Genomic DNA, 54,118 nt, shown 5'->3' on the forward strand with positions numbered 1-54,118 from the left:
CATTACTGAAAAGATAGAAGATTTTTTAAAATAACGATTTTGCGATTTCTTTTTCTGCATGTTAGAATGGAGAAAAGGAGAGGAAACTATGATTCGTTTTGCGAGAAAAGAAGATGCTCCAGAAATCGCCCCATTGATCTTAGTGATTCTAAAAGACATGGAATTGCCATTTTTGAAGCAGACAGGGGAACAAAAAACTTTAGAGATTTTAGAAGAAGCAATCACTGATCCTAATTATCGCTACAGTTATTCACGAGGTATCGTAGAAGAAATAGACGGTAAAGTTGCAGGAGTTGCTTACGGTTATACAGATGAAGAAGAAGCAATCATCGATCAGCCACTGGTACCTATCTTAGAAAAATATCAGTTAGATGCGTCTACACGTTTGTTCATTGATAAAGAAACGTTTCCCAATGAATGGTATTTGGACTCTATCAGTGTATCAGAAGATTTTAGAGGGCAAGGCATCGGTTCACGATTATTAGAAGCATTACCTAAATTGGCGAAGAAAGCGAATCGCTCCGTCATCGGACTAAGTGTGGATGAAAAAAATCCAAAGGCTAAAAAATTATACGAACGCCATGGCTTCAAAGTGGTCGGTCAGCAGATGATCAGTGGTCATCTTTATGATCATATGCAAAAGAATATCTAAAAAGATGTACCTGAAATGCGGAAATACGCATTTCAGGTACATCTTTTTAACTTAAGTCAAGCCGATAAGAAACAGGCTTATCGCGACTTTTGTCTTTACGGTAAAGCCAGTAATCTAAAACCGCAGCAATACAAATACAAACAGGAGCATCTTCATCATTTGAGATATCCAGTACATAGTAATCTCCTGAAAAAAGCGTAGCTTTATCCATCTTCATGATTTGTTGATTGAAATGATGGATTTGATATTGATGATTATAGATATCACCTTGGACTGTCCAGTGAAGCCTACGAATATAATAAAAATCACCGGGCCAATTGAATATTTTCTGCATGGTTCCCACTTTTTCGAACTCCTTATACAGTTCAAAACGCGTACCGAATGTCAGGCTTATTTGCTTGATGTGGGCAACAAGATCGCCATTCATGGCATAAAGAGACAACGCATCGCCCTTTGTTCCCCAGCGACCAACCATCAAAAACAGGGAATGCCCTTTTTCGTTTTTGACGATTGTCCGAGTTGCACGTCCAAGCTGTTTTTCCTGAATGAAAAATTCTGACATCTATATCCCTCTTTTCTAGATAAAACTATAAGTCTTCTGCAATCGCGCGCAATATGGCTTTTCCTACGCCAGATTCAAGGTTCGTGTCCGTTGTATATTTGGCATAATCTTTTACTTCGATTTCTGCATTTCCCATTGCAAAACTGACTCCCGCCACTTGCAGCATGCTGACATCATTGAAATTGTCACCAATCGTCATGACTTCTTCTAAAGAAATGCCACGCTCATGTGCGACATGGGCAACGGCAATCCCTTTTTGAGCGTTTTTATGGTTCACTTCAATATTGTTTTGACCAGAAGAAGTGACAGCTAAATCGCCTAAAAGAGAAATCTGCTTACCAACTGGTCCTAACACAGCAGGTCCTTCTGTATGAAAACAGATGATTTTCAAGACTTCCAGATTCTTTTCTTCTAAAATGGTACGAATACTGTCCACATATGTGATGTGCAATAACTCCAGCTTAGCTGAGGCCATGGCAATCGCCATTTTATACGTAAGGTGAGGTAAATGGGTAGCGACCATGGAAGCAAAGCTTTCGATCCGCTTCGCTTGATTTTCAGAATAAAGACCATCGTTGGTTGCTACTTCATAGTAAATACCGTTAGCGTCTAAAATATCCAAAACAGAGGTTGCTTGATTATTTGGGATGGATACGGTAAACAAGGAATTTCCTTCTTTATCAAATACTTGTGCCCCGTTCAAAGTGATCATCGCACAATCGATTCCTACTTCATCCAAAGCGGCGCGAGCTTCTTGATAGTTTCGTCCAGTAGCGACCATGAACTCAACACCGGCATCGTTTGCAAAACGTATTGCTTCGGCATTTTCAGGAGAAACACTCATATGGGCATCTAATAATGTGCCATCCATATCTGATGCAATTAATTTGATCATAATGATTATCGTTCCTTTCTGCTTCTTGTTCCTAGTTTACCATATTAATCAAGTGCTGAGGGGGAAGATTGTCCCTTGTGATTGAAGAAAATGTGAGTTATTCTTTTTATTAGGAGGTGGAGGTTTTGAAAGAAATCATTCATAACAGTTGGCAAGAAGTTTTGTCCTCAGAATTTTCAAAAGATTATTATCTGCATCTAAGAGAATTTTTAAAGAAAGAATATGCGACCCAAAAGATCCATCCAGATATGTATCATATCTATGAAGCGTTGGAATTGACTCCTTATGAAGAAGTCAAAGTAGTGATCTTAGGACAAGATCCTTATCATGGAGAAAACCAAGCTCATGGATTATCTTTTTCTGTGCAGCCCGGCGTGAAGATCCCGCCATCTTTAAGAAATATCTACAAGGAGCTTCATGATGATCTTGGTATCGTACCTGTTCAACATGGAAACCTAGTATCATGGGCTAAACAGGGAGTCCTTTTACTCAACACTGTTCTTACTGTTCGGGAAGGGCAAGCTTATTCACATCACGGGAAAGGTTGGGAAAGATTAACAGACACGATCATTGAAAAATTAAATGAACGAGAAAAACCAATCGTGTTTATCTTGTGGGGAAAACCGGCGCAAGAAAAAATCAAAATGATTGATAAGAGCCGTCATATCATCATTACATCTCCACATCCCAGTCCGCTATCTGCAAGCCGTGGCTTTTTCGGTTCCAAACCCTTCTCGAAAACGAATGATGCACTCCTTGCGTTAGGAGAAGAACCGATTGATTGGCAGCTGCCTGAAACAGTGTAATAAAACAGCGCTTTCCTGTTATAGCGCAGTTTGCCATATATGTGAAAAACTTCATTTTTCCGGCATTTTTGACTGATACAGATAAAATAAACTGTTCTTTTTTTATGGAATAGTGTATGATAATACATATAAAAACGTCTGGAGGTCATCTTGTGGAATTGTTTGATAGTTTAAGATTTAAGATTGTTCGCCGTGGGATCAAAATCGTTTTCCCGGAAGCTACTGATGCTCGAATTTTAGGTGCAGCTGCCCGGTTGAAAGCAGAAGAACTGGTGGAACCCATTTTAGTAGGAAACGAAGAAGAAATAAGAAATGCAGCACATGCCAGAGGAATCAAAACATCTAGCTTTACGATCATTAGTCCTGATACTTACGATAAGTGGGATGAAATGGTAGATGCTTTTGTCGAACGTAGAAATGGAAAGGCATCCAAAGAACAAGCAGAAAAGATTTTAAAAGATGTGAATTACTTTGGCACGATGCTTACGTATATGGGTGTTGCAGACGGCATGGTCTCTGGAGCAATCCATTCGACTGGTGACACTGTTCGTCCAGCACTTCAAATCATCAAAACAAAACCTGGTGTCAGTCGGACAAGTGGTGCGATGATCATGGTACGTGGAAGAGACCAAGAAAAATACGTCTTTTCTGATTGTGCAATCAATGTGAATCCAACTGCACAAGAATTGGCAGAAATCGCTGTAGATTCTGCAAAAACAGCTGAACTGTTCGATATCGAACCAAAAGTGGCGATGATGAGCTTCTCGACAAAAGGTTCAGCGAAATCGCCAGAAGTAGACAAAGTAGTTGAAGCCACTAAAATCGCTAAAAAACTAGCACCGCAATATTTGATCGACGGCGAATTGCAATTTGATGCTTCTTATGTTCCTTCAGTTGCACAACTGAAAGCGCCAGATTCAGAAGTAGCTGGTCAAGCAACAGTCTTTGTATTTCCAGAATTGCAATCAGGAAATATTGGTTATAAAATTGCTCAACGTTTCGGTAACTTTGAAGCAATCGGACCAATCTTGCAAGGTTTGAACAAACCGGTTTCTGATTTGTCTCGTGGAGCAAATGAAGAAGACGTATATAAATTATCGATTATCACAGCAGCACAAACATTGATTGATTAACAAATACACACGGACTAGTCCAAAAACGGCAGCTGCTGTTCTTGACTAGTTCGTTTTTTTCTTTAAAAAAACTTCATTACGCGATATACTGGCAAAAAGAAAGAAGAGCGGGAGAAGATGAAAAATGATCGAACTATCAGGATTAACAATGACAGAACAATTTGCAGAGGCAATTGGTCATTCCGCCATGCCAGGTGATAATCTGATATTGACTGGTGATCTAGGTGCGGGTAAAACAACATTGACGAAAGGTATCGCCCAAGGACTGGGAATAACGCAAATGATCAAAAGTCCGACATACACGATTATTAGAGAATATAATCAAGGCAGGATTCCGTTGTATCACATGGATATTTATCGGGTAGCAGCTAGCGGAGCTGACTTAGGGTTAGATGAATATTTTGAAGGAGATGGACTTTCCGTTGTCGAATGGGGAAATCTATTAGAAGAAGCACTGCCAGAAGATTATTTGGAACTGATTTTAGAAAAAAGTGATACAGATTTAGAAAAGCGTTATGTGAAATTAGTCTCATATGGTGAACAAAGTGAAACATTCAAACAGCGAATCCTAGAAAAATGGGTTGAAAACCATGAGTGAAGAAATTGGAATCATCTTGCGGGAAGCAGTGCCAGATGATGCAAAAGATATTCTTTCGATGATGGAACAAGTCAATAGCGAGACAGAATTTTTAGCTTTAGATGAAGCTGAACTTCTTTTACCCCCAGAAACTTTATCAGAAGAGTTGGGTTATATGTACGAAAGCAACAATAATTTATTGCTGCTTGCTCTCAATGAGGGGACGATTGTTGGAACAGCATCAGTCAAAGCAGACAGTCAATTTCGTTTATCTCACGTGGGAGAAGTCGGTATCAGTATCCTGCAGGAATATTGGGGAATGGGACTAGGTACTCTTATGCTAGAAGAAATCATCAATTGGGCGAAGGAAATGGGTGTACTTTTTCGATTGGAGCTGGATGTTCAAGTTCGTAATGAAAGAGCCGTACACCTTTACCAGAAAATGGGTTTCCAAATCGAAGCGGTCATGCCTAGAGGGGCAAGAACAGATTTAGGTGAATTTTTAGATGTATATAAAATGAGTTATTTGATTGAATAGAAAAAATAAGAAAAGAGTTAAGAAACTGTCAACCTTTTGGGAAGGCAGAAAAACGCACGAATGGACTGTGACAAAAGTCGTGTCGCAGTCCATTTTTTTGGATAAACGGTGTTCAAAAGCTTGCATCTGCGGTAATAAGCCCAACCAAACGAAAAATAGGAGGAGCTATTTTTGTTTGGCTGTTCTTATTACTTGATGCAGCACAGCTTTTTCACAACCTCTTCCTTAAACGGTGTTCTCCTGCCAACTCCTCGGTCACAAGCCACAACATTCATCAAACATGAGAAGCTGTTTTTTGAACTTGCTCCTTGTGACTCGGAGCTGAACGGCAGGCTCACGACCTCTTGGTAAACGGTGTTCAATCAGCTGACCTTCGGTATTAGCTCAAAAAACGGCAAAATATGAGTAACCATTTTGCCGTTTGTTTCTCTAATACTCAGGTCAAAACGCTGATTTCACAACCTCTTTGTGCGTTTCATAAGTAAATGATTATTTTACTTTATAGTCACGAGTTTTTTCAATGGATCTGTCCCGAATTTTTTTTCTTGATAAAGCAGGATTTCCGCACACGCACGACTATCTTCCAATGCATCATGATGATGATCTAATTGGATGTTCAAATTTTCGCACACAGTGTTCAATCGATGATTTGGAAATTCAGGAAACAAGCGACGACTGCTTTTCACTGTACATAAAGAAAGATAATTAGGCTGTTCGAGATGGTAATAATCTAAACAACCTGCTAAGACCTTTGTATCAAAAGCAGCATTATGTGCAACGACTAAACGATTTTTTTGAAAATATGGCTGGATAGTTTGCCAGACTTCTGGAAATTTCGGTGCATTGCGTACGTCTTCTTGATGGATTCCGTGAATTTGGACATTTCGCCAGAAAAAAGGAGTTTCAGGCTGTATCAATGTATAGAATTCATCGACGATTTGGCTGTTTTTTACCATGACTAACGCAAGAGAACAAGCGCTATAAGGCTGATGATTGGCAGTTTCAAAATCCATGGCAACAAAATTCATTTCTGTAAAACCTCCTTGGGAAATTACTGTAACATACTTTTGAAAAAAACAAATAGTTTTAACAAAAAACATAGGATTTTTTATGTAGTTTTTGTAGAGAAAAGCTATTTTTTGAACTCATTCCTTGCGACTCGGAGTTAGACGAGAGGATCATGACTTCTCGGTATCAGCCAGAAAACGGCAAATATGAGGAACTATTTTGCCGTTTTCTTTCTCTAATACTCAGGTCAGGACATTGATTTCACAACCTCTTGATAAACGGTGTTCTCCTGCCAACTCCTCGGTCACAAGTCACAATATCCATAAAACATGGGAAGCTGTTTTTTGAAATTGCTCCTTGTGCCTCAGTGTGAAACGGCAGGCTCACAACCTCATGGTAAACGGTGTTCAATCAGCTGACCTTCGGTATTCGCTCAACAAACGGCAAAATATGAGGAACTATTTTGCCGTTTTCTTTCTCTAATACTCAGGTCAAACGCTGATTTCACAACCTCTTGGTAAACGGTGTTCAAAAGCCAGTTTCTCGGTATTAAGCCAAATTTATGCAAAAATGTGGAAAGCCATTTTCACAAAATTTTTCTTCATACTCGAAACTAAACAGCTTTTTCACAACCTCTTTATTTCAAATCTAATTCTACTGGACAATGGTCACTGCCCATAATGTCCGTATGGATCTTTGCATCAGCCAGTCTTGGCGCTAAATCTTTGCTCGTCAAAAAGTAATCGATCCGCCAACCAGCATTGTTTTTTCTTGAATTGAATCGGTAATTCCACCAAGAGTAAACACCTTCTTGAGTTGGATAAAAATAACGAAATGTATCGATAAACCCGTTATCCAACAGTCGAGAAAGAGCCGCTCTTTCTTCTGGAGTGAATCCAGCATTTTTTTGATTCGTTTTCCAGTTTTTCAAATCGATCGTTTGATGCGCGACGTTTAGATCCCCGCAAACGATGACTGGTTTTTGTTTCTTTAGATTTTCCAAATAATTATAAAAGGCTTCTTCCCATTCTAATCGGTAATCTAAACGTTTCAATTCACTTTGAGAATTTGGCGTATAACAAGTTACAAGAAAGAAATCGGAATATTCCAAAGTGATCAGACGGCCTTCTGTGTCGTGGATATCGATACCCATTCCGTAAGTGGCATTCAATGCAGGTTCTTTAGCAAAAATGGCTGTACCAGAATAGCCTTTTCGTTCTGCATAATTCCAATATTGATAATAACCAGGAAGATCTAAATCGATCTGTCCTGCTTGGAGCTTTGTTTCCTGCAAACAGAAAAAATCGGCGTCTAACTCATGAAAAACTTCTAAAAAATTTTTATTTACGATGGCACGAAGCCCGTTCACGTTCCAAGAGATAAATTTCAATAAAAGCACACTCCTTCGAATTAAATTCCTTACCTTTGCGATACTATTGTACCTCATTTTAGTAAAAAATGGTGTAAGATGAAAGTAACTAAATGATCCAGGAGGAAAGTCGATGAAGATTGGTGTAATCGGTGTAGGGAATATTGCAGAAAAAGCATATTTACCAACTTATGCGAAAAAACAAGGAACAGTTGATTTTTATTTTGCAACACGAAATAAAGAAACAAAAGAAAGAATCCAAAAAGAATATGGGTTCCAACATCTATATGAAACGATCGATGAGCTCTTAGAAGAAAAAATCGAAGCATGCATGATCCACGCAGCAACAAAAGTACATTATGAGCTAGCAAAAAGATGTCTGGAAAATGGTATCCATGTTTATATTGACAAACCGTTGAGTGTCCATCTAAACGAAGTGCGTGAATTGCAAGAATTGGCTGATAAGAACCAAGTGATCTTGATGGTCGGTTTTAACCGACGCTTTGCTCCTATGGTAGAAGAATTGAAACGTATCCCAGAGAAGCGGCTGATCCAACTGCAAAAAAATCGAATAGCGGCAAAAGAGACGACAGAATTCGTCCTTTATGATTTATTTTTACATCTCATTGATACAGCGGTGTATTTATTGGATGAACCCATTTTGAGAACAAAATATCAGATAAGAGAAACAAAGGAATATTTGGAATATGCCATTTTACAATTAGAAACACAAAATCAAACGGCTATATTAACGATGGATTTGGCAAGTGGTGCTAATACAGAAAAATATCAAGTAACAAGTAAGAACGGTACTTATGAAGTAAGCGACCTGACCCAGCTTGTCATTCAAGATGCTGATGGAAAAAAGGTGAAAGAATTTGGCGACTGGACGAACACGCTAGTCAAACGCGGGTTTGAGCCAATGGTAGAGGCCTTCTTATCTCAGATTCGTTCAGGTAAACGGGAAGCAGAACTGCTTAAACAGCAAGAAGTTGTAAGAAGTCATGAATTATGCGAGGAAGTGCTTAAAGAGCACTACCGTCATCAACTTTGAACAAGACTGGCAAGATTGTATTAAGCGTGATAGAATAATGGGGACGTTTGAGAAAAGAAAGGAAAATCCTCAGTGAATAAAGAAGAAATAGTTGAAAGCTTAGCCACGATCACTTTATTGTTTGATGAACCATTGATGAACTATACGTTTACGAAAACAGGCGGACCAGCTGATGTCCTTGCATTCCCGAAAAAGCAAGAAGAAGTAAAGCAAATCATCGATTATTGCCGAATCCATGATATACCTTGGATGGTACTAGGAAACGCAAGCAATCTGATCGTTCAAGATGGCGGAATCCGCGGTTTAGTCATCATGCTGACTGAAATGAAACAGATTCATGTCAAAGGAACGATGGTCATTGCGGAAGCAGGTGCCTCACTGATTGATACGACTTATGCAGCTTTGGCCGAATCATTGACTGGATTTGAATTTGCTTGCGGCATCCCGGGAAGTGTCGGTGGAGCGGTTTATATGAATGCAGGTGCGTATGGCGGAGAGATCAAAGATGTTTTTGCTGAAGTGGATCTTTTGCTTGAAGATGGAACATTGAAAACTTTGACAAAAGAAGAAATGGTATTTTCTTATCGTCACAGTAAAGTCCAAGAACTACGTGCTATCGTATTGGAAGCTCGATTCAGTTTGCAAACAGGGGATTATGAAGCAATCAAAGCAAGAATGGATGAGTTGACAGAATTGCGTCAATCAAAACAGCCATTAGAATATCCTTCATGCGGCAGTGTCTTTAAGCGCCCAGTAGGACATTATACGGGTCAGCTGATCCAGCAAGCAGGATTGCAAGGTCTGAAATGGGGCGGTGCACAAATCTCTGAAAAACATGCTGGATTCATCGTCAATATCGATCATGCGACAGCGACAGATTACATTGAATTGATTGCGCACATCCAAGAAGTAATCAAAGAAAAATTTGATGTGTCTTTAGAAACAGAAGTGCGGATCATTGGAGAGAAACAAGCACTATCAGAAACAAGCAGAAGTTTAGCGAATTAATAAGTAATTGAATTGCACTTAAAATAAGTAAAAGAGCAGGACGGTGGACGCCCTGCTCTTTTTTGTGGTTGTTTACGCAAATGGTGCAAATCTTGTACATTTTAACACAATAAAACAAAAAATATAGAATATTTTCCCGTAAATTTTTCCATTTTTTGCAATATTCTCAAAAAAAAGATAAAAAATGAGAATAACTGATGAAAAAACAGGTGTAATCCATCATAAAATCAGTATAGGTGAAAAGATGAACTTTCATCTGCATATCAAGTGATTGGTATGAGGCATTTTTTTGAGGTGTAGGATATGAAGTTGGATTACCTTATCGAAGAGGAAGATAGAGAAAAACTGCTGTTAGCCAGATATTTAGAATTTGAGAAAAAGAATTACGTCGTGTTGTCTAAGTTATATGAAACATTAGGTTTATCTAAATTTAAAACAAGAAATTATATCATAGAATTAAATAAAGAATTTTCTGAATTCAAATCAAAGCCAGAGATCCAAATCTCAGAAGAAGGAGAGATTCATGTTGAACGGCTAAATTTGACGGATATCAAAAATTTAAGAAGAATCTACTTTCAACGATCAAAAATTGCTCGACTGTTAACGGAGATCGTGGATTCAAAAGTAACAATTGAAAAATTTGCAGAGAACCATTTTTTAAGCATATCAAGAGCTTATGTAAAAAGAAGAGAATTAGTCTCTTTTCTTGAACAGCATCAAATAAAGTTAAAGAAAAACATATTAGTTGGGGAAGAAATAAACATACGGAACGTATTATTTGGGGTATATTTTGGGGTCTTTAATGGTTTTTTTATGCCATTTAGAGAAAGCGTCATGAATGAAGCAAAAAGTATCGTGCAATATTTTGAATATCTGTTCAATTTAAAGTTGTCTGCCACAAAGCGAATCAAATTCAATTTGCTAACTACTGTTAGTTTGTTGAGGATTTATGGAAATCAACCAATAGGAAAACGTTTCTTTTCAGATGAATACTTTAGGAGCTCAGAAGGAATGAAGATTATTAAGGATTTATCGCATATTTCTTTTCTACATATCCCTAAAGAGCAGATTATTGATGAGATTTCTTATATCATGTTATTTTTGATTACGGAAGAAGAATTTGAATTAGATGGTGCGTTTGGACTTGCGGAAGCTCATTTCCATGATATCCATATGATTAGTCAAAAAATGTCAGTGGAATTGATTAATCAATTACCATTTTCAACTGAAGTTTCTGAAGAAGAAAGACTCCATATACGAAAAGAACTTCGTATGGGGATGATGCATGTCAATCGGAAAAATTGGATATTCGACTTTGAGATGACTAGTTTTACGTCTAAAAAGCAGTTGCAGTTTTTCTTCGAAACGTATCCAATATTCAGTACAGCGATCCAAAATGTCATACAAGATAATAAACGCTATTTCTTGGAAAAAGATGAACGTTTCATGATTCGCTTATTTTATGATTATCTTTTTTTATTGGTCGGTATTTGTCCAGTCTCTTATTTTGAATCACCAATCTATGTCTGTATTGATTTCTCTCAAGGATCTGCCTATACCGATTATATTATTTCTCAAGTGAAGGGATTTAAAAATTACAATATTGTGATTGAAAATCGAATCACTTCCCGTACGGATATTTATTTATCTGATTGTTTGCTTGAAAAATTCAACAAAGAGCAGATAATATGGAAAAATCCGCCGACTCCAGATGACTGGGAATATTTTGGGAATATCATTATCAGAGAAAAAAATAGACATTTAACTGAAAAAATCAGCTAATATTTATGGATGACAACTTTGTCTCACCTATTTATTAGCTGATTTATGTGTTTTTTCAAAGAAAAGATGACTAGATATCAAGAGATATGGCTTGACAAAATTAAAAAGTACATAAGTTATTATTCCGATTTTCTTGAAACAATAAAAAATCAAGAAAAATACTGTCCGAATTGACCATCTTTTTTTGATTTTATCTATATAATAAAATCATCTTATGAAAATTACTACTTCATGCCGAGGCAAGAGTAGGGAGGACTAAGAATAAATGTGTTCAAAAAGACAACCTAAAAAACTAAATAAACACGCTTGCCGTTTAGACAAAGAACGATCGTGTTCTGAAAACCGCTACGTCAAATTTGTGATGCGTACGATGCTAATCAGCTTATCTGTAGGTGTCTATATGAATGTACCCATTCAGGCAACGGCACAAACCATCAAGATCGTACGTACATCTGTCTCTGAGACGACTGATTCCCCTATTACTATTACCCATACTTTCACTGATGTAAGTGGAACACAGCTGCTTCCTTCTTTGAATTCCTATAATAAAGTCAGTTATCCTCCAACGATAAACCACTATTGGTTAATTCCTAACAAAACATTATGGACATCAGAAACTGGAAGCAGCGTGCCGCTTTCTGTTTTTTCCGGTATGACTGATCCAACAAAAGGTGATCAGCTAAAACAGATCATTGATAGTTTAAATCATGCTTTGACAGGTGTGAAGGACGGTGGAAGTGCACAAGTCTCTTATGTATATGGAAAAGATTATTCACAGTTCGAAGGAAAGGAAATCGACGTTCTGGCAGGGACAAAAATTTCGATATCGAATCTGGTAGAAAGCTTGAGGAATGCAGATGGAACACAAGGAGATATGTCCAAGGTAATTTCAAACAATGGGAATATCATAGACACGACAAATACAGGAGTATCTACTATTGACTTGTCTTATTTTGATCCAATTGCTTTAAAAACAATGACTGCATCTGCTGTGATTCATGTTCATGCTGATCAAACAGCTGTCAAAGGAAAAGATCTTCATCTAATAACAGGAGAGAATTACGACCCTAAAGCTCTTATCGAATATGTAACAAAAAGCGATGGAACTTCAGGGAATAAAGAAGAAATCAAAATGAGCGGGACAGTAGATCCTGCCACACCGGGAGAATATCCCGTCGTATTAACTTATGTAGACCCTCTTACATCAAAAGCGGTGGAAATAACAGCTGTCGTTTATGTAGAAGCACCTGCTGCTTCATCGACTGTCATCACTCATTTTATTGATCGTCAAACGAATAAAGAACTGCAAGCAGAAACACGCATAAGTAGTGTAGAACCTATTCCAGATTTACAACTCCCTGCTGAATTTTCTGATCGAGTACCAAATGTAGATTTGTCGACTTATGAACAAGACGGAAAAGTCACTTCTATTTCTGACTGGATGCAAGCAAACGGTTTAGACAGAAATAGTAACTGGTCGGTGATCCTTGAAGCCCTTCACTCAAAACTGATGAATAATAGGAAGCAATCAGGGGAGGAAATTACCTTCACTTATGTTTATGTACCGGATAATAGTTCATTAGAAGGTCACGTTGTTATTGCTCAGCCAAATGAAAAAATAAGTAAAGAAGAGTTGATCCAATCCGCAACAAACTCCTTAGGTAAACCCGTACCGTTAAAAGATGTAGCGGTTATAATCAACGGAGAACCATTGGAGGATGGTTATTTGACCAAACAAACAGGAGATTTTACGATTATGTATAGTTATCATGATCCGTATTCACTCCAAGAACTCCACGCTCAGTCGCTATTACATGTTTTACCATTAAATAAACAGATAAACCAAAAAGAACAAAAAAAACAAGAAGAAAGCTTGTCAGAAAAAAAACAACAAATGGCTCCTACAGTTTCTCCAACAGGGGAAGTAAAACAAACAAGAAGCCTAGAACCAGCAAGAATATCTATAAAAAGTTCAGAATCTAACAAAACGATAAGGCAAGAAGATCGTTTGATCCCACAAGTTTCTGAATCGGAAAATGAAATGTTAGAGTCTAACATAGAACAACAATTAGAAAAAGAAATTGTTGCTAAACAGCCGGAAGATCAAAATGAATCAGAGAACCACAAGGAAACGAAGAAAAAACGCTTGTCAACTATTGATTCCACCGATGAGCATCTGCAGCCGCAAGTACCACTTCCTAGTCCGGGAACACCCGCACCTGGTGGAGGTGTCCCTTCTTCTTCCGCTTTAGGAGATGTCATGCGGGGGATGGCAGGAACATGGGTATACGCTAATCGAAATGAATTTGACGCAGATGACTGGTTCTGATTCATTCCCCTATCTGTTATAGTCAAATAAGTAGCTGAGTTATCTGTTATTTGGCATAATGGATACGAGGAGGGATAGAAAAATGTTAGATAAAACGTTGCCTTACGCAGAAATCTGGATGACAAGACCACTTCAACTGCCTGTGCCAATGACACCTTTAGCGGAAGGTTTTGAATTTCGAACCTATCAAAAAGGGGACGAATCTGCTTGGTCAGAGATTGAAACTTCCGTTGGGGAATTTCAAACGACAGATGAAGCACTTGAGTATTTTCAAAAAAAATTTGCTCCTTATCCTGAAGAACTTGAAAGAAGGATGTTTTTTGTAGAGACAAAAAATGGAGAAAAAGTAGCAACCTGTACCGCTTGGCGAAAGAAATCAAGAGAGCGAGTGTATCCGGTTTTTCATTGGTTGGCAGTTAAACCAGTTTACCAAGGAAAAGGGCTCGCAAAAGCATTGACTGCTAAAGTCTTACAAGAATTTCCTACTCTCCATACGGATGGACCAATCTATCTTCACACCCAGACATGGAGCCATCAGGCGATTGCTCTTTATAAAAAAATGGGTTTTTCTTTTATTGCTGAAAATCTAGATGGCACACCTAATCCAGACTATGAAAAAGTTATGCAGGTTTTAAGTAAATTAGATAAATAAAAAAATGGTGAAATCAGCTCACAATATTAGAAGAAAAACGGAAAAGTAGTTCTTTCTATCTTACTGTTTTTGAATTCATCCTGTTGGCTAGCTGATGATACGCTATTTATTCGAAAAAGAAGAGGTCGTGACAAAAGTCTTGTCACTGCCTCTTCTCTTATTTCTTTAGTATGTTTATCGTTTGATTTTCTTGGGAATAAAATTCTTGATGAAAGTAAATTTTTGGTAATCATTTCGACTATAAAGGTAACCAAATATACTGAAAACGACTGCTCCAATAAAATTAACAAATAAATCCTTCATAGTATCCATGATTCCCACATCTAAATAACCATTTTGGATGATTATTTTATCTGTTTTACCGTCTGCATTCTGACTTTCAATGATTGTCCGAGTGATATCAGGAACATGATAGACAGTGTTTCCGTCTTTGCTTAACTCCACACTATTGATTTGCTGGACGATCGTATCTTTTTGCATATCGAATTGTAGCAATTTATCTGCTGAAAATTCAACAAACTCCCACATAACACCGACTGTCATCGAAAAACAAAAGGAAACGACTGCTAATAACAAAGGAGTCAAGTTCATCGTTTTTGTATTTTTATTGAGCAAATAAACAAGTGAAAAACCGACACCCCCAGCTAAAAATCCGCTGAATGCATGTAGAAAAGTATCCCACATTGAAAAATAGCCATAAAAATCGCTTAATTCTCCTAAAACCGTTGAACTGAAAATAAAAGATAACAATATGATTTCTAACATATTTGGAATCTGTATCTTTAATATCTTTTCCAGGAAATAAGGAATTTCAAATAAAATCAGTGTCAATAATAAAAGCATCGTATTTCCCCAATGTTGGTTCCAAATCTGATCCACTAGCATAATAACAACGATGATACGTAATAAAATATAGATTCCATTTGTGATTCTGCCAGCAGTTTTTGTACTGTTCGTAAAAAAGGTTTTCAAATGATTCATAAAATAACTCCTTCATGTATATCCTTAATTATACTAAGAAGCGTGCGATTACCAAAACTATATGTCTTAAAGAAAAACAGAGTTGATATTGTGAAAAAAATCACTTAATATAAGCATAAGGAGAAAAGGGGGATAAATATGAAAAAATTAGTTGTTGGTTTATTAACGGCGGTTTCGCTTCTTGCCATGAGTGCATGTGGCGCAGATCAGAAAAATACAGCACAGACAAGTTCTAGTACGAAGGAATCTGCCGAAGTGTCATCAGGTGCTTCTGAACAAGCATATACTGATCCAAAAGAAATGAAAGAATCTTATGATATCGTAATCGTGGGAGCTGGCGGTGCAGGGATGGCAGCCGCTATCGAAGCAAAAGATGCTGGCTTGAACCCAGTGATTTTCGAAAAGATGCCTGTTGCCGGAGGAAATACGTCTAAATCATCAAGCGGAATGAACGCTTCTGAAACCAAATTCCAAAAAGAAGAGGGAATCGAAGACTCAAATGAGGCATTCTATGAAGAAACGCTAAAAGGTGGCGGAGGAACAAATGATAAAGAAATGCTTCGTTACTTTGTCGATCACTCTGCTGATGCAATCGATTGGTTGGATCAAAATGGGATCAAACTAGATAATTTAACGATCACTGGAGGGATGAGTGAGAAGAGGACGCATCGTCCATCTGATGGCTCGGCTATCGGTGGATATTTAGTGGATGGATTATTGAACAGCGTCCATGAGCGAAAAATACCGATTTTTGTCAACACAGATGTGACAGACATTAAGAAAAATGGCGAAACAGTCAATGAAGTGACTGTACATGTCCAAGGAGAAGAACCAAAAGAGATCACCGGTAAAGCAATCGTCGTCACTACAGGCGGTTTTGGTGCGAGCAAAGAATTTATTGAAAGATATCGTCCCGATTTAGCTGATTATATTACGACAAATCAAGAAGGATCAACTGGAGATGGTATTACCATGATCGAAAAGTTAGGCGGACAAACCGTTGACATGGATAAAATACAAATTCATCCAACCGTGCAACAGGATGAGGGAATCTTGATCGGTGAAGTGGTTCGCGGAGAAGGAGCAATCTTGGTGAATCAAGAAGGCAAAAGATTTGTGAATGAAATGGATACAAGGGATAAAGTATCTGCAGCCATCACAGCGTTGCCTGAAAAATCAGCGTATTTGATTTTTGATCAAGGCGTGCGTGATCGTGCCACTGCTATTGAATTTTATGACCAAAAAGGATATGTCACAACTGGAAAAACAATGGAAGAATTAGCAGAAAAAATTGATTTGCCAAAAGAAACATTAGCAAAAACAATTGATGGATGGAATGCGGATGTTGCGGAGAAAAAAGATGCTCAATTCAATCGTGCCACAGCCATGGAACATGATCTATCGTCTCCAAATTATTATGCAATCAAAATCGCGCCAGGGATCCATTATACGATGGGTGGTGTGAAAATCAATACGAATACCGAAGTATTGGATAAAGAAAATCAGCCAATCAGCGGGTTGTATGCTGCCGGAGAAGTCACAGGTGGCTTACATGGAGACAATCGAATCGGTGGAAACTCAGTTGCAGAAATCATTATTTTTGGGCGACAAGCGGGCATACAAGCAGCTCGGTTTGCTTCTGAAAATGAATGAAATAGAACGTAAATAAAAAGAGGTTGTGAAATCAGCGTTTTGACCTGAGTATTAGAGAAACAAACGAAAAAATAGTTCCACATATTTTGCCGTTTGTTGAGCGAATACCGAGGGTCAGCTGATTGAACACCGTTTAAGAAAGAGGTCGTGAGCCTGCCGTTCAGCTCCGAGTCACAAGGAACAATTTCAAAAAACAGCTCCTCATATTTATTGAATATTGTGACTTGTGACCGAGGAGTTGGCAGTAGAACACCGTTTAGTGAAGAGGTTGTGAAAAAGCTGCACTGCATCAAGTAATAAGAACAGCCAAGTAAAAACAGCTTCTTATGTTTTTAACTTGGTTGGACTTATTACCGCAGATGCAAGCTTTTGAACACCGTTTGTTCGGAAAAAGAGCGTGGGACAAAAGTAAAGAACACTTTTGTCCCACGCTCTAAACACGTATAAACGGCGGAAGCAGAAGCAACTCCTTCTTATTTCTTGGAGTTAAACGCTTCTGTCCCAGTCTCTTTTTTGATCAGCATGGTTTTATTCAGCTATCTTCAAAATGATTTTTCCGATGTTTTTGTTTGCTTCCATATATTCATGCGCTTGTTTGACTTCGCTGAATTGGAATGTACGGTCAATGATTGGCCGAATCTTGCCATTTTCTAGAAAAGGTCCCGCTTTTTCCATAAAAGTTTGTGCGAGCTCTGCTTTATACTGATCACTTCTAGGTGTCAATAATGTACCAAGAAGTTGGACGCGTTTCCCAATCAATACACCAAGGTCTATCTCAGACACAATGGTTCCGCCAAGCATACCAATCAAGACCCAGCGGCCATCAACGGCTATAGAAGCTAAGTTCTTTTCCCAGTAAGAAGCGCCGATGAAATCCAAGATAACATCGACTCCTCGACCATCAGTGATCTTTCTTACCTCTTCTTGAAAATCTTGTTTTTTATAGTTGATCAATTCATCTGCACCGAGTTCTTTACAAAAGGCGAGCTTTTCTTCTGATCCTGCAGTAACGATGATTTTCGCGTGAGAAAGTTGTCTAGCTAATTGGATCGCTGCTGTTCCAACACCACTTGCTCCTGCGTGGATCAAAACAGTTTCGCCTTCTTGTAATTTTCCAAGCCAATAAAGTGTTTGATAAGCAGTCAGAAAAACTTCTGAGATTCCAGCAGCAGAAACATAATCTAACGTATCAGGGAGAAGGATTGCTCGATCGGCAGGCATCACAGCATATTCAGCATAACCACCTAGATTGACTAATCCGTACACTTTTGTCCCAGGAGTAAAAGTGGAGATATCACTTTTATTCTCAACTACCTCTCCAGCTACTTCGACACCCAAAATAGGATAGGGAGGTTTTAAAGAGACTGATTCTCTTTTCATGATATCTGTTCGATTGACCGCTGCTGTATGGACTTTGATCAATAATTCGCCTTGTTTTGGTTCAGGAACAGGCACTTCTATTTGTTCTAATACATCTACAGAACCAGGATGCTTGATTGAAATGGCACGCATGGATCTATTCCTCCTTTGCCCATTCTTGGAATGCTGTATTCAACTCTTTGCTACCTTCAGAAAGTACTAGAGTCGTACGGGAAATATCCGTTTCTTCCACAAGAGCGGCAAGTACAGCAGCAACTGTAGAACGAGAAATCGTTTTGGCTGCTTTTTCATTAGGCTTAGTCAATTGAATGGAGGTGACTTCTTCATCGTTCGTCAATGTGACTGGTTGAAGAATGACAAAATCTAAGTTAGTTCGTTTCAGCCATTCATCTGCATAATGTTTAGTAATATAATAATCTGTCATGGACTCAGGCCATTTTGCTGGTTCATCTGCATAAACAGCACTGACCATCAGATAACGAGAGACATGCGCATTTTCAGCTGCGATAACTGTTTTGATTGCACCATCCAAGTCTACTTGCAGAAGATTCTTTCCTTGAGAACCGGCAGCAAAAATCAATACATCGATACCTTTGAATGCTTCAGCCATTTTTTCCACGGACCAAGTCAAATCAAAAGAGACATACGAAACATTCTCTTTTTTCACTAATGTCTGGGAAGCGACATCTCTTACCCCAGCAAAAATTTCGTGGGGACTTGAAGCTAGATCTTTTATCAGGTGTCGGCCAATCTGTCCGTTTGCACCTACAACAAAAATTTTCATTTGGATCATCCTTTCGACGTCAAATCTTACTATTTAATAGTAACACCAAAAGAAAAAAAAATCAGACATCGGCTACGATGACTATCAGTGATGAAGAGAAGGGCGCTTGAAGTATCTTAACAAGACATTGCATACTGCTGCAGTCGCAAGACCAGCGACGATTCCTTCAGGTACGCCACTTGTAAAAATAACTGCAAGAATAGCTGAATAAACAGCATTTAAATTTGTCCCGATGACTTTGGCGTAATCTTGCTGGAATAAAAAGTAGATCATATTCATCACTAAAATCGTATTGGTCAATGAGCCGGCAAGTCCTGCTAAGAATAAAGAGACGGTATCTGCTTTTTGTTTCATCAGTTTACGCAGACCATTATAAACGAAATAAGGAACAACACCAATCAAGATCCGAGGAATAAACGCGATCAACAAGGCTTTCCAGCTTCCATGTTCAGTTCCGATGACTGGGATGAACGGAGAAAAGACAAAAGACAAAGGTGTTTGGATAACCGTACTTCGAATCATACTGATCAGTCCAAATGTACCGCCAAGAAAAGCACCTAGTCTTGGTCCTAAAACGATCGAAGCAATGATTACAGGTATATGCATGGTTGTTGCATTTATTGGGCCAATAGGAATAAACCCTAGAGGCGTAACAGCTAATAAAATCAAAATAGCTAAAAACATCGCAGTCAAAGTAAAATTTTTTGTATTTTTCATAAGTACTCCTTTTTCACTAAGCATTTCTTTCGTTAAGAGTCAGCATGACCTGTTCGATGATCGTCTGAATATCAGCTAAAGCACCTTTTCCAAAATCTCCGCAAGCTAAAAGAGATTCTTTTGGTTCGATTTCCTGATAGCCGACAGATCTCAATGTTTCCAGATTACGCTGAGTGATCGAGTTTTGATACATATTCGTGTTCATGGCAGGGGCAATCAGTTTTGGTGTTCCCTCCGGAAGCGCCATTGCGACTGTTGAAAGGAGATCGTCTGCAATGCCGTTTGCTAGCTTGCCGATAATGTTTGCTGTAGCAGGTGCGATGAGAAACAAGTCAGCTTGTTTGGCTAGTTCGATATGATTGATCACCTGTGGATTTGATTCTTGCATGACATCTGTATGGACTGCTCGCTTCGACAGAGATTGCAAGGTTAATGGCGTGATAAAATGTGTGCTGCTTTGAGACATAATCACATCTACTTGGACACCTGATTTGACAAATTGACTTGTAAGATCGGCGCTTTTGTAAGCAGAAATACTTCCGGTAACGCCTAATAAGATCTTTTTCATTTTGATTCCTCCAATCTAATTTTATCAGTAATCAATGCAGCAATCTCAGATTTGCTTTGTGCTTCTTCCACTGTCCCATCTTTAGATAAGAGATAGCCGTGGTGTGTCTCGCCATGGATTTCTGTCAAATCATTTGCGAAAATAAAATCAGTTTTGTTATTTATCAGACTGTTTTTGGCGACTGTAAGAAGTGATTCCTTTGGTACATCTACTAATAGTTTGAAACCAATGATTTTCGCTTTCGGCTGCCATTCACGCAGATAAGAAATGATTTTTGGCGTTTTCTTCAAAACGAGCACAAGATGCTCAGTGTCAGAAGAGATTTTTGAAGCAGAGTTCTTTGTTTGTTCATTTTCTGCAAACCAATTGGCCAGTTCTTCTTGCGTTGAAGAAGCGGGTAGTTTTTTTGCCAACTGTTCTTCTGAAAAACTAAAAGCAGGAGTAAAATCACTGACTGCCATACTGTGGATAATTGCATCATAGTGTTCTTTTTTTGAGAGTGCTTCTAATTGCAAAAACAAGTCTTGGGCAGACTCAATCGTATAGATCGTTATATTGGAACGTCTTTCCGGTTTCAGTGCTTGTCTCGTAGTCACGTAATCGACTGTGGTATCTGGGTTGGCAGCTAAGTGATCAGCTAAAGCTTGTCCTAATCGTCCTGTCGAATGATTCGTAATAGCACGTACCTGATCGATTTTTTCAGTTGTCCCTCCAGCTGTGATCAGAACCTTCATTTTTGGTCACCTACATTTACCAGTGTTCTTCCTTGATGCGTCCCAGCAAGTAGTTTAGTTGCTGTTTCAGGCAACTGCTCCAGAGTAACTTCTTGGGCAACTAAGTCATCTGCTATCTGCAAATCTGCCATCTGTTGCCATAAAGAAGGACGTTGTTCAATAGGTACATTGACAGAATCGATGCCAATCAATTGGATGTTTCGCAGAATAAAAGGCAAAACGGTCGTGTTTAGTTTGATTCCCCCTGCATTGCCGCATAAAGCTGCTACACCGTTATAAGAGATCAATGGAAGAAGACTACTTAGTTGCTCACCACCTACTGTGTCGATGACAGCATCGATTTGCTGTTTTCCTAAAGCTTTTGTTGTTTCTGGCAGAAATTCATCAGGACGTACGACTTGAGAAGCACCTAAACTTTTTAGCCATGTGACAGACTCTTCTTTTCTGGAAAAAGCAATGATTGACTGGAATCCGTGTTTATGTAACAGGGCGACAGCTACACTGCCTACACCGCCAGAAGCACCAGTAACGACAATTTTTTTATTGGAGGTTATGCCTTGACGGATTAAAGCGTTCACACACAACATAGCAGTAAACCCTGCTGTACCAAAAATCATCGCTTGACGCAGTGTCATATTTTTCGGTAGAGGGACTAACCAGTCTCCTGGTACTTTTTGGTATTGGCTGTAACCGCCTGGATAGGTGACACCAAGCCCAAAACCAGTAGCAAGTACAAGATCTCCTTCTGAAAAACGTGAATCTTTACTTTGGACGACAGTTCCGGATAAATCAATCCCTGGAGTCATCGGATAGGTTCGTATCACCTGACCGGACTCGCTCATTGCCAATGCATCTTTATAATTGACATCAGAATAGGCAATTTTTACCAAGACTTCATTTTCAGCCAATTCAGTAAATGGCAGATCACTGATTGCTGTATGGAAAACAGGTTCATTTATTACCTGAAAAGATCGAAAAGCGTTCATTCGTGAGACACTCCTTTTAAAAATTTTCTTTTATCATACCACAAAGCCTACTTTTTTATTCTGGTTCTTCCTTAAATTTAGACAAAAATTAGGTGAAAGAGGCAGAAAAAAGAAAGAATCGAATAAGTAGAAATGATTCGAAAAGATAAAGAAATATTCAGCAAAAAAAATGTTAAAAAGGGTTGCCTTTTGCAATAAAATTCGTATACTAATACGAGTGGTAGTAAACCAGAAGTTTACTATTAGAAAACTTCATACGGAGGAAATTATGGAAATTGGTGAGAAGTTAAGAAATTTGCGCATCCAAAAGAATTTGACACAAGAAGAACTAGGCGAACGCACAGATTTGTCAAAAGGGTATATTTCCCAGTTGGAACGAGATTTAAGTTCACCATCAATGGAAACATTCTTTTCTATTCTTGAAGTCTTAGGTGTCACTCCAGAAGAATTTTTTCATCAAGAAGCAGCGAATCTGCAAGTGGTTTATTCAAAAGAAGATCATACGGTTTATTTCGATGAAGAAAACGGGTATGAATTGGAATGGCTGGTGGCTGATTCGAATGAAAAAGAAATGGAGCCTGTTTTACTAACTTTTGAAGGTGCAGGAGAATATAAGACGTTTGAACCTTCATTATCTGAAACGTTTATTTTTGTATTAGAAGGGGAATTAGAGTTAAGCTTAGGAGAGACGGTCTATGTGGCAAAAGCAGGACAGTCGATCTATTATCAAGCGACAAAACAACATCAATTAAGGAATCATCTCAAAAAACGAACAAAAGTATTGATTGTCGCGACACAATCATATTTGTAATATAGGGGGTAAAAACGTGGGGAAACCAATCATTTCATTTGATCAAGTAGTGAAAAGCTATGATGATGAAACAGTATTAAAAAAAGTAAGTTTTGAGATCGAACAAGGAAAATTTTATACACTGCTTGGTCCTTCCGGCTGTGGTAAAACAACGATCCTACGTATTATAGCTGGATTCACTGAAGCTACAGAAGGGGACATCTATTTTGAAGGGAAACGGTTGAATGATTTGCCAGCTAATAAGCGACAAGTAAACACCGTCTTCCAAGATTATGCACTTTTTCCTCATATGAATGTTTTTGATAACGTTGCTTTTGGATTGAAGATCAAAAAAATGTCCAAATCTGATATCGAAAAGAAGGTAAAAGATGCATTGCGTATGGTCCAGCTTCCTGGATATGAGAAACGGGAGATCAGTGAAATGTCTGGTGGTCAAAGACAGCGTGTAGCGATTGCACGAGCAATCGTGAACGAACCTAAAGTATTGTTACTAGATGAACCGTTATCGGCGCTTGATTTGAAACTACGTACAGATATGCAGTATGAACTGCGGGATCTGCAACAACGATTAGGGATCACGTTTATTTTTGTGACTCATGATCAAGAAGAAGCGTTGGCGATGAGTGATGAGATTTTTGTCATGAATAAAGGGAAAATCGTCCAAAGTGGTACGCCTGTAGATATTTATGATGAGCCAATCAATCATTTCGTTGCTGATTTTGTTGGGGAAAGCAATATCGTGGACGGTGTGATGATCGAAGATAATCTAGTTGAGTTTGTTGGTAAGCAATTTGAATGTGTCGATGGCGGGATGCGCCCGAATGAGCCAGTTGAAGTTGTTTTACGCCCAGAGGATTTGACGATCACGACACCAGATAAAGGAAAGCTAGTCGTAACGGTCGATACTCAGCTGTTTCGTGGTGTCCATTATGAAATCATCTGTTATGATGAACAGCAAAATGAATGGATGGTCCATTCGACGAAAAAAGCTAAAGAAGGAAGCAAAGTAGGATTGGCCTTTGAGCCAGAAGATATCCATGTCATGCGTTTCAACGAGTCTGAAGAAGAATTCGATGCACGTCTTGACAGTTACGAAGAATAGGGGGGACAAGAATGAAAACAATGCGCAGGATCTATTCCGTCCCTTATATTTTGTGGCTCGGTTTATTCGTGATCGCGCCTGTATTAATGATCATTTATCAATCTTTTTTTGATATGAATGGGCAATTCACGCTGAATAACTATCTATCTTATTTTACGTCGGGGACATCGCTTTCTATGACGATCAATTCTGTATGGTATGCATTTTTGATCACGTTTTTTACACTGATCATTAGTTACCCGACTGCTTATTTTTTAACAAAACTGAAGCACAAGCAATTATGGCTGATGTTGATTATTTTGCCTACATGGGTGAATCTGCTGCTTAAAGCTTACGCATTTATTGGAATTTTCAGTGTTCACGGCAGCGTGAATCATTTCTTTGATTTTATCGGGATCGGACCGAAACAGATATTGTTCACAGACTTCAGTTTCTTGTTCGTCGCAACGTATATCGAGATTCCATTTATGATTATGCCGATTTTCAATGCATTGGAAGAGATGAATCCTTCTTTGATCAGTGCCAGCAGAGATTTAGGAGCGAATAGCTTTGAGACCTTCCGACGAGTGATTTTTCCATTATCATTAAATGGTGTGAAAAGCGGCGTCCAAGCAGTCTTTATTCCTTCTCTTTCTTTATTCATGCTCACTCGTCTGATTGGTGGAAACCGAGTGATCACTTTAGGAACAGCTATCGAACAGCATTTCTTGGTTACGCAAAACTGGGGGATGGGTTCTACGATCGGTGTGATTTTAATCATTGCTATGTTTATCGTGATGCTCCTGACAGGCGAGAAGAAAAAAGGAGGTCGCTCATAAATGAAAAAATTTAAATGGTCGTATCTTTATTTAGGGATCGTCTTTTTATTCTTATATGCACCGATCTTCTATCTGATTTTTTATTCCTTCAATGAAGGAGGAACGATGAACAGCTTTACAGGGTTCACTTGGGAAAATTATGAAGCTGTTTTTGAAGATACTCGTTTGATCATTATCGTATTGAATACGTTCATGTTGGCTTTCTTATCTGCATTGATCGCCACGATCATCGGGACATTTGGGGCTATGGGGATCTATTACACGAAGAAACGACGTGCACGGACAGCGTTGTTGAGCATGAATAACATCTTATTAGTCTCTCCTGATGTTATTATCGGTGCTAGTTTCTTGATTTTCTTTACACTACTAGGGTTCGGATTAGGTTTTCAGAGTGTATTGCTTTCCCATATTGCTTTCAGCATTCCAATCGTCGTCTTGATGGTCTTGCCAAAATTGCAAGAAATGAACGATTCAATGGTTGATGCGGCTAGAGATCTTGGTGCGAATAATTTGCAAGTAGTCAAAAATATCATTTTGCCTTATCTTTCTCCAGGGATCATAGCTGGGTATTTTATGGCATTTACCTATTCTCTTGATGATTTTGCGGTTACGTTTTTCGTCACAGGAAATGGCTTTACAACGCTCTCAGTAGAGATTTATTCTCGTGCAAGACAAGGAATCAGTTTAGAAATCAATGCGCTAAGTGCATTAGTTTTCTTGTTCTCCATGATATTGGTCATTGGTTACTACTTCATTAGTAAAGAAAACCGTCCAAAACGGTTGAAGAAAAACAGAAGAGTACGCGAGGGGGTGGCACGGCTACGATGAAAAAATTACAATCTCTGTTTTTAGGTATTCTCATCATTATTGCGGTGCTGCTGCTTGGTGTACGTCAACTTGAAAAAACAAGTGGCATGAGTGGAGCGAAGGTACTGACGATCTATAACTGGGGGGATTATATCGATCCTAGTTTGATCACGAAATTTGAAAAAGAATATGGATACAAAGTAAATTATGAAACATTTGATTCTAATGAAGCGATGTTCACAAAGATCCAACAAGGTGGAACAAACTATGATATCGCTATTCCAAGTGAATATATGATCCAAAAAATGATCAAAGAAAAACTAGTGCTACCCTTAGATCATTCAAAGATCAAAGGATTAAATAATATCGATCCACGATTTTTAAATTTGGATTTTGATCCAGATAATCAGTATTCGATTCCATATTTTTGGGGAACTTTAGGGATCGTATATAATGATAAATTCTTTGATGCAGATCAAATCCAGCATTGGGATGATTTGTGGAAGCCGGAATTGAAAGACAGTTTGATGCTGATTGATGGTGCACGAGAAGTTATGGGGCTTTCTTTGAATAGTTTAGGCTATTCTTTGAATAGTAAGAATATGGCACAGCTGACAGAAGCAGCAAATAAATTGAATCATCTAACACCAAATGTCAAAGCAATCGTGGCTGATGAGATCAAAATGTACATGATCAATGAAGAAGCTTCCGTGGCAGTAACATTTTCTGGCGAAGCTGCCGATATGATGTGGGAAAATGAACATTTACATTACGTGATCCCACCAGAAGGGTCCAATCTTTGGTTTGATAATATCGTTATGCCAAAAACCGCGAAAAATAAAGAAGGTGCCTATGATTTCATCAACTTTATGCTAGAACCGGAAAACGCGGCACAAAATGCAGAGTATATTGGTTATTCTACACCAAACGAAAAAGCAAAAGCGTTATTGCCAAAAGACATTTCGTCGGACGAACAATTTTATCCATCTGATGACACGATCTCTCATCTTGAAGTCTACGAAGATCTAGGATCGAAATACCTAGGCATCTATAATGATCTATTCTTAGAATTCAAGATGTATCGGAAATGATGGCAAAACTCAGTAAAACTTGGGATTTATCAACCTTCTAAAGAGAGAAAAAGCGACCTATTTCTACCTGATTTTTCCAATTTTCTACCAAAAGCGGCTGAAAATTCCATAAGGTAGGGGATAATTTGATATATAGAAAGAACAATAAACAAAGTTGGTTTGATTTTTTCTGAAAATATTGTAGCAAACGTCGTCACAGTTTTTCATGTATCAGTTGGTAGGAATATGAAGACAGAAATAAAGAGAAAATAAAAAGTACTAAAGCTTCTAAATTTTTAGCTTTAGTACTTTTTAGTATCCAATTTCTCAGTTTAACTCAGAAAAAGTGAGTTCTGTAACTGATAGCTCAGTGTAATTTATTGCCTTTCAACTCCTTATTTTTGTTTATTTTGACGGAATCTATTACTACTTGGTCATTAAATATCTTCTTTTTATTCATTATTGCTGTTTCACCGTTTTTCTACATACATAATAAAGATCATAATTGTTTAAATTCACAGTGATTGTTCCCATTTTTACTACTTGCCTACAATGATTAATCTACAAAAATTATTGGTGTGATATTGTAAATAAGCTCAAATTTCTTTAAGTCGTCTTTGAAACGTTTAGATAGGTTATGTGAACCAATCATTTTTAATCCTTGAAAATATTCTAATAAATCATTTGCTCGTCCAGATTCTTCTGTTAAATGATCGAAAAGTAATTTATAAAAATTACAGTAAACACCTGTATCTCCAAAAAATAACAGTCTGTGACGAACATCAGCTATCTTCTCTAAATATTTTTTAGCTAAAACGGTTTCTTTTCGTTCGAGCATTAATAAAAAAGCATTGTTATACATACCAATCAATATGGAATGAAAAATCTCAAAATCTTTATTTTTTTCTATTTTTCTTTCAATGTCTGATAATCTACCGTTTATGTAATTTGTTTCAAAAACAAATAAAAGAGTAGTAAAGGTTGCCATTTCAAATCTTCCCCAATCATCAACAGCTTCCAAATAATTTTTTAACTCGGATAGATATTCTTTATCAGAGTTGTTTAGTTTTCTTTCGCTATCTGCTAATTGATACCAACCGATCGTCTTAGCAACTAAATAATTCCTGATATCTACTATATTATTTGTATTTCTGGCTTTTTTTCGAAGTGCTTGCAACATATGTTGAGAAATTGATTTGTCTTCTCTGATTTTCTTTATTAATTTCTTTAAGCTCCAATTCTTTTCTCTTAGGATATCTTTGTCTAAATAAAAAATAAATTCATCTAAACTTAAATTCATCTTCTCCAGTAATTCAATTAAAACAAAAAATGGAATATTTGTTTTGCCATTTTCGTATTTCACAAAAGTTTCTCTAGTTATTATTCCCTTTGATAACTCTTTTTGAGAAAGCCCTCTTTCTACACGGAGTTTTCTCAATAATTTATGAATTTCCATATTTCCTCCGTTATTTTAATTTTTATGATGTGAAAATTTTGACCATAATTTAAATTTCTGTTTCTTAGCTACTATAATAACACATAAATAAAACATGCAAAGAACAAAACAAAGAGGTGGTGAAAATATGTTTGCTATTTTTTTAAATCATTCAAAGATTGGTTCATTGATGTTCGCTGATTTTTTAAGGGTAAGGAGAAAATTTTTTGATAAATGAAAAGATAAGAAATGTGATTTTTTTCAATGATAACACAATTTTTAGTTTTGATATTTTTATACATCCGGAGATTTATATAGAAAATCAAAGAATATTTGATAAAAGAATTCCCAAATTGGAAATGATAGTAGATTCAATAGGATTACTAATTTGCAATAAATTAATAGAAACCAAGAAAATCAGTTTGAAAGAACTATTTCAATGGTTTCAAGAAGAATTTCCTGATGTGCCAAAAGAAAATTTAAAAAAAGACCTAGTAGTTTTTCTACAAGCCTTAAATAATAGGGGGATTATCAATTATACACTTCCTAAAAGAACCTCTATTAAAGAAAAAATCTCTTGTAGTATTAAAAAAATTCAAAAAAATTTGCGAACCAGTCATAGTATTCACAATGAAAAAACGTTAAAAATTTTCTTGGAAGTGTGCTTTCATGTTTTAAAAGAGAATTTCCCAATAATTACTTTCGTATGTGGAGTAAATTTATTATGTTTACTTTTTCTGTTCTTATCTTTTCAAGAAATTCGTTTAGAGTTTTTATGGATTCTATTCCCAGCTTTTTCCTATCTCGTTTTGCTAATGAGCATCATACTTCATGAAACCACTCATTTGATTTTATATAGGAAGATCACTCATCATAATCACGGGTATTTATCAATAAAAACTTTATCTATGTCAATTGTTAGAGAAAAAGTATTAGATAGAAAATCTAATATCCTCATTACGTTTTCAGGAGCGATTTTTGTTTTCTTTTTAGGTGTTCTACTCTATTTCTTATCAGATAATTTGTGGATAAGAATACCTGCTTTTATTTTTATGTTTCACATTATCAATTTATTGCCCTTCTTTGGTGACGGACATACGATTATTACAGAACTACTAAATTCTAATGATTAGTAGTTTTGAAATGATAAAAAAATTAAAGGAGATTCTATTATGGATTATTCAGCACCAACTATTACAAGTCAAAATATTTATTTGGCAGAAGATCAAGTTGTTTGGTATACCGTTGCAATTGCTATTCTTCTATTACTTGCTGTTACAATTGTTGCGGCTTGTGTTTTGTATTGCTTGACTAAAGGGAAGAGTTTCACTGGTTCTTGGAGTTATGTAAACGGAAGTGGGTCTGTAAGACTGGGCTGTAAGTAGCAATTACTGTCTACGATCATTTATTTAGCCCATGTGAAAGTATGCAATTTGTTAGAAGCTATCCATATCTTTATTTAATCGGATAGCTTTTCTTTTGTTTAATCAATTCTATTGGATGTAGAGGATAAAATATGTTAGCTATTAATGATTTAAATAAAATATACAAAAACTCTGAAAATGGAGTAAAAGAAATTTCTTTTCAAATTTCAAAAGGAGAAATTCTTTGTTTGGCAGGACCGAATGGTTCAGGAAAAACAACTTTACTAAATTCTATTCTCGGAATAATAAAGAAAGACAAAGGAAGTATTTCTTTATTTGGACAAAATGTTGATAATGATGCTATAAAAAATAGATTTGCCTATATTTCTGATGAAATTATCTTAATCGAGGAATTGACAGGTTTTGAGTACCTTGCATTTATAAAAAGTATGTATAAGGGAATCAATAAGAACCAGATTATTACATTATTAAAAATATTTGATTTGGAAAAAGATATAGACAAGCTAATCAGTTCTTATTCTCACGGTATGAAGAAAAAGTTGCAGATTATTTCAATGATTATGAAACCATTTGATGTCTTAGTTTTAGACGAACCCTGTAGAGGATTAGATGTCGAAGCTGTTTATGTTCTGAAAAAAATAGTGGATTCGTTTAAACGCAAGGGGAAAATAATACTTATTACTAGTCATGATTTACTCTTTATTGAAGAAATATGTGACAAAATTTTAATTTTAACTCGTGGAATAGTAGTAGGAGGTGGTACTCCTGAAGAAATCAAATCCCAATATAAAAAAAATAAAATAGAAGAGGCATTTCTTGAGGCGGCATTTTTGAAAGAAAGGGAGAATGAAATTGATTGTTATCTTGAAGATTATTTCGATGTTATCGAAAGTATATAGAAATAAAATCAATCAAGTTCTAAATTCAAAAGAAAAGAGAATTGGAATGTTTCTTTCTGTTTTTATCATAATCGGAATTTCTGCTTTACTAGCAAATATTCTAACACATGATATTGTATCTATTTTTTTAAATGGGAATTTAGAGATACTTTATTCTGCAAATTTAACCTATTTAATATCGCTATCAATCTTTACTTTTTCTATTTTTATTGTTTTAAAATTTCTTGATCCAGATGAATCTAAAATTTTAAGAAACTTGGATAGGTTGCCTATATCTAAATTAGCTATGTATATTGGATATTATTCTTTTCCGTTAAGCATACAGGTAGCAATACCTTCTATCTTATTTTCTATAATTATCATTCCACAACTTGTAACAAATGGAATATCAGTTTCTCTGTCATTAAGAATAGCAGGAATTTTCTTATTACAATCAATATTTATCACTTTATTAATGAATTTGTCTTATAATATTTTATTTTTTTTAGGAATACGCATGAAAATTCCCTTTGCTAAAAGTGTTTCTTTATTGGTGCAAACGATTATTATATTGAGAATTGTTGTTACTTTGCTTGAAAATATTCAAAATATCTTACTAAATTACGAAACATTTTCTTATAATATCTTATTCTGGAACTTGGGATTTTTAGGCCATATTATTTTAGAGAATACCTTTTCTGTTAATCTTTTACTTCTTGTTTTAGTAGAATTAGTAATATTTATTGCTTGTATCCATAGTTTTGCTTTGCTTTCTTCCATTCAAGATAAAAATGAATATCAATCAAAAGTATTTGCTAAAATCAATAATACCAAAAGCTTAAATATTAGTCTTATTCTTAAAGATATGAAATTATTGTTACGCTCTGAAAATACAATTCTTTTAATTCTTCTACTATTAGGATTAAATATCTTTACACTACTGAGTCATCTTCCAATATTAGATATTCTTATTAAGATAGATGCTGGCTTGTTAGGTACACTTGGCTTTCTAAGTTATGGCGTAGATGAAAAGATGTTAAGTTTTTATAGAATTTTAGGAGTTAAGAGAAGTCAATATTTTTTAGGGAAGTTCATCAGCACATTTGTTGTTACCTCTTTCTTCTTTTTATTAATGCTTCTTTTTAAAGTTCCAAGTTTAAGAGAATGCCTTTTTGGTTTAGGAATTTTAGCAACTTCTACTCTTAGTTCTATTATTTTGGGTGTTTTCTTTCCATACAGTAAAGAAAATCCATTATCGCAAACTAGCCTTATATTGGTTTGTGTACTAGGCTTATTTCCGATTACTTATTTAATTAACCTTTTTAATAGTTATTCTAGTATTATCCAAATCACATTAGTAACAATTTTTATTGTTACTGGTTTTATCATAACAAATCACGTATTTAATACTAAATGGGAGAAAGAACGACTATGAAAAAAATAATTCTTGACATCTTTAAATATAGCGGCGTTTCATTTTTTGCAACATTTTCAATTCTAGTTGCGTTGATAATTCCTAATGGAGTAAATAGTTTTTTAAACGGAACAACTTTTCAGGCACCATTGAACCTGTTAACTATATCAGGAATTGTAAATGGTTCTGAAAATTCATTAGAAATACATTTTACACGAATCTTTTTTTGGCAAATATTACTTTTATATACTTGTTTAGCATTTATGATTTTTGGAATAGTGTATGCTAAAAAAAATAAAAAAGCTGTTTATTTGGTAATATCATTAGCAGCAATGGTTACACTTGTATTAGGTTCTACTCAATTATCAAGAATTAAACAGGAGCCTTTAAAAACAACTACAATTCAAGGTATAGACTCTATCATGGATAGTAAGGGGAATAGTATTGTTTACATTGGTAGAGAAAATTGTCCAGACTGTATATTATATAAACCAAAATTAATTTCTTATTTGGAAAAGGAAAAACTAGAAATTAATTACCTAGATACTACTGGAAATAAAACCGATGTTGATAATTTCAGAAAATATTATAATAAATTAGGTGTCGAAAGTATTCCTGCTGTAATTTTTATAAAAAATGGTAAAGTAGAACGCATCTTATATGGGGATAAGGAAGCTGAAAATATAGAACGTACCATAAAACTTTTTAAAACCTCATAAGACGGAAATAATGAAGAAATCAGCAAATTTGCATAACTATAATAAAAAGGACCTAGTTTTGATGGGAAATTTTTCAAAACTAGGTCCTTTTTATGTAGTTGAAACGGGTATAATTATTTTAAGGAAGTGATCTAAAGATAACAAATTAGTTTTTGTTTGTTCTTATCCCCTATTGACTTTTCTTTCAAACATGCTATTCTAATTTTATTCTAATAGTATCCGATGAGAAGGAAAGTAGACAGGAAATGGTTCAAGAGAGGCTTTGGTTGGTGTAAAAAGCTAGAAGTTGACTGTCGAAAATGGCCTTAGAGGATTTTTTGTCGAAAGGTAGGCAAAAACGAACAGTCTTTCGTTACCAAGACCACTGATTTTATTGTCAGGCTGAGAGAAAGAATGTTTTTTCTGAAAAAAGGTGGTACCACGAGTATAATCGTCCTTTTACTAGTATTTGCTAGTAAAAGGATTTTTTTTTACAAAAAACAAAGAAAAGAGTGAGTGAAATGAGCAAAAACAAACCATTTACAGTAGATCATGTCGGAAGTTTCTTACGTCCGCAATCGATCAAAGAAGCAAGAAAAAAAGTTCAAGAAGGCTTACTTTCAAAAGAAGAACTTCGTACAATCGAAGATCAGGAGATAAAGAGATTAGTAGAAGATCAAAAAGCAGTGGGCATCAAAGGAATTACGGATGGCGAATTTCGGCGCGGATTTTGGCATCTTGATTTTTTAGAAGAACTAAATGGTATCGAAGGCTATGTTCCAGAAACTGGATATAATCAAACATTCCACGGGAAAGCAGCTCCAGCTTATAATATTCGGGTAGTAGATAAATTATCTTTCAATACAAACCACCCATTTTTAAAAGATTTTGCTTTTCTGAAAGAAGTAGTGGAAACAGATGATACTTTTGTCGCAAAGGCAACGATCCCTAGTCCCACGATGATTTTACGACAAGAGATTCTATCTAACGATGGTTCTTCAAAAATCAATGAGATCTATCCTGATCTATCTGATTTTTATGAGGACTTGTCATCTACTTACAAAGCAGCCATCCATGCTTTTTATGAAAAAGGTTGTCGCTACTTGCAATTCGATGATACAAATTGGGCGTTTTTAGCTGATCAAACTAAAAGAGAAACACTTCTTCAAAAAGGAATTGATCCGAAAGAAGTGGCCCATATTTGTACAGAGATTATCAATAACGCACTGGAAGACAAACCAGAAGATTTGACGATCACGACACATATCTGCCGTGGTAATCACGCTTCTTCTTGGCTGTTCTCCGGTGGATATGAACCCATTGCAGAAGAGTTGTTTTCAACGAATTATGATGGTTTCTTTTTGGAATACGATTCTGAACGAGCAGGTGATTTTACCCCTTTAAGACATTGGAATAACAAAGAAAGTAAAGTCGTTTTAGGATTAGTTACTTCTAAGTTTCCAGATTTGGAAGATACGGAGAAGATAAAAGAACGAATAAAAGAAGCACAACAATTTATACCGTTGGAAAATCTAAGTATCAGTCCTCAATGTGGGTTTGCTTCAACAGAAGAAGGAAACCATTTAACAGAAGAAGAACAATGGAAGAAAATCCAATTATTGCAGAAAGTCGCAAAAGAAGTTTGGCTATAAAAATGTGAGGCTTGGCAAAAAAAAGCGTCCCAAAAAGTCGGCTTTTCATGGAGTGGAGAAATCCACTCTTTTTTATTTACCTTTTATATTATTTATTTGTTAAACAAATAGGAACAAAAAAATTAAATTACTTAATACACACATTAGGGATCATTCATTGAAGGATTAGAAGACAACGAGGATGGCGAAAAATATGATTACAATAGAAAAGTCGTTCTAAACAAATCAGTTCCTAGTATCACACAACGCAAGCCAGTCGATTTGGTGAGATTAGAGGAGTGAAAGCAAACTTTATTATATAAGAAAAAATATTCGAAAGGGATGATAGTTTAGGTACTAGTGCTGATGAATTAATATTATGCCTCGTAATATTAGGCGTAGTTACTCTAGAGACATCACTATGGACTATGATTTGTCTCAGAGTCACAACATGTTTTTTTATGAAAAGAAACGCCTAAAATAACCAAACTGCGGGATGTTTAAACTTTCTTAAACTATAACCTAATAAATGTGAAGAAATAATGCACAATTTCTACACATTTATCTTCTATTCTATATACATACCAACCAACAACCCTATATACTTTTTCATTTTTACTCCTCAAGTAAAAATAACTCCTAGACCGCGGCTACCCACCGCGGTCGTTTTTTATTCTTCAATCAAAATCGCTTTGATACCCAAACCTGCCAAGATTCGGGCAGAAGTATAAGTATTCAATCCTCTTCTGAAAGTAATGTAAACTTTTTTATCTTTTGGGATTTCATTGATTCGATCTCGTAACTCATTCATTGGAATATTTTTTGTTGCCGAGATACTGCCAGAAGGTGCTTTATTAGGTTCACGTATATCTAAAAAGAACGCTTCTTTCAAATCGTTTTCGGGTATATCGCCTGCTTTGATCGTTTCTACGATATTCGTCATTTGATTGATTGCGACATAACCAGCTATATTCAACGGGTCACGGGTAGTAGAATACGGTGGAGAGTAAGGCAACTCCAAATCAGGCAAATCAAAGACTGTCAAGTTTCCGGTGATCGCTACAGAAAGTTCTCCCATCCGTTTATCGACACCTTTTTCTCCAAATGCTTGTCCACCTAAAATACGACCGCTATCTGCATCAAAAATCAGCTTTAGATTTAATCTTGTAGCTCCAGGATAGAAATAGGCATGGTCAAAAGGAGTGATAAAAACAGTTTTGTAATTCGTTATGCCTGATGCTCTTAGTGCATGTTCTGTCATTCCAGCATAACTTGCTGTATGATCAAAGATTTTTGCGACACCCGCACCAATATATCCGCGATAGCGCATAGGCGTACCATTTAAAATATCTGCCAGCATGTGTCCTTGACGATTGGCCGCACTGGAAAGCATACTTTGAATCGGCTGCCCAGTCACTACACTAGTCGTTTCGATAATATCGCCAATCGCATAGATGTCCGGCAGATTGGTTTGTAACTGGTCATCAACAATGATCTGTCCTGTATCTGATAATTGTATGCCGGCTGCTTTCACCACTTCATTATTTGGAGAAACACCAACAGCAAAGACAAGCATATCAGTGGAAAGGACGGAGCCATCTGATAATACTAATTCTCGACCTTTTTCACGGATCTCAGTAACTGTTGTTTCTAAATGAACGGTTAATCCTTCTTCCAGCAATTTGTCATAAACTAGATCAGCGATTTCTGGATCATAAGGGAAAGCGACTTGCGGCAATTGATCGATTAAAGTCACGTCTAAGCCGCGATGTTTGAAATTCTCAGCTAATTCCAGACCCATGACACCTGCGCCAAGAATGACGACATGTTGTGGATCTTTTTCTTCCAGAAACGATTTAATTCGATCCGCATCCGTTACACTGCGAAGGACAAAGCCGTTTTCTGCTTCAAAAGCTCCGGGAATATCCGGGTACGCTGGTCTAGCACCAGAAGAGATGATCAACTTATCGTAATCCGTTTCTGTCTCTTCATTTGTAGATAGGTCTTTAACTAGTAATCGCTTAGCGGAAGGATCGATTGCTATTACTTCGTGTTTAGTAAATACGTCGATGTTGTTTTTTGTTTTCAATATTTCTGGTGTACGTTCGATCAGCGAGTCACGGTCCGTGATCACACCACCTAAATAATAAGGCAAAGCACAACTTGCGTAAGAAATATTCTCTCCGCGTTCATAGATAATGATTTCATGTGCTTCATTCAATCGACGGAAACGAGTGGCAAATGAAGGACCGCCAGCTACACCGCCAATGACAACAACTTTCATAAAAACATCTCCTTTTCTACGTTGATCGTACTATGTTATGGCAAAAAACAGCAAATAATTGTGCCGGAAAATTATTGTTTATTTTGTCAGTAGAGAAAAATAGTAAGAAAAAAGAGAACGGTTTCGCTATGTTTCTGCATAAAAAAGAAAGAGGCTATGACAACAGGGCTGTCACAACCTCTTTCCATTGGCTTTTAATTCTCGTATTCTTCTAATTCCAAGCTTAGTTCTTCCCATTCCGACAATTTTGTTTCTTGATCTTGTCTAGCTGATTCTAAAGCTTGGTTCAGCTCATTGAGTTTTACGTGATCTTCCAGATTTTCTGGCGCGACCATTTCTTGTTCCAACCGATCGATCCATTCATCGATCCGCGTCATTTCTTCTTCAACCTGAGTGATTTTTCGTTGAAGGCTGCGGATAAGCTTTTGCTGTTCTTTGCTCTGGTAATAATCGGATTTATTCGTAGGAGCAGGAGCGGATTCTGGCTCATCTTGTGCCAATAATTCGGCGATTTCTTCTTCTTCTTGTTTTTTCTCTAAATAATAATCATAGTCTCCAAGATAGACTTTACTGCCATTTTCAGAGAGTTCGACGACTTTTGTCGCGATCCGATTGATGAAATATCGGTCATGGGAAACAAAAAGCAGTGTGCCATCGTAATCGATCAATGCATTTTCTAATACTTCTTTGTTGTCAATATCTAAATGGTTTGTTGGTTCGTCCAAGATCAAAAAATTTTCTTTGTTCATCGCTAGCTTGGCTAAAGCAACCCGTGCTTTTTCACCGCCGCTTAACAGAGGGATTGGTTTTTCTACATCTTCGCCAGAAAATAAGAAAGCACCTAAAGCACTTCGAATGTCTTTTTCAGGAGTGGTAGGATGCTCATCCCACAATTCTGCTAGAATCGTCTTGTTTGTATGCAGATCAGCTTGCCCTTGATCATAATAGCCGATGGTGACATTTGTCCCTAGCGTTTCTTTGCCACGGATAAAAGGGATCTGGTGGATGATCGATTTCAGCAACGTCGATTTTCCAATACCATTCGGACCTACTAGAGCAATCGCTTCTTGTCGGCGGATATCCAAATTGATTGGTTCAGATAAGGTGACATCATCATATCCGATAGCGGCATCTTCGATTTGCAAGACAACATTTCCAGAAGGTTTTTCTATACTGAAAAGAAAGTTTGCTTGTTTCTCATCCCCTTGAGGACGATCCAGACGTTCCATTTTTTCTAATGTCTTTCTGCGACTTTGCGCCCGTTTAGTGGTAGAGGCACGAACAAGATTCCGAGCAACGAAGTCTTCTAATTTGTGGATCTCTGTCTGCTGCTTTTCATAAGCCTTCCATTCACTTGTCAGCTGTTCTGCTTTCAAGTCTAGATACTTCGAGTAGTTGCCTTTGTAATGGCGCATTTTTCTTCTGCTTAGTTCATAAACTTCATTGACTACTTTGTCTAAGAAATAACGGTCATGTGAAACAATCAGTAATGCACCGGTATAGCTTTGCAGATAATTTTCAAGCCAGGAAAGCGTCTCGATATCTAAATGGTTCGTGGGTTCGTCTAGAATCAAAATGTCAGGGTGTTGCAAAAGCATGCGAGCTAAAGCTAAACGTGTACGCTGTCCACCTGATAAAGTATCGATTTTCTGGTCATAAAAGGAAGAATCGAATTTAAAACCATGCAATACGGAACGAATTTCATTTTCATAACCATAGCCGTTTCGATCCGAAAAATCGTGTTGCAGCCGATCATATTCTTTTAAATAAGAAGTATAAGCGGGTGTATCTGGCGTACCTTCGCTAATGAAAATCTCTAGTTCACGCATCCGCTGTTCCATTTGTCTAACTTGTTCAAAAGCTTTCAGCATCTCGTTCCACACTGTTTCATTGGAATCAAGTCCTGTGTCCTGAGCGAGGTATCCGAGAGTCGCTGTTTTATTTTTAGCAATCTTTCCATCATCTGGTGCTTCAATTCCAGCAATGATCTTCAATAAAGTCGATTTTCCAGCGCCATTTCTGCCAACTAAAGCGACACGAGCGCCTGTACTGATTTCTAAATGTATGTTTTCAAATAAGACTTCTGCACCAAAATGGCGAGCAATCTGATTGGCTTGTAATAATATCATGGAATCCTCTTTTCTACTTTGTGAATTCTCCTCAAATAAAAAACTATTTTTCAATTAGTAGTCTACCATAAATTCCATCATACTGCGAGATTTGCAGAAATGATAAATAAATGAATAAAGAATAAAATTTCACAATATCTGAGCAATGGAATTGATTTTTTCCTATAAATACTGCTATGATGGAGAAATCAAAGATGTAATTAGACAATACGTGGAGGTCATTTCGTGAAAGATCATATTATTCCAAAGGCGACAGCTAAAAGACTGCCTTTGTATTATCGTTATTTAAGGATTTTAAATAATGCTGGAAAGAAAAAAGTGTCTTCAACTGAATTAAGTGAAGCCGTTCAAGTAGATAGTGCAACGATCCGTCGAGATTTTTCTTATTTTGGCGAATTAGGAAAACGTGGGTATGGGTATGATGTAGAAGATCTTATGCACTTTTTTGCGAAGACATTAAATGAAGATCAATTGACAAATGTTGCGCTGATTGGTGTAGGAAACTTGGGAAGTGCTTTACTAAAATATAAATTCCATCAAAGTAATAGCATACGTATCAGTTGTGCTTTTGATGTGAATGAAGAAATCGTTGGACGCATCGTAGACGGTATCCCCGTTTATCCAATGGAAGATATGTCGGAACAAATCAAGATCCAGCAAATCGAAGTAGCGATTTTAACGATTCCCGCTGAAAGAGCACAAGAAGTAGTCAATCAGTTAACGGAAGCAGGAATCAAAGGAATCTTGAACTTTACCGCTGCTCGATTGAATGCTCCGTCAGATGTATTGATCCAAAATGTTGATTTGACGAATGAATTGCAAACCTTGATCTATTTCTTGCATTCTGACGCAAATGCGCATTCCGAAAATACAGCAGAATAAAAATAAAAAGCGATTGAACAAATGAAGGCAAAACTTTCACTTGTTCAATCGCTTTTTTCTGTTTGGATAATGTTTATTCTGTTCGAAAGAGTTCTTCATAAGAAAGAGAATCATCTTCTGCTGTCAGTTCATCTAGTAAATGCCGGATTTTTTTAAAGTCGATGAACCGCGCTTGCCGAGAGATCTCTTTTCCATGATGAAAAACCAGAACAACTGGCGCAGTCAATACTTCAAATCTGCTAGCTACTTCTGGCGTTTCGAATGCATCCAAATGAAGTGCCGGAATATCATAATGGGTGAGCAGCTCCTCCAATCGTGGACGAACAGCGTGACAAACACTGCAATTAGGCATCGAAAGATAAACGATGGCAACGGATGATTGTTGCAGTATGTCTTGAACTTCAGACAAATTAGTGGTTTGTTTCATTTTCATTCTCCCTTTTGTGATAGAAGTGATATGTACGAGACCTTAATTTAATGGGAATAATAGAAAAAGTCAATTGAAGTGCTTCGATAAAAAATAAGAGTTGTGTAAAAATTGACAGAGCAACTTGTTTTTTTTTGAATAAAAGCGTATATTTGCAAAGCGAATGAACTAGAAATGAAAAGGAGGAAACTCATGTTTTCTTTTATTCCCAATTCGGTTTTGCAGATGAGTACGATTTTCTTATCAATCGTTATCGAAGCATTGCCCTTTGTACTATTAGGTTGTCTTATCTCAGGCGCCTTACAAGTATTTTTGACCCCAGAACGTGTGAAGCGATGGCTTCCTGAAAATCGTATATTCTCTATTTTTACTGGTTCGATCTTAGGATTTTTCTTTCCTTCATGTGAATGCGGCATCGTACCTATCGTTCATCAGTTTGTAAAAAAAGGCGTGCCGGTCCACACAGCATTTGCTTTTATGCTGACAGCGCCAATCATTAATCCCATCGTGATTTTTTCCACGTTTATCGCATTTGGCAATTCTTGGCAGATGGCAAGCTGGCGAGTGATAGGCAGCTTTTTTGTTGCACTTGTGATTGGTGTCTGGCTTGCCTATTTTCAAAAAGACGCTGTATTGAAAGAAAAAATCTCCTCTAAAGTAGCCGAAGATCACCATCATCATGCCCATGAAGAAGAACACAGTGATAAGAATGAGTCAAAAAATCGGCTGTTCCATCAAACGGGGCATGTGTTGACACATTCAATCGATGAATTTTTTGATACAGGTCGTTATTTGATTATTGGTGGGTTAATCGCAGCTGCGATGCAGACTTATTTACCAACTAGAATGATGCTAACGCTCGGCTCAACAAAGATTTTAGCCATCATTATCATGCTGTTATTAGCTTTTACGATGTCTCTTTGTTCAGAAGCAGATGCGTTTATCGGGTCTTCATTGTTAAGTCTGTTCGGCACAGCACCTGTAGCTGCCTTTTTGGTCTTTGGTCCAATGGTCGATATCAAAAATCTATTGATGATGAAACGATATTTTACAGGACGTTTTATTCTATCGCTGATCGGACTGATTGCCCTTAGCGTTGTTGGATTCACATTATTTATTTAGGAGGAAAAATATGCTGCGGTTTTTGATTTTATCTGGCTATTTCGAATTGATGATGTATTTGCAAGTCTCTGGCAAACTTGATCAATATATCAATGTCCACTATCGTTATTTAGCTATTCTTTCGATGATTTTATCCGCTCTTTTGGCTTTAGTTCAGCTGTATTTGTGGGTCAAAAACGGAAAAGCAGAGGAAGAGACGCACGAGCATGATCATGATCACGACCATGGGTTATCGAAACCTTATCAACGTGGGATCGCTTATGTACTGCTAGCTTTGCCAGTGATCGTTGGTACGTTGTTTCCAACAGTTAGTCTGGATACTACGATCGTAGAAGCCAAAGGATTTAATTTCCCAGTAAGCAAAGAATCAGTAGGGGACCCGGAGATGCAGACGCAATACCTAAAGCCAGATACAAGTATTTATTTCAACAAGTCAGACTACTTAGACCAAATGAATGAACTGAAAGAGAAGTATGGGGATAAGCAGACTATCGAGATCACAGATGAAAATTATTTAGAAGTCATGGAGCTGATCTATAATTACCCTAGCGAATTCATTGGCAAAAAAATCAGCTACGAAGGATTTGTTTACCAAACACCGAACGATAGCAATGCAGATGTCTTCTTGTTCCGATTCGGTATTATCCATTGTGTGGCAGATTCAGGAGTCTTTGGCTTGTTAACACATATGCCTGAAGGAGTAACGGTTAAAAATGATGAGTGGTATAAAATAGAAGGAACCATCCAATCGGACTATTATCAACCATTCAAGCGTGAAATTCCATCTGTAGTTGTGACAAACGCAGAGAAAGTCTCTGCTCCGAAAAATCAGTATGTGTATCGTTCTTTTTAAAAGAAAAAAATAAATGAACATAGCTCAGACAGTTGACGTGTAAGGACGTCGGTTGTCTGGCTTTTTTTGTATGAGATATTTGGCTATTTGATATGTTTTGTAAAATGATATTTATTTTAGAAGTTGCATGCTGAATGTAGTTAATAGCGGTTTCAAAGGTGTTGGAAAAGATTGTGAAGAGAATTACAATTTATTCCTAACATGTATGTTGAAAAGTTGTATGAAATGATTTTGATAGTAAAATATCGAGTGGAGGTACTTTGTATGATAACACGTATATTTATTTTGGATGACAGTTTGGTTTTTGAAAAAATGATAGAAGATATTTTGGAAGAATCCAGAAATTTACTGATTCCTTGGAATTTCGAGATAATCAAGGGATTGAACGTCATGCAGTTTGTTGAATTTGTCAAAAACAATGATATTCGTTCATCGGATATTTTTTTTCTTGATATCGATTTAAACGCTTATCACAGCGGGATTGGACTAGGAGAAATGCTTAGAGAAAAGAACGCGAAGTGTAAAATTGTTTATTTGACCTCTCATCCGAATAAAGCAATAGCTGTTATTAACCGAAATATTACGCCTAGCGGGTATTTGATAAAAGAATTCACTTATGAAAAAAATAAAAAAAACATCCAAAGTTACTTATTGAAAGAAAAAGAGAACGAGCCTGTTCAACAAGCGAACAAAAAAAAGTGGACGTCTGTTCGTTATGGCAATAGCGATCATTATATCCATTACGATGAGATTCTTTATCTAATGAGCATGCCAGGCTATAAAAATAAGATAGGCTTGGTATTGAAAGACGAAGAGACACTCATAAACGGCACAATAAAAAAATATAAAAAAACACTGGAATATGAGTATTTATGTAAAGATTTAAAAGCCTACATCATTAATACTGAAAACATTACATCTATTAGCCGAGTAAATGAAGTAGTAACGTTTACGAATGGAGAACAACTAGAGATGGGTAAGAGAAGTATTGATAAACTAAAGAAATTTATTCAAGAAAAGATAAGGAATGAATCATTTTAAAAAATTAAAAATAAAGGATCATATCTCACTTTTTAGTAAACAGACTTAAGTTAATCATGCAAGTTCCTTCTTCCATTTTGTTTCTCTAATACCCGGACCAAGATGCTGATCTCACCCCTTCTACTAAACAGTGTTCCAGAAGTAGTTTCTTCGAAAAATAAGATAGGATTCACAAAAATTTAAGAAACCATTTTCGTGAATCCTGTCTTATTTCGTGAAGCTAATCACTTCTGTCACAACCTTTTCTTTGTTACACTTCGTTTATTTAAAAAGCCGTTTTTTTCGTTTCAACATGATGGCATCACGCTTTACTTTGAAGTTGCGGATGTTATGGTTAAAGACTTCCGATAATACGAGACCTAAAGCAATTGCTCCAGCTATCATGATTGCTTGGACCGCATAGTGAGCTGCTTCTTGATAGGATTCAGTAACGAGATTCCGAACCGCTTGATAAGCCAAACCACCCGGAACTAAAGGAACCATCCCAGGAATATTGAAAATCGTTACAGGCATTCTCAAACGCTTAGAGAAAAGATCACTGATGAATGCGACTCCTAAAGAGCCAAGCAATGACCCGAAAGCAGCAGATCCGCCCATTTGAACACAGATCCAGTAGGTCATCCAGCCGAAAGCACCAGAAAGACCACAACAAATCAATGAACGCCTTGGGACATTTGTAACAATGGCAAATGCCGCAGTCGCTAGAAAACTAAAAGAAAATTGAATAAATATCGTGCCCATACTCGTGCTCCTTTCTTAATAAAAAAGCTGGAAAATAAAAGCAATCGCAAAACCAATCATCGTAGCAGTCATCATCGCTTCTGTTCCGCGAGAAACCCCTGACACATAATGACCAGCTAGCAAATCACGGATAGCATTTGTAATTTGAACCCCAGGAACCAAAGGCATCACACATCCGATAATAATTAAATCCTGATTGCTTCCTAAGCCAAAACGAACACTGTAGATAGCAGCTATGCCAATCAATAAAGAAGATAAAAATTCCGATAAAAATTTGATTCTAAAAAATTTCAAACTATACAGATAAACTGCGTATCCCCATCCACCAATAACTAAAGTCACAGGCAAATCGGTCATCTTTCCGCCGAATAACACCATGATCGTTCCACTGATAACTGCCGCACTAACGATCTGCAACCAGACAGGAAAGAACGAACGGTCTCGGTCGATTGCCTGCAATTCACTGTAAAGTTCTTCTAATGTTAGTTCTGAAGCAACATACTTACGTGAAAGATCATTCACTTTTACTACTTTTTCTAAATTGATCGAACGGTTGGTGATTTGTTCCATTCGAATGGTCGAGGTACGATCAAGACCAATAAAGAGACCAGTCTGCGTGACATAGCTGACTAAACGGAAATTTCCAGAAGCTAAAGCAATTCGACTCATCGTATCTTCTACCCGATACATCTCTGCATTGCTTTCCATCATGATTTTCCCAGCGAGTAGACAAGTGTCTAGCAGCAGATCTAATTCTTTTCCCGTCATAGCATCTTCTCCAATAATTGATTGATTAGTTTTATTTTACTACAAAACATATCGGAAGCGTAAAGAATAAAAAAACTTGAGGAAGGAGTGAAAGAGGCGTATACTGTTTTTGTGTCGCGGGTGTAGTTTAGTGGTAAAATCCCAGCTTCCCAAGCTGATGTCGCGGGTTCGATTCCCGTCACCCGCTTAAAAGAGGTTGTGAAAAAGCTGCCCTGCATCAAGTAATAAGAATAGTCAAGCAAAAAAGCCTCTTATGTTTTTGACTTGGTTGGACTTATTACCGCAGATGCAAGCTTTTGAACACTGTTTACCAAGAGGTCGTACAGAAGCCGTTTAGTTTTGAGTATTAAGAAAAATTTTTTGAATGATAATAAATACCTTGTAAATAGTGTTTTGTGATTGAGTAGAGACGATGCATCCGTCTCTTTTTTTGTATTCTTAAGCCGTCTAAAAACTGGTTTTATTTTTTTACTGTTTCTATTTCTTTCCAGTATTTATTTATAGGGGAACGTATGTTAAGATTTAGGGAGCTGTTAGTAAAGGAGTAAAGAAATGAGCAAAAAAACAACCAAGGCGATCGTGGGGATCGTCGCTGCTGTGATTGCAGGGGCACTCGGTATTTCCACCACACAAAAAGATTCAGATATCTTCCAACAAATTACAACCATTTTTGATTCCACACCGCAAGCTTCTCAAGTAGCGGATGTGCCAGAATATGATGGAAAACATCAAGAAATAGAAATCAATGGGAATCAGCCCGAGTTTACAAAAGAGGATCTTAGTCTTTCCAAAGGGACATGGGAAAGCTATTCAAATATAGACAAATTGAACAGAGTAGGACAAGCCAATGCGATGTTGGGAAAAGACTTGTTCCCTACTGAAAAGAGAGAACCTTTGTATATTGATCCGACAGGTTGGAGACAAAAGAAATTAAGTGACGGACAATGGTTATACAACCGCAGCCATTTGATTGGTTTCCAGTTGACTGGTCAAAATAATAACATTAAAAACTTAATGACAGGGACACGTTCGCTGAATGCTCCGTACATGCTTGCCCACGAAAATGATATTGCGGCATATATCAAGGAAACAAATCATCATGTACGCTATCGTGTCACTCCTCATTTCGAGGGAAATGAACTGGTAGCAAGAGGTGTGCAGTTGGAAGCAGAAAGCATTGAAGACAAAAAAATTGAATTCAATGTCTTTATCTACAATGTTCAAGATGGCTACACCATCAATTATGAGACAGGGCAAGCAACGAAAACGAAAAATTAGTAGCAGCAATTCGAATTTTTTATGAACTTTATGAAAAAATTGTGTAAAAACATACTTTCAAAGAAATATAGCGTATACTTTATGGAAAGAGGGCTTTTGAAAAAGCCACAGAAAAAAGGAAAAATCAGACAAATCGTGTTTCTTAATTTATTCAGAAGTTTGGAATATTTGTTTGTAGTTTTCCCTTTCTTCGAGTAAAATAAGGGTGTAGAAGGTAAGCTGGAATTACCTTGCGGGAAAGAGGTGTAGAATCATGGGTTTTACAGATGAAACCGTACGTTTTGGTTTTGACGATAGTCGCAAAAAAGAAGTGAGCGAAACATTAGCGATTGTTTATCGGGCTTTGGAAGAAAAAGGCTACAATCCAATCAATCAGATTGTCGGCTACTTGCTTTCTGGAGACCCGGCCTACATTCCTCGTTATCGTGATGCACGAAATTTGATTCGCCGTCACGAACGCGATGAAATCATGGAAGTAATTGTCAAAGACTACCTCTCAAATCATGGAGTGAATTTATGAGAGTAATGGGCTTGGATGTCGGTTCTAAGACAGTAGGCGTTGCTGTGAGCGATCCCTTTGGCTGGACAGCTCAAGGAGTAGAAATCATTCGAATCAATGAGGCAGAAGAAGAGTTTGGTTTTGATCGGTTGAAGGAATTAGTGGCGCAGTACGAAGTAGACCGTTTTGTAGTTGGATTACCTAAGAATATGAACAATTCCATCGGACCAAGGGCAGAAGCTTCCATGTCATATGGAGAGAAGATCAAAGAACTATTCTCCTTGCCAGTTGATTATCAAGATGAACGACTAACCACTGTTCAGGCAGAACGTATGCTAGTAGAGCAGGCAAATACTTCAAGAGCGAAACGAAAAAAAGTCATCGATAAATTAGCAGCTGTGATGATTTTACAAAATTATTTAGACGGCTCAGGTAAGCAATTATTTTAATAATAAAAAGAAAAGAGGTAATCTTATGACAGAACATAACCATTCCCACGAACACGAAGGACACGAACACATCACATTGGTGGATGACCAAGGAAATGAAACATTATACGAAATCTTGCTAACAGTTGACGGACAAGAAGAATTTGGACGTAACTATGTTCTTTTATATCCAGCTGGTGTTTCAGAAGATGAAGATGTAGAATTACAAGCTTATGCATACATCGAAAACGAAGATGGAACAGAAGGCGAGTTAGAACAAATCGAAACAGACGCAGAATGGGATATGATCGAAGAAGTATTCAATACATTCATGGCGGAAGAAGAATAGAACAAAAGAATCGATAAGGTGTAAGAAAAGCTGGACTCTCTGAAAAGTAGAGCCCGGTTTTTTCGTTTAGCACTACCTTTCTTTAAAAAGTAGAAAAGCTTTTGAAGCCTCGTTTGTTTCTTTTACTGTATAATAAAAGAAAAGAGTAACAATCGTTAAAAGATATAAACAAGAGAAAGGAAATACAAGATGATTGGTCTGATTTATTTTGTGGTGATCGTTCTGGCGAACACAGTTGGCGCTATTTCCGGGATGGGTGGAGGCGTGTTGATCAAACCGATTCTTGATCTTATCGGTGCCCATTCTGTTGCAGGGATTTCTTTTTACTCAACAGTTGCGGTATTCACGATGTCCATTGTTTCGACTGTGCGACAAGTATCAAGCGGGAAATCACTGAATTGGCAGATTGTCGGTTGGGTATCTAGTGGAGCTGTTGTTGGAGGAGTAGTCGGCAACATTGTATTCGAAGTTTTTTTACAGTTATTTGAAAACGAGAAGCATGTGCAGCTGATCCAAATTTTTTTGACGGTATTGACCTTGGTTTTTGCGTTCTTCTACACCAAGCATCATCAGCCAAAATTTCATTTGACGTCATGGACTTGGTACCTTATATGTGGGGTGGTTCTGGGCTTTTTAGCTAGTTTTTTAGGTATTGGTGGTGGACCAGTCAATGTTTCTTTGTTGATGCTGATGTTTGCATTGCCAATAAAAGAAGCAACACTATATTCTCTATCTACGATTTTCTTTTCTCAACTGGCAAAATTGGTAACGATTGCTTTAACAAGTAGCTTTATGCGCTTTGATTTATCTATGTTGTTTTATGTTATCCCCGCTGCTATCATTGGAGGTTTGTGGGGAGCAAGATTTAGCAGGATTTTGTCTCCAAAAAAAGTGACCTTTATTTTTCAAGCGATTGTCATCGTGGTTCTTTTGATCAATCTTTACAATGCTTTCGTCATCTTGCAAACATTAGAAGGATCTGGATTCAAGCAAGTCAAAATCACTGAAAAGTCTTTTTTTAAATGAAAAAAGGAGTATACTATGATAAAAAAATTCATTTAAAAAAATAGAAATTGGCTGGTGATTTGGATGTTGCGGGAAATGCGTTTAGGTGATGCAGAAGCACTACGAGAAATCAATGCGGAACAATTAGGGTATGATGTACCATTAACCGTTACGGTGAGACAAATGAAGAAACTGTTGAAGGAGCCAGAAAAAAATTTTTTCTTGGTTTATGAAGATCCTACTTCTAAAAAAGCAGCTGGCTATGTACAAGCGGAGTCCTATGAATCAATTTTCAGCGATCCGATGTTCAATATTATGGCACTTGCTGTGTCTAAACATGCTGAAAAAAGAGGAATCGGAAAGGCCTTGATGACTGGCGTAGAAGAAGAAGCGAAAAGACGAGGAATATCAGCAATCAGACTTAATTCTGCAGAATACAGAGTAGAAGCACACCGATTTTATGAACGCATCGGTTATCATTCCGATAAAATGCAAAAAAGATTTTTGAAAATCCTGTAAATTTTTATCAAAAAATACCTGGTCATCAAGCCGATACTTGATGATCAGGTATTTTTTTGACTAAGAAAGTAATTGCATCAAGAAACCTGAGATGATCAAAACGATGGCACCACCAAGCCGATTGCCCATTTGAGCAAAAGCAATAAGTTCCATCCGATTAGCTGCAGATAAGACAGCTACATTTCCTGTACCACCCATCGAGTTGTTGCATAAGCCAGCAGTAATAGTTGATTCGATTGGATATAAACCAAACAAACGACCGACAAATCCTGAAACTACTGAAATCGCGATAACACTTGTCAAACATAAGACAACAAATTGCCATGTCAAAGCAGAAGCCAATACATTTAGATTCAATAACGCAATACCGATACCGGCAAGAACAGCTGCTGTCAAGTTTTTGACAATCAAGTTGTTGAACATGATAGCTGCATCTTCGTAATATTCTGGTAATAGGTTTGCGATTTTACAGATAACAACGATAATGATCATGAATGCGTAAGCATGGACTTTAGGAACAAAATAGTTACCGATTTGTCCTAAGATGAAGAAAGTCAATGATACCATCAAACCGACACCTAATTGTGGAATGGAAGGTTTTACATTTCTAGGTTTTCCATCGCCAAGGTCGCCTTTTTCCATTAATTTACCATTACCGTTGAATTTTGGCATTGATTGTCCCGCACGAGCAACTAACGCTGCACCAATGATAGCTAGGACATTTGTCATTGCTGTCGCAGGAATCAGGCGGGAAATGATAGAAGAAGCGTCCGTGCCTAAAACATTTGCATAAATCGTTGATAAAGGTACAGCTCCGGCTCCAACACCACCAGCCATTGCGGGCAATGAGATATATAAAACGGAATTTGCAAAACCATTTCCGATAAGCATACCTACGAGTCCTACGGCAAAAAAGGAGACGACCATTGAAATAAGTGCAACGGGAATAAAACGAACAGAAGCTTTCATCAATAGATTACGGTTCATACCAAGGATGCTACCAGTAATCAAGGCAGCAATATAAAAGTCTAAAAAGCCCATATTGCTGACAAAGTTTTCTGTGGATTTTACTACATACTCAGGTAAGATCCCAAATGTAGCAATCGCGGCAGAGGCAAAGATCGCAAAAACGGAGCCACCACCTAAATAACTTTTGACGATAGGGATTTTTGTTCCGATAAAATGAAATAAATTACCGAAAATGACCAAAACAGCGATTGGGCCAATCATATTCGTCGGTAATTTTCCTAAAGCCATTGCAATGATCAGGACAAGGACCATGATCAAATAAAGGGGCAAACTTACGCCGGTAATTTTTGTTGACCAAAACCCTTCTTTTTTCTTTTCCTCAACTGCAGTTGCAGTTGTTGTTTTTTGTGCCATTTTTACAGATCCTTTCTTATTCTGTATCGTATGAAAAAAGCCAAAGAGAAGCGGCAAAAGAGCAGTAGTTGGCTGGCTGCTGTTTTGCCGCAGTCGCTTTTTTCTTTTTAGACGTCATACAAAGTTTCTGTATGTTCTTTTACTATAACAATCTTAATCTTCTAAAGATTTATATTCAGGAACCCATTTAGCAGATTCAACAGCTTCTTTGATATCCGTGATTTCTTCACGATTCAATTTTTGTGCAACAACTGATTTTGCGACAGTTTCAGCAATCGTTTGAGAGAATTCAGTGATTTTTGCTACTGGAGGCAAGATAGCTGCTCCTGGTTTTGTTACATCAACGATTCCGCCTAATGCTCGACTAGCTTGAGAAATGATTTCAGCATTTACTCGTGTAGCTGTTGAAGCAATCAAACCAAGCCCTAAACCTGGGTACATCAACGCATTATTTGCTTGACCGATTTGGTAAGTTACACCGTTATATTCCACATCAGCAGCAGGGATACCTGTTCCAACTAAAGCTTTTCCGTCCGTCCATTCAATCAAATCTTTTGCTTTTGCTTCTGCCAATTTTGTTGGATTAGACAAAGGCATGATGATTGGACGTGGGGTATGAGCCGCCATTTCTTTCACGATTTCTTCAGTGAATGCTCCAGGTTGGGTAGAAGTACCGATCATGATCGTTGGATGGATTGCTTTTACAACTGCTTCTAAGTTTGTCAATTCATCAGCATTAGTGAATTCTGAGCGTTTACGAGCGAATGGGATTTGACCAGGAGTCAACCCTTTTGTATCTTCAAACAATAAACCCTGTTTATCTACTTGATAGAAATGTTGGCGTGCTTCTTCTTCAGGTACACCTTGACGGATCATTTCATCTAAAAGGATGTTTGCGATACCTACACCAGCAGTACCAGCACCAAATGTCAAGATCGTTTGATCTTTCAATTCCTCACCTGATATATTCAATCCACCTAATACACCAGCTAGTACAACGATTCCTGTGCCTTGGATATCATCATTGAAAGTAGTGATTTTATCTTCGTATTTTTCTAAAATCGTTGCAGCATTTCCTCGTCCAAAATCTTCCCAATGTAATAACAATTCTGGGAATAATTCAGTAGCTGATTGAACGAATTGATCAATGAATTCGTAGTAAGTTTCGCCTTCTACACGAGCATGACGATTCCCTAAGTATAATGGATTATTCAATAATTCTTCGTTATTAGTACCAGCGTCAATCGATACAGGCAAGACTTGTGCAGGATTGATACCAGCCGCAGCAGTGTAGACCATCAATTTACCGATAGCGATGTCAACACCGTTCACACCCCAGTCACCCATACCTAAGATTCCTTCTGCATCTGTCACAACGATCAAACGAATGTCGCGTCCATCTGCTGCGTTTTTCAAACTTGCTTTGATATTTTCTGGTTCGTCGATTGAAAGAAATGCAGCATCTTGTGGTTTCAAGAAAATTTCGTTGTATTGTTCGATTGAATCCGCAACGACAGGATCATAAACGACAGGCATGAATTCAACTAAATGTTCGCCCATCAATTTATAAAACAATGTCCGGTTCGTATTGAATAGATTCATTAAGAAGATACGTTTTTCCAAATCGGTCTGTTTGCTTAAGTATTGACCGTAAGCTTGGACAGATTGTTGTTCCAATGTTTGGACAGTACTTGGAAGCATACCAGTGATTCCGTATTTTGCCCGTTCTTCTTTTGTAAAAGCTGTTCCTTTATTTAGAAAAGGATTATTTAATAAGTTTAGCCCTGTAAGCATGAATGATTCCTCCTAAGTTTTAGTACAAACGAAGTATAGGAATCAGATGAGGATATAGTCAAAAAGAGCAGGTATAATAAATTTTATTTATATGAGTAATAGAGTCAAAAGAAATCAAAATAGCGGTATTTGTTCTTTTTATATCAACAATCCTTGCTTGATTACTATGCGTATCTCTTATATGCTAAAGAAAGAAAAGTAGAAGAATAAAGGATATGTTAGATAGATAAATAGAATCTCTGAAGAATAAATCACGTGATCGTGACGATAAAATACACTTACGTCAGGTGATAAAAAATACATAAGTAGAAAACTAAGAGGAGGAACAGAAAATGAAAGAAGTTCAATTGATCAGAAAAAGCGAACTATCAGAAGGTGGTTGCAATGCATGCGGCGTAGTAGAAGCAACAAGCTATACATTAAAGCTTGGTGCCAACAAAGCGATAATCTCTGAGTTGACAGTAGGCGGTCTTGTGGACAGTCTGGCGCTTGCTGAAGGTTTTATTGGAGAAGATATTTATGAGATGTTTTCAGAAATTCGTCAGTTAAAAAAAGGGGAAAACTGCATAGAGGTTCATCATGAGAGCCCGAATGTGAGATTCAAACGTGGTGATAATGAGATGATCTTCAATAATCATGTGTCCGATCACACCGAGCTATATGGAATCGTGAATCAAATACTAACTGAGCTTTTTGGATTGGGACCTTATGCGTTCAAGGAAGAAAACGGTAATCCAAAATTAAACGAAGAATGGCAAGAAACGATTGAAATACAAAGAAACAACCCGCACTTATTTCAATAGGCATCCACAGTATTTCGTAAAAGGGACTTTGACACGACTTTTGTCAAAGTCCCATCGTTTTTTATCTATTTGTGTTCTAAACATTTCTTTCAGAGTAGTAACAACTGGAATGACTGAAATGCAAACAGATTATTTGCCTGTATCAATACGGAAGAGTAATATAAAATTTGTAAACGCTATCATATTATTCATTCAATTTTTTATAGAGGGAAGGCATTGAAATGGAAAAAACGTATCAAGCAGGTACAAATGAAGGAATAGTGGATTTTATCAATATGGAAGATTTAGAAATAGCCGCTTCACAAGTGATTCCAGCTGGTGGTTATGGTTACATCAGCAGTGGTGCTGGCGACTTATTTACTTATCAAGAAAATGAACGGGCATTCAATCATCAGCTGATTATTCCTCATGTATTAAGAGATGTAGAATTACCCGATACAACTACACATTTTGACGAAGAAACGCTGACTGCACCAATCATCATGGCACCAGTTGCTGCTCATGGCTTAGCTCATGTGAAGGCGGAGAAAGCTTCTGCAAAAGGTGTAGCAGATTTTGGGACGATCTATACAGCAAGTTCTTACGCTTCTTGTACTTTAGAAGAGATAAGAGAAGCAGGCGGGGAGAAAGCACCGCAATGGTTTCAATTTTATATGAGCAAAGATAATGGAATCAATTTGGATATTCTTGAAGTGGCCAAGCGTAATGGAGCAAAAGCAATCGTATTGACAGCGGATGCAACAGTTGGCGGAAACCGTGAAACAGACCGCAGAAACGGGTTTACCTTCCCGCTGCCAATGCCGATCGTTCAGGCTTATCAATCAGGAGTAGGCCAAACGATGGATGCTGTATATAAATCTTCCAAACAAAAACTTAGTCCAAAAGATGTAGAATTTATCGCTGCTCATTCTGATTTGCCAGTCTACGTGAAAGGTGTTCAATCAGAAGAAGATGTCTATCGATCATTAGAATCTGGTGCTGGTGGAATTTGGGTATCTAACCATGGTGGCCGTCAATTAGATGGGGGGCCTGCTGCGTTTGATTCGTTGCAATATGTGGCAGAAGCAGTAGATAAACGTGTACCAATCGTGTTTGACAGCGGTGTACGACGTGGACAACATGTTTTCAAAGCAATCGCATCAGGTGCCGATCTTGTTGCTATTGGCAGACCCGTTATTTATGGATTGTCTTTAGGAGGAAGTACAGGAGTCCATCAAGTGTTTGATTTCTTTAAAACAGAATTGGAAATGGTCATGCAATTAGCTGGAACACAAACAGTAGAAGATATCAAAAAAATAAAATTGCGTGAGAATCGTTTTATTTAAGAAATAAATGACGAAAAAAATAGGAGTGCGGCAGATGATGCCGTACTCCTATTTTTATAGTTCAAGGATGTCACTAATAGAATAATTTGAAACGAAAAAATAAAATTGAAATATTTTTTCATACTCTTAATTGTCAAATTAAGTTAGACAGATCATCAATACTTACGTAACTCAAAAATACTTCCAAAGGTGTTCGATAATCCAGTGATTTTCTAGGAATATTATTTCGTTTAGATGCGACAGATTGAATAAAAAATTCATCTACTGAATT

At 37.1% G+C, this 54,118-nt stretch carries 54 protein-coding genes, 1 tRNA gene, 1 pseudogene and 1 other annotated feature (1 of these 57 running past the window's edge); of the genes and pseudogenes, 36 read left to right on the top strand and 20 right to left on the bottom strand.

The annotated features are described in order from the left end of the window. Together KFO35_RS06370 and KFO35_RS06375 are read left to right on the top strand one after the other, a co-directional pair. Positions 1–34: the end of a hypothetical protein gene (locus KFO35_RS06370; RefSeq protein WP_002308376.1), read on the top strand. It extends 146 nt beyond the left edge of the window; only the last 34 of its 180 coding nucleotides appear in the window; its start codon lies off the left edge, out of view; its stop codon occupies positions 32–34. A 54-nt stretch (positions 35–88) separates the two neighbouring features. Continuing rightward, entirely contained in the window at positions 89–652 is a 564-nt protein-coding gene (locus tag KFO35_RS06375) for a GNAT family N-acetyltransferase (RefSeq protein ID WP_070872676.1), read from the top strand. 46 nt (positions 653–698) lie between these two features. On the opposite strand, the gene KFO35_RS06380 is transcribed toward KFO35_RS06375, so the two are convergent. Continuing rightward, a complete protein-coding gene (locus KFO35_RS06380; RefSeq protein ID WP_002344490.1) occupies positions 699–1,214 on the bottom strand; it encodes an LURP-one-related/scramblase family protein in 516 nt (171 codons plus the stop codon). A 25-nt stretch (positions 1,215–1,239) separates the two neighbouring features. After that, entirely contained in the window at positions 1,240–2,109 is an 870-nt protein-coding gene (locus KFO35_RS06385) for a Cof-type HAD-IIB family hydrolase (RefSeq protein ID WP_002312156.1), read from the bottom strand. 125 nt (positions 2,110–2,234) lie between these two features. Between KFO35_RS06385 and KFO35_RS06390 the strand changes: the two genes are divergently transcribed. The 4 genes from KFO35_RS06390 to KFO35_RS06405 all read left to right on the top strand — a co-directional run bounded on the left by KFO35_RS06390 (position 2,235) and on the right by KFO35_RS06405 (position 5,163). Continuing rightward, positions 2,235–2,915: a uracil-DNA glycosylase gene (locus KFO35_RS06390; protein ID WP_156272299.1), complete on the top strand. Its 681-nt coding sequence runs from the start codon at positions 2,235–2,237 to the stop codon at positions 2,913–2,915. A gap of 152 nt (positions 2,916–3,067) precedes the next feature. Further along, entirely contained in the window at positions 3,068–4,048 is a 981-nt protein-coding gene (pta, locus tag KFO35_RS06395) for a phosphate acetyltransferase (RefSeq protein WP_002312157.1), read from the top strand. Between the two features lie 124 nt (positions 4,049–4,172). Beyond that, the gene (gene tsaE, locus KFO35_RS06400; protein ID WP_002344487.1) at positions 4,173–4,646 is read left to right on the top strand and encodes a tRNA (adenosine(37)-N6)-threonylcarbamoyltransferase complex ATPase subunit type 1 TsaE; all 474 of its coding nucleotides are present in this window, start codon (positions 4,173–4,175) and stop codon (positions 4,644–4,646) included. Continuing rightward, positions 4,639–5,163, top strand: a complete 525-nt coding sequence (locus tag KFO35_RS06405) for a GNAT family N-acetyltransferase (protein WP_002344486.1) — start codon at positions 4,639–4,641, stop codon at positions 5,161–5,163. The genes tsaE and KFO35_RS06405 overlap by 8 nt, the downstream gene beginning before the upstream one ends. Before the next feature lie 494 nt (positions 5,164–5,657). Here KFO35_RS06405 and KFO35_RS06410 read toward each other — a convergent pair whose 3' ends face one another. Both KFO35_RS06410 and KFO35_RS06415 read right to left on the bottom strand, forming a co-directional pair. Then, complete coding sequence (locus KFO35_RS06410; protein ID WP_002291442.1) at positions 5,658–6,191, bottom strand: 3'-5' exonuclease; 534 nt, start codon at positions 6,189–6,191, stop codon at positions 5,658–5,660. A 617-nt stretch (positions 6,192–6,808) separates the two neighbouring features. Continuing rightward, a complete protein-coding gene (locus tag KFO35_RS06415; RefSeq protein WP_002308394.1) occupies positions 6,809–7,561 on the bottom strand; it encodes an exodeoxyribonuclease III in 753 nt (250 codons plus the stop codon). A 112-nt stretch (positions 7,562–7,673) separates the two neighbouring features. Here KFO35_RS06415 and KFO35_RS06420 point away from each other — a divergent pair, with 112 nt between their 5' ends. From KFO35_RS06420 to KFO35_RS06440, 5 genes are all read left to right on the top strand, one after another. Further along, positions 7,674–8,594 (top strand): Gfo/Idh/MocA family protein, encoded by a 921-nt coding sequence (locus KFO35_RS06420; RefSeq protein WP_024636558.1) that lies wholly within the window; start codon positions 7,674–7,676, stop codon positions 8,592–8,594. A gap of 72 nt (positions 8,595–8,666) precedes the next feature. After that, positions 8,667–9,602, top strand: a complete 936-nt coding sequence (gene murB / locus KFO35_RS06425; protein WP_070703712.1) for a UDP-N-acetylmuramate dehydrogenase — start codon at positions 8,667–8,669, stop codon at positions 9,600–9,602. Between the two features lie 303 nt (positions 9,603–9,905). Beyond that, positions 9,906–11,384 (top strand): helix-turn-helix domain-containing protein, encoded by a 1,479-nt coding sequence (locus KFO35_RS06430; RefSeq protein WP_070703710.1) that lies wholly within the window; start codon positions 9,906–9,908, stop codon positions 11,382–11,384. A gap of 265 nt (positions 11,385–11,649) precedes the next feature. Then, the gene (locus tag KFO35_RS06435; RefSeq protein ID WP_070703708.1) at positions 11,650–13,713 is read left to right on the top strand and encodes a bacterial Ig-like domain-containing protein; all 2,064 of its coding nucleotides are present in this window, start codon (positions 11,650–11,652) and stop codon (positions 13,711–13,713) included. 82 nt (positions 13,714–13,795) lie between these two features. Beyond that, positions 13,796–14,365: a GNAT family N-acetyltransferase gene (locus KFO35_RS06440; RefSeq protein ID WP_070703706.1), complete on the top strand. Its 570-nt coding sequence runs from the start codon at positions 13,796–13,798 to the stop codon at positions 14,363–14,365. Between the two features lie 174 nt (positions 14,366–14,539). Here the strand turns inward: KFO35_RS06440 and KFO35_RS06445 are convergent, their stop codons facing one another. Beyond that, positions 14,540–15,346, bottom strand: coding sequence for a DUF2238 domain-containing protein (locus KFO35_RS06445; RefSeq protein WP_070769810.1), 807 nt, complete (start codon positions 15,344–15,346; stop codon positions 14,540–14,542). A 138-nt stretch (positions 15,347–15,484) separates the two neighbouring features. On the opposite strand from KFO35_RS06445, the gene KFO35_RS06450 reads away from it, so the two are divergent. Further along, positions 15,485–16,999, top strand: a complete 1,515-nt coding sequence (locus KFO35_RS06450) for a flavocytochrome c (protein ID WP_070703702.1) — start codon at positions 15,485–15,487, stop codon at positions 16,997–16,999. Positions 17,000–17,527: 528 nt separating this feature from the next. On the opposite strand, the gene KFO35_RS06455 is transcribed toward KFO35_RS06450, so the two are convergent. The 6 genes from KFO35_RS06455 to KFO35_RS06480 all read right to left on the bottom strand — a co-directional run bounded on the left by KFO35_RS06455 (position 17,528) and on the right by KFO35_RS06480 (position 22,168). Beyond that, positions 17,528–18,511 (bottom strand): NAD(P)H-quinone oxidoreductase, encoded by a 984-nt coding sequence (locus KFO35_RS06455; protein WP_070703589.1) that lies wholly within the window; start codon positions 18,509–18,511, stop codon positions 17,528–17,530. A gap of 4 nt (positions 18,512–18,515) precedes the next feature. Further along, positions 18,516–19,163 carry an SDR family oxidoreductase gene (locus KFO35_RS06460; protein WP_002334895.1) on the bottom strand — a complete coding sequence of 216 codons (648 nt, stop codon included), beginning with the start codon at positions 19,161–19,163 and terminating at the stop codon, positions 18,516–18,518. Between the two features lie 84 nt (positions 19,164–19,247). Next, positions 19,248–19,880: an ECF transporter S component gene (locus KFO35_RS06465; protein ID WP_002308409.1), complete on the bottom strand. Its 633-nt coding sequence runs from the start codon at positions 19,878–19,880 to the stop codon at positions 19,248–19,250. Positions 19,881–19,896: 16 nt separating this feature from the next. After that, complete coding sequence (coaC, locus tag KFO35_RS06470) at positions 19,897–20,448, bottom strand: phosphopantothenoylcysteine decarboxylase (RefSeq protein WP_070703587.1); 552 nt, start codon at positions 20,446–20,448, stop codon at positions 19,897–19,899. Continuing rightward, entirely contained in the window at positions 20,445–21,182 is a 738-nt protein-coding gene (locus KFO35_RS06475) for a phosphopantothenate--cysteine ligase (protein WP_002334893.1), read from the bottom strand. Before KFO35_RS06475 ends, coaC begins: the two co-directional genes overlap by 4 nt. Then, positions 21,179–22,168 (bottom strand): oxidoreductase, encoded by a 990-nt coding sequence (locus tag KFO35_RS06480; RefSeq protein ID WP_070703585.1) that lies wholly within the window; start codon positions 22,166–22,168, stop codon positions 21,179–21,181. Before KFO35_RS06480 ends, KFO35_RS06475 begins: the two co-directional genes overlap by 4 nt. Positions 22,169–22,436: 268 nt before the next feature. Here KFO35_RS06480 and KFO35_RS06485 point away from each other — a divergent pair, with 268 nt between their 5' ends. The 5 genes from KFO35_RS06485 to KFO35_RS06505 are packed head-to-tail and all read left to right on the top strand — an operon-like array spanning position 22,437 to position 26,797. Then, positions 22,437–22,979 carry a helix-turn-helix domain-containing protein gene (locus tag KFO35_RS06485; protein ID WP_002287040.1) on the top strand — a complete coding sequence of 181 codons (543 nt, stop codon included), beginning with the start codon at positions 22,437–22,439 and terminating at the stop codon, positions 22,977–22,979. A gap of 16 nt (positions 22,980–22,995) precedes the next feature. Further along, positions 22,996–24,081: an ABC transporter ATP-binding protein gene (locus KFO35_RS06490; protein ID WP_002320231.1), complete on the top strand. Its 1,086-nt coding sequence runs from the start codon at positions 22,996–22,998 to the stop codon at positions 24,079–24,081. Between the two features lie 11 nt (positions 24,082–24,092). Further along, positions 24,093–24,899 (top strand): ABC transporter permease, encoded by an 807-nt coding sequence (locus KFO35_RS06495; protein ID WP_002287038.1) that lies wholly within the window; start codon positions 24,093–24,095, stop codon positions 24,897–24,899. Next, the gene (locus tag KFO35_RS06500) at positions 24,900–25,727 is read left to right on the top strand and encodes an ABC transporter permease (protein ID WP_002308417.1); all 828 of its coding nucleotides are present in this window, start codon (positions 24,900–24,902) and stop codon (positions 25,725–25,727) included. Further along, positions 25,724–26,797 carry an ABC transporter substrate-binding protein gene (locus KFO35_RS06505; protein ID WP_024635601.1) on the top strand — a complete coding sequence of 358 codons (1,074 nt, stop codon included), beginning with the start codon at positions 25,724–25,726 and terminating at the stop codon, positions 26,795–26,797. The genes KFO35_RS06500 and KFO35_RS06505 overlap by 4 nt, the downstream gene beginning before the upstream one ends. 535 nt (positions 26,798–27,332) lie before the next feature. On the opposite strand, the gene KFO35_RS06510 is transcribed toward KFO35_RS06505, so the two are convergent. Beyond that, entirely contained in the window at positions 27,333–28,232 is a 900-nt protein-coding gene (locus KFO35_RS06510; protein ID WP_002308420.1) for a helix-turn-helix domain-containing protein, read from the bottom strand. A 206-nt stretch (positions 28,233–28,438) separates the two neighbouring features. Between KFO35_RS06510 and KFO35_RS06515 the strand changes: the two genes are divergently transcribed. From KFO35_RS06515 to KFO35_RS06540, 6 genes are all read left to right on the top strand, one after another. Further along, the gene (locus tag KFO35_RS06515) at positions 28,439–29,344 is read left to right on the top strand and encodes a PqqD family peptide modification chaperone (RefSeq protein WP_070703583.1); all 906 of its coding nucleotides are present in this window, start codon (positions 28,439–28,441) and stop codon (positions 29,342–29,344) included. Positions 29,345–29,383: 39 nt separating this feature from the next. Continuing rightward, entirely contained in the window at positions 29,384–29,596 is a 213-nt protein-coding gene (locus KFO35_RS06520; protein WP_002308423.1) for a hypothetical protein, read from the top strand. A 131-nt stretch (positions 29,597–29,727) separates the two neighbouring features. Next, positions 29,728–30,495, top strand: a complete 768-nt coding sequence (locus KFO35_RS06525) for an ABC transporter ATP-binding protein (RefSeq protein ID WP_070704552.1) — start codon at positions 29,728–29,730, stop codon at positions 30,493–30,495. Further along, the gene (locus KFO35_RS06530; protein ID WP_227326314.1) at positions 30,476–31,909 is read left to right on the top strand and encodes a hypothetical protein; all 1,434 of its coding nucleotides are present in this window, start codon (positions 30,476–30,478) and stop codon (positions 31,907–31,909) included. The genes KFO35_RS06525 and KFO35_RS06530 overlap by 20 nt, the downstream gene beginning before the upstream one ends. After that, on the top strand, positions 31,906–32,607 hold the full coding sequence (locus KFO35_RS06535; RefSeq protein WP_070872207.1) for a thioredoxin family protein: 702 nt from the start codon (positions 31,906–31,908) through the stop codon (positions 32,605–32,607). Before KFO35_RS06530 ends, KFO35_RS06535 begins: the two co-directional genes overlap by 4 nt. A gap of 213 nt (positions 32,608–32,820) precedes the next feature. Next, positions 32,821–33,048: a binding site (T-box leader), on the top strand. Positions 33,049–33,107: 59 nt separating this feature from the next. Then, a complete protein-coding gene (locus tag KFO35_RS06540) occupies positions 33,108–34,238 on the top strand; it encodes a 5-methyltetrahydropteroyltriglutamate--homocysteine S-methyltransferase (protein ID WP_156272331.1) in 1,131 nt (376 codons plus the stop codon). 649 nt (positions 34,239–34,887) lie between these two features. Here the strand turns inward: KFO35_RS06540 and KFO35_RS06545 are convergent. After that, positions 34,888–36,501 carry an FAD-dependent oxidoreductase gene (locus tag KFO35_RS06545; protein WP_070704539.1) on the bottom strand — a complete coding sequence of 538 codons (1,614 nt, stop codon included), beginning with the start codon at positions 36,499–36,501 and terminating at the stop codon, positions 34,888–34,890. Between the two features lie 194 nt (positions 36,502–36,695). After that, positions 36,696–38,630 (bottom strand): ABC-F family ATP-binding cassette domain-containing protein, encoded by a 1,935-nt coding sequence (locus KFO35_RS06550; protein ID WP_002314624.1) that lies wholly within the window; start codon positions 38,628–38,630, stop codon positions 36,696–36,698. Positions 38,631–38,855: 225 nt separating this feature from the next. Here KFO35_RS06550 and KFO35_RS06555 point away from each other — a divergent pair, with 225 nt between their 5' ends. Then, positions 38,856–39,512, top strand: a complete 657-nt coding sequence (locus tag KFO35_RS06555) for a redox-sensing transcriptional repressor Rex (RefSeq protein WP_002290875.1) — start codon at positions 38,856–38,858, stop codon at positions 39,510–39,512. A 73-nt stretch (positions 39,513–39,585) separates the two neighbouring features. Here KFO35_RS06555 and KFO35_RS06560 read toward each other — a convergent pair whose 3' ends face one another. Further along, positions 39,586–39,939: a thioredoxin family protein gene (locus tag KFO35_RS06560; RefSeq protein WP_002290876.1), complete on the bottom strand. Its 354-nt coding sequence runs from the start codon at positions 39,937–39,939 to the stop codon at positions 39,586–39,588. 192 nt (positions 39,940–40,131) lie between these two features. Here KFO35_RS06560 and KFO35_RS06565 point away from each other — a divergent pair, with 192 nt between their 5' ends. The 3 genes from KFO35_RS06565 (at position 40,132) to KFO35_RS06575 (ending at position 42,955) form a co-directional block, all read left to right on the top strand. Next, positions 40,132–41,061, top strand: a complete 930-nt coding sequence (locus tag KFO35_RS06565) for a permease (protein ID WP_002295040.1) — start codon at positions 40,132–40,134, stop codon at positions 41,059–41,061. A 10-nt stretch (positions 41,062–41,071) separates the two neighbouring features. Continuing rightward, the gene (locus KFO35_RS06570; protein ID WP_002318590.1) at positions 41,072–41,914 is read left to right on the top strand and encodes a TIGR03943 family putative permease subunit; all 843 of its coding nucleotides are present in this window, start codon (positions 41,072–41,074) and stop codon (positions 41,912–41,914) included. Between the two features lie 264 nt (positions 41,915–42,178). Further along, positions 42,179–42,955, top strand: a complete 777-nt coding sequence (locus KFO35_RS06575; RefSeq protein ID WP_156272329.1) for a LytR/AlgR family response regulator transcription factor — start codon at positions 42,179–42,181, stop codon at positions 42,953–42,955. A gap of 261 nt (positions 42,956–43,216) precedes the next feature. Here KFO35_RS06575 and KFO35_RS06580 read toward each other — a convergent pair whose 3' ends face one another. Both KFO35_RS06580 and KFO35_RS06585 read right to left on the bottom strand, forming a co-directional pair. Then, entirely contained in the window at positions 43,217–43,696 is a 480-nt protein-coding gene (locus tag KFO35_RS06580; protein WP_002326308.1) for a threonine/serine exporter family protein, read from the bottom strand. Positions 43,697–43,711: 15 nt separating this feature from the next. After that, positions 43,712–44,464, bottom strand: coding sequence for a threonine/serine exporter family protein (locus KFO35_RS06585; RefSeq protein ID WP_002308449.1), 753 nt, complete (start codon positions 44,462–44,464; stop codon positions 43,712–43,714). A 116-nt stretch (positions 44,465–44,580) separates the two neighbouring features. On the opposite strand from KFO35_RS06585, the gene KFO35_RS06590 reads away from it, so the two are divergent. From KFO35_RS06590 to KFO35_RS06620, 7 genes are all read left to right on the top strand, one after another. Next, positions 44,581–44,651 (top strand) — tRNA-Gly (locus tag KFO35_RS06590). 365 nt (positions 44,652–45,016) lie between these two features. After that, positions 45,017–45,742: a DNA/RNA non-specific endonuclease gene (locus KFO35_RS06595; protein WP_002318586.1), complete on the top strand. Its 726-nt coding sequence runs from the start codon at positions 45,017–45,019 to the stop codon at positions 45,740–45,742. 253 nt (positions 45,743–45,995) lie between these two features. Next, positions 45,996–46,262 carry an IreB family regulatory phosphoprotein gene (locus KFO35_RS06600; protein ID WP_002290885.1) on the top strand — a complete coding sequence of 89 codons (267 nt, stop codon included), beginning with the start codon at positions 45,996–45,998 and terminating at the stop codon, positions 46,260–46,262. Beyond that, complete coding sequence (ruvX, locus tag KFO35_RS06605; protein WP_002290886.1) at positions 46,259–46,690, top strand: Holliday junction resolvase RuvX; 432 nt, start codon at positions 46,259–46,261, stop codon at positions 46,688–46,690. Before KFO35_RS06600 ends, ruvX begins: the two co-directional genes overlap by 4 nt. A gap of 25 nt (positions 46,691–46,715) precedes the next feature. Then, positions 46,716–47,018 carry a DUF1292 domain-containing protein gene (locus KFO35_RS06610; RefSeq protein ID WP_002295049.1) on the top strand — a complete coding sequence of 101 codons (303 nt, stop codon included), beginning with the start codon at positions 46,716–46,718 and terminating at the stop codon, positions 47,016–47,018. A 189-nt stretch (positions 47,019–47,207) separates the two neighbouring features. Next, positions 47,208–48,044 carry a sulfite exporter TauE/SafE family protein gene (locus KFO35_RS06615; RefSeq protein ID WP_002326306.1) on the top strand — a complete coding sequence of 279 codons (837 nt, stop codon included), beginning with the start codon at positions 47,208–47,210 and terminating at the stop codon, positions 48,042–48,044. A gap of 63 nt (positions 48,045–48,107) precedes the next feature. After that, positions 48,108–48,542 (top strand): GNAT family N-acetyltransferase, encoded by a 435-nt coding sequence (locus KFO35_RS06620; RefSeq protein ID WP_002290890.1) that lies wholly within the window; start codon positions 48,108–48,110, stop codon positions 48,540–48,542. Between the two features lie 60 nt (positions 48,543–48,602). Here KFO35_RS06620 and KFO35_RS06625 read toward each other — a convergent pair whose 3' ends face one another. Together KFO35_RS06625 and KFO35_RS06630 are read right to left on the bottom strand one after the other, a co-directional pair. Then, a complete protein-coding gene (locus KFO35_RS06625; protein WP_002308483.1) occupies positions 48,603–49,925 on the bottom strand; it encodes a 2-hydroxycarboxylate transporter family protein in 1,323 nt (440 codons plus the stop codon). A gap of 153 nt (positions 49,926–50,078) precedes the next feature. Continuing rightward, positions 50,079–51,719, bottom strand: coding sequence for a malolactic enzyme (locus tag KFO35_RS06630; RefSeq protein WP_070704536.1), 1,641 nt, complete (start codon positions 51,717–51,719; stop codon positions 50,079–50,081). A 332-nt stretch (positions 51,720–52,051) separates the two neighbouring features. Here KFO35_RS06630 and KFO35_RS06635 point away from each other — a divergent pair, with 332 nt between their 5' ends. Together KFO35_RS06635 and KFO35_RS06640 are read left to right on the top strand one after the other, a co-directional pair. Beyond that, on the top strand, positions 52,052–52,522 hold the full coding sequence (locus tag KFO35_RS06635) for a DUF4809 family protein (RefSeq protein ID WP_002295059.1): 471 nt from the start codon (positions 52,052–52,054) through the stop codon (positions 52,520–52,522). Positions 52,523–52,743: 221 nt separating this feature from the next. Continuing rightward, a complete protein-coding gene (locus KFO35_RS06640) occupies positions 52,744–53,847 on the top strand; it encodes an alpha-hydroxy-acid oxidizing protein (RefSeq protein ID WP_070704533.1) in 1,104 nt (367 codons plus the stop codon). Between the two features lie 133 nt (positions 53,848–53,980). On the opposite strand, the pseudogene KFO35_RS06645 reads toward KFO35_RS06640, so the two are convergent. Next, positions 53,981–54,118: pseudogene (locus KFO35_RS06645) on the bottom strand (IS30 family transposase); the annotation flags it as partial.

The sequence above is a fragment of the Enterococcus lactis genome, assembly GCF_015751045.1.
Taxonomy (GTDB): domain Bacteria; phylum Bacillota; class Bacilli; order Lactobacillales; family Enterococcaceae; genus Enterococcus_B; species Enterococcus_B lactis.

Excerpts from the sequence above, each read along its gene's own strand:
- KFO35_RS06375 (WP_070872676.1), top strand. The coding sequence starts at position 89 with ATGATTCGTTTTGCGAGAAAAGAAGATGCTCCAGAAATCGCCCCATTG.
- KFO35_RS06380 (WP_002344490.1), bottom strand. The coding sequence starts at position 1,214 with ATGTCAGAATTTTTCATTCAGGAAAAACAGCTTGGACGTGCAACTCGG.
- KFO35_RS06385 (WP_002312156.1), bottom strand. The coding sequence starts at position 2,109 with ATGATCAAATTAATTGCATCAGATATGGATGGCACATTATTAGATGCC.
- tsaE (WP_002344487.1), top strand. The coding sequence starts at position 4,173 with ATGATCGAACTATCAGGATTAACAATGACAGAACAATTTGCAGAGGCA.
- KFO35_RS06405 (WP_002344486.1), top strand. The coding sequence starts at position 4,639 with ATGAGTGAAGAAATTGGAATCATCTTGCGGGAAGCAGTGCCAGATGAT.
- KFO35_RS06410 (WP_002291442.1), bottom strand. The coding sequence starts at position 6,191 with ATGAATTTTGTTGCCATGGATTTTGAAACTGCCAATCATCAGCCTTAT.
- KFO35_RS06420 (WP_024636558.1), top strand. The coding sequence starts at position 7,674 with ATGAAGATTGGTGTAATCGGTGTAGGGAATATTGCAGAAAAAGCATAT.
- KFO35_RS06430 (WP_070703710.1), top strand. The coding sequence starts at position 9,906 with ATGAAGTTGGATTACCTTATCGAAGAGGAAGATAGAGAAAAACTGCTG.
- KFO35_RS06435 (WP_070703708.1), top strand. The coding sequence starts at position 11,650 with ATGTGTTCAAAAAGACAACCTAAAAAACTAAATAAACACGCTTGCCGT.
- KFO35_RS06440 (WP_070703706.1), top strand. The coding sequence starts at position 13,796 with ATGTTAGATAAAACGTTGCCTTACGCAGAAATCTGGATGACAAGACCA.
- KFO35_RS06445 (WP_070769810.1), bottom strand. The coding sequence starts at position 15,346 with ATGAATCATTTGAAAACCTTTTTTACGAACAGTACAAAAACTGCTGGC.
- KFO35_RS06450 (WP_070703702.1), top strand. The coding sequence starts at position 15,485 with ATGAAAAAATTAGTTGTTGGTTTATTAACGGCGGTTTCGCTTCTTGCC.
- KFO35_RS06455 (WP_070703589.1), bottom strand. The coding sequence starts at position 18,511 with ATGCGTGCCATTTCAATCAAGCATCCTGGTTCTGTAGATGTATTAGAA.
- KFO35_RS06460 (WP_002334895.1), bottom strand. The coding sequence starts at position 19,163 with ATGAAAATTTTTGTTGTAGGTGCAAACGGACAGATTGGCCGACACCTG.
- KFO35_RS06465 (WP_002308409.1), bottom strand. The coding sequence starts at position 19,880 with ATGAAAAATACAAAAAATTTTACTTTGACTGCGATGTTTTTAGCTATT.
- coaC (WP_070703587.1), bottom strand. The coding sequence starts at position 20,448 with ATGAAAAAGATCTTATTAGGCGTTACCGGAAGTATTTCTGCTTACAAA.
- KFO35_RS06475 (WP_002334893.1), bottom strand. The coding sequence starts at position 21,182 with ATGAAGGTTCTGATCACAGCTGGAGGGACAACTGAAAAAATCGATCAG.
- KFO35_RS06480 (WP_070703585.1), bottom strand. The coding sequence starts at position 22,168 with ATGAACGCTTTTCGATCTTTTCAGGTAATAAATGAACCTGTTTTCCAT.
- KFO35_RS06485 (WP_002287040.1), top strand. The coding sequence starts at position 22,437 with ATGGAAATTGGTGAGAAGTTAAGAAATTTGCGCATCCAAAAGAATTTG.
- KFO35_RS06495 (WP_002287038.1), top strand. The coding sequence starts at position 24,093 with ATGAAAACAATGCGCAGGATCTATTCCGTCCCTTATATTTTGTGGCTC.
- KFO35_RS06500 (WP_002308417.1), top strand. The coding sequence starts at position 24,900 with ATGAAAAAATTTAAATGGTCGTATCTTTATTTAGGGATCGTCTTTTTA.
- KFO35_RS06505 (WP_024635601.1), top strand. The coding sequence starts at position 25,724 with ATGAAAAAATTACAATCTCTGTTTTTAGGTATTCTCATCATTATTGCG.
- KFO35_RS06510 (WP_002308420.1), bottom strand. The coding sequence starts at position 28,232 with ATGGAAATTCATAAATTATTGAGAAAACTCCGTGTAGAAAGAGGGCTT.
- KFO35_RS06520 (WP_002308423.1), top strand. The coding sequence starts at position 29,384 with ATGGATTATTCAGCACCAACTATTACAAGTCAAAATATTTATTTGGCA.
- KFO35_RS06525 (WP_070704552.1), top strand. The coding sequence starts at position 29,728 with ATGTTAGCTATTAATGATTTAAATAAAATATACAAAAACTCTGAAAAT.
- KFO35_RS06530 (WP_227326314.1), top strand. The coding sequence starts at position 30,476 with ATGTTATCGAAAGTATATAGAAATAAAATCAATCAAGTTCTAAATTCA.
- KFO35_RS06535 (WP_070872207.1), top strand. The coding sequence starts at position 31,906 with ATGAAAAAAATAATTCTTGACATCTTTAAATATAGCGGCGTTTCATTT.
- KFO35_RS06540 (WP_156272331.1), top strand. The coding sequence starts at position 33,108 with ATGAGCAAAAACAAACCATTTACAGTAGATCATGTCGGAAGTTTCTTA.
- KFO35_RS06545 (WP_070704539.1), bottom strand. The coding sequence starts at position 36,501 with ATGAAAGTTGTTGTCATTGGCGGTGTAGCTGGCGGTCCTTCATTTGCC.
- KFO35_RS06550 (WP_002314624.1), bottom strand. The coding sequence starts at position 38,630 with ATGATATTATTACAAGCCAATCAGATTGCTCGCCATTTTGGTGCAGAA.
- KFO35_RS06560 (WP_002290876.1), bottom strand. The coding sequence starts at position 39,939 with ATGAAACAAACCACTAATTTGTCTGAAGTTCAAGACATACTGCAACAA.
- KFO35_RS06565 (WP_002295040.1), top strand. The coding sequence starts at position 40,132 with ATGTTTTCTTTTATTCCCAATTCGGTTTTGCAGATGAGTACGATTTTC.
- KFO35_RS06570 (WP_002318590.1), top strand. The coding sequence starts at position 41,072 with ATGCTGCGGTTTTTGATTTTATCTGGCTATTTCGAATTGATGATGTAT.
- KFO35_RS06575 (WP_156272329.1), top strand. The coding sequence starts at position 42,179 with ATGATAACACGTATATTTATTTTGGATGACAGTTTGGTTTTTGAAAAA.
- KFO35_RS06580 (WP_002326308.1), bottom strand. The coding sequence starts at position 43,696 with ATGGGCACGATATTTATTCAATTTTCTTTTAGTTTTCTAGCGACTGCG.
- KFO35_RS06585 (WP_002308449.1), bottom strand. The coding sequence starts at position 44,464 with ATGACGGGAAAAGAATTAGATCTGCTGCTAGACACTTGTCTACTCGCT.
- KFO35_RS06595 (WP_002318586.1), top strand. The coding sequence starts at position 45,017 with ATGAGCAAAAAAACAACCAAGGCGATCGTGGGGATCGTCGCTGCTGTG.
- KFO35_RS06600 (WP_002290885.1), top strand. The coding sequence starts at position 45,996 with ATGGGTTTTACAGATGAAACCGTACGTTTTGGTTTTGACGATAGTCGC.
- ruvX (WP_002290886.1), top strand. The coding sequence starts at position 46,259 with ATGAGAGTAATGGGCTTGGATGTCGGTTCTAAGACAGTAGGCGTTGCT.
- KFO35_RS06610 (WP_002295049.1), top strand. The coding sequence starts at position 46,716 with ATGACAGAACATAACCATTCCCACGAACACGAAGGACACGAACACATC.
- KFO35_RS06615 (WP_002326306.1), top strand. The coding sequence starts at position 47,208 with ATGATTGGTCTGATTTATTTTGTGGTGATCGTTCTGGCGAACACAGTT.
- KFO35_RS06620 (WP_002290890.1), top strand. The coding sequence starts at position 48,108 with ATGTTGCGGGAAATGCGTTTAGGTGATGCAGAAGCACTACGAGAAATC.
- KFO35_RS06625 (WP_002308483.1), bottom strand. The coding sequence starts at position 49,925 with ATGGCACAAAAAACAACAACTGCAACTGCAGTTGAGGAAAAGAAAAAA.
- KFO35_RS06630 (WP_070704536.1), bottom strand. The coding sequence starts at position 51,719 with ATGCTTACAGGGCTAAACTTATTAAATAATCCTTTTCTAAATAAAGGA.
- KFO35_RS06635 (WP_002295059.1), top strand. The coding sequence starts at position 52,052 with ATGAAAGAAGTTCAATTGATCAGAAAAAGCGAACTATCAGAAGGTGGT.
- KFO35_RS06640 (WP_070704533.1), top strand. The coding sequence starts at position 52,744 with ATGGAAAAAACGTATCAAGCAGGTACAAATGAAGGAATAGTGGATTTT.